This is a genomic window from Providencia sp. PROV268, from assembly GCF_028477805.1.
Lineage (GTDB): Bacteria > Pseudomonadota > Gammaproteobacteria > Enterobacterales > Enterobacteriaceae > Providencia > Providencia stuartii.
This window is the reverse complement of the sequence record NZ_JAMPLW010000010.1, coordinates 57,672-115,342: the sequence shown is the minus strand read 5'-3', so window position 1 is coordinate 115,342 and position 57,671 is coordinate 57,672. Positions and strand designations below refer to the sequence as shown.

The following is a 57,671-nucleotide window of genomic DNA, read 5'->3' as shown; positions in this document are numbered from 1 at the left end:
ATATGGCAAGTGGGTTGCCCACGCCGTAGGTCATCATCATCCATAGCAGGGAGATCATCATGAATTAATGAGTAGGCGTGAATACACTCAACCGCTGCCGCTGGCGCATCAAGATTAACAGAATCGACACCCAGCATGCTTCCTACAGTATAGGTCAAAAACGGGCGTAGGCGTTTCCCCCCAAGTAGTGCACCATGTTTCATGGCAGCGGCAAGGGGTAAATCAGAGAAAGGAAGCGCATCTAAGGCATTTAGTAAATACTGGTTAACTCGCTCATACGCTTGTTGTTGCTGTATTGTGAAGCTATTAGGGTGTTGTTCGGACATAATTTATTCGGTATCTGGTGAAAAATCATCAAGAGCTTTATTTTCATCATCGCTAAGCAGGATTTGCACGCGTTGCTCAGCCTGTTGCAGGACTTTTTGCCCTTGTTTAGCGATTTGGATGCCTCGTTCAAACTCATTGAGCGCATCTTCAAGTGGTAGTGAGCCAGACTCAAGGCGAGAAACAATTTCCTCAAGTTCTTTGAGTGAGTTTTCGAAGCTAACTACAGGTACTTGCTGAGATTTTTCTTTAGCCATCTTTCTTTAACCACAAATATTTAATCATTCAATCAAAGGATTGTATTAATTGAGCAGACTAACTTAGTCTCGCGCTGGATACAATTTATTATTGGTGTTTTTAGATTCAACACACAAGATAGTGCTATAATACGCCTCTTTATTGACAATTGGTAACCTGTACGTGTGTCACTTTTAAAATACGTTCACTTGCCCCTATAACATTAACATGCTGCTATTATGAAGTTTATCATTAAGTTATTCCCAGAAATTACGATTAAAAGCCAGACCGTTAGGCTACGTTTTATTAAGATCCTTACCAGCAATATCCGTAATGTCCTGAAGCCGTTGGGCGAAGAAATCGCGGTTGTCCGTCATTGGGATAACATTGAAGTGCGTGTTAAAGGGGAAACGAAACACGACGAAATTTGTGACATGCTGACGCGCATTCCCGGTATTCACCATGTGTTAGAAGTTGAAGAAAAGCCGTTCACCAGTTTGCACCATATTTATGAGATGGTGCATGACTCTTATGCGCCTTCGCTAGAAAATAAAACTTTCTGTGTGCGCGTCAAGCGAAGAGGGAAGCATGAGTTTACTTCTATTGAGGCGGAGCGCTATATCGGTGGTGGCTTAAATCAACATATTCCTTCTGCGAAAGTGAAGCTGACAGCCCCCGATGTTACGGTGCATTTAGAGATAGAAGACGAAAACTTGATCCTCGTAAAAGCACGCTATGAAGGTATTGGTGGTTTCCCTATTGGGACGCAAGAAGATGTATTATCACTGATCTCTGGGGGCTTTGACTCTGGGGTATCAAGTTATATGTTGATGCGCCGTGGTTGCCGTGTTCATTACTGCTTCTTTAATCTAGGTGGAGCGGCTCATGAAATTGGTGTTAAACAAATTGCCCACTATCTCTGGAACCGCTTTGGTAGTTCCCATAAAGTCCGTTTTATCGCGGTTAATTTTGAGCCTGTTGTGGCAGAAATCTTAGAAAAAGTAGATGACGGACAAATGGGCGTTGTCTTGAAACGCATGATGGTCCGTGCCGCTTCAAAGGTTGCTGAACGCTATGGCGTTCAAGCGATAGTGACAGGGGAAGCATTAGGGCAGGTATCAAGTCAAACATTGACCAATTTGCGTTTGATTGATAATGCGTCTGACACTTTGGTATTGCGTCCTCTTATCTCTCATGACAAAGAGCATATCATCAAAATTGCCCGTCAAATTGGCACAGAAGATTTTGCAAAAACCATGCCTGAATATTGTGGTGTGATTTCGAAAAGCCCTACTGTTAAAGCAGTGAAAGCGAAAATTGAAGCGGAAGAAGCCAATTTTGACTTTAGTATCTTAGATCAAGTCGTTGAGCAGTCACAAAATATTGATATTCGCCAGATAGCCCAAGAAAGCCGTGAACAAGTCATGGAAGTGGAAATGGTGAGTGAGCTTGCGCCTGAGCATGAAGTGATTTTAGATATTCGCTCTACGGACGAACACGAAGAGAAGCCATTATCCATTGAAGGGATTGAGGTTAAGCATATCCCGTTTTACCGCTTGGGTACTCAATTTGGCGATTTACCAAAAGATAAAACCTACTTGTTATATTGCGAGCGCGGGGTGATGAGCCGTTTACAAGCTCTTTATTTGCAAGAGCAGGGGTTTAATAATGTAAAAGTCTATCGCCCGTAACCAAGTCATGTCATAACTAAGATAAAGGCCGAACGGTATCATCGTATCGGCCTTTACTATTACTGCTCTAAATAATCATTAATCCCATTAGGTAAAATTAATTGAGATGCAACCTTGCCGGCGATATCGCGGCCAACCAGCAACTCAATCAATTTCAAGGCGAAATCAAAGGTTGTTGCTGGCCCTTGGCTCGTTAATAAGTTGACACGCTCATCAAAATAGACTCGCTTATCAACCCATTTATTTGCCGCAATTTGATTTTTCATCGTGGGATAACCTGTCATATTCCCGATTGGAAATAACTGGTGGTATTCCAATACCAAAGCAGGAGCGGCACAAATCGCGGCTACAATTTTACCATCAAGGTGCATTCTCCTCGCTTTTTCCACGACTAATGGGCTGTCGCGGAAGGTTTCGGCTCCTTTTACTCCACCGGGAAGAACAATCGCATCAAAAGGTTCATCAGCCACCTTGATAATTGGGGTATCAGCGATAATTCTGACGCCTCTAGAGGCGGTTATTTCAATAGAGCCATCGTCAGTCACACTTGCTAATGTAACCTTGATCCCTGCTCTTACTAATAAATCAGCAGTGGTTACGGTTTCGATTTCTTCACTACCATTGGCGATGCATATCAGTACGGAAGCCGTCATTTTTTTCTTCTCGCTGTTTAATAAAATGGTACAAACGATCATTCTCTGGTGTGCTTAGGCCATGCGCTCTTGCTTGTTTAATGAGATAGCCTGTAATGTAGTCGATTTCGGTTCGTCGCTTATTACGAATGTCTTGTAACATTGAGGAGTAGTTACTCGCCGTACTGTGAATAATGCCATAAATATAGTCAACAAGCTGGGCTTTATCAGTATGCAGTCCTTCAATAGCCATCACTTGGCATATTTCATCAATTAGCAAATTAATTTGCTGTGAATGATTGAGTAAATCACCATTTTTACAATTATGAAGAATAGTGAGAGGATTTATCACACAGTTGACGGCAAGTTTCTTCCAACACGTCGTCAGGATCTGGTTATGCCATGCGACATCTGGAAGGGCCTCATGCAAAATATCGGCAATGGGGTAGTAATTTTCAGCCAGTGAGTTAACGGCTCCGATATGGGTTATACCATTAGCGACATGAAAAACTTGGTTGTTTTCTTGCCAAGCTGCGTGGGTGGTGATGCCGGATAAAAAAGGATGGCGTAAAGTGCCTAATTCATCAAGGGTCCCCATGCCGTTATGAAGTAACAGGATCGGGCAGGCGTCTGGTATATTATGCAGTAAAGGCAGTAGCGCATCGGAGACTTGCCATGCCTTCAAACACACAATAACCAATTCACTGTTTTGTAAATGATTGAGGTTATTGCAAGGGATCCATTCACGAAAAATACGGCCATCGGGTTCGTTGACATCAACAAATAAGTCAGATTGGGCTATACGTAGCCAGCCTTGTATATCGTGCCCTTGCTGACTTAACGCGGCGAGCCATAATTTACCAATAGCACCACAACCGATAAGCGTTATTTTCATATTCCCCCTCTGGGTATTAGTCAGGTTCAAGCCAATAGTTATTTAATGGTCAGTTTTAACCCTTTCAAATTGCAGCTAGGTGTTAAAATCGTCATCTGATGGGTAAACACATAGCCAATGGTGCTGCGCTTGAAGCTCGACGAGTATAGATGCTTGTAAATTCATATATCAAGTATAGTGCTTTTGCTCTTAATAGAAAGAAGCTATCATGCATCACATTGATTATCAGGAGGTCATAACCATGCCATCATTTGATATTGTATCTGAAGTAGAAATGAATGAAGTGCGTAATGCGGTTGAAAATTCCGAGCGCGAATTAACCACCCGTTGGGACTTTAAAAATGTGGCGGCAAGCTTCGAACTCAATGAGAAGAGTGAATCTATCAAAGTAACGAGTGAGTCGGACTTTCAAGTTCATCAGTTGTTAGACATTTTACGTGAAAAAATGGCAAAGCGTGGCATTGATGGCGCTGTCTTGAATATTCCCGATGATGTTGTGCACAGTGGCAAAACTTACAGTGTTGAAGTGACGTTAAAGCAGGGGATTGATGCGGCAACGGCTAAAAAAATTGTTAAGTTAATTAAAGATAGCAAACTGAAAGTTCAAGCTCAGATCCAAGGTGAGCAAGTGCGAGTGACAGGCAAATCACGTGATGATTTACAATCAGTGATGGCACTTGTCCGTTCTGGCAACCTAGGCCAGCCATTCCAGTTTACTAACTTCCGTGACTAATAGGCACAACAGCCCGCTGCTGATATTGCCGCGGGCTATTTGTATTAATCTTCACCTTTAATTATTGCTTCTAGTTGTTCTCGCGTTGTCAGTTTCCTATCCACTTTCACATAAACGCCCATTTCATCGGGAATAATGACGGCTTCTAATACACCCGGCAGCGTGGAAAGTTGAGCTTGTAACTTGTCGATATTTTTAAATCGATGAGGTAAAACAAGACGAATACTGCTGACATAAGGAGGCTGCCGCATGGTCAGACTCACGATAAACCAAATGGCTGTTAAGGCTAGCCCGCCAATAAATACGGCTGCCGCTCCATCCATATCATAGAGCCACCCACCGAGTATGCCGCCTATCGCCACACCTAAAAACTGGCTGGTGGAATAAACCCCCATTGCGGTTCCTTTATAGCCAGCGGGAGCTTCTTTACTGATCAATGAAGGGAGAATGGCTTCCATAATATTAAAGGCGACAAAAAATAGCTGTAATCCTAAAAAGATCACCCACAGATGGTTTCCCGATAACCATAAAGTGACCTCAGCTAACGCCAAGATAAAAATACATAGTAAAAACACCTGTTTCATTTTTCGGTGTTTTTCAGCATAGATAATAAAGGGAAGCACTGATACAAAGGCGATCAGCATGGTAATCAGATAAGCCTTCCAGTGATCTTTTGCCAAGTATCCCGCATGAGTCATGATTAAGGGGAAGGCAACGAAGCTCGACATAAGCAAAGTATGTAGGCTTAAAATGCCAAAGTTGAGTTTTAGCAACTGGGGGTTCGTTATGACTGTACGCAAATTCTCTTTTACGAAAGCGGATTCGCGGTTAGTCATATGCTGATGGCTATTAGGCACCACAAACAGGGTGACCACAATAGCACCGCCCGCTAGTAGGGTGATCCCCCAAAATAACCCACTTAATCCAACCCAGTGAGTGACGATTGGTCCTAGGACTAATGCGATAGCAAAAGTGATGCCAAAGCTAATCCCTAAAAAAGCCATGGCCTTGGTACGATTCTGTTCGCGGGTAAGGTCAGAAAGTAATGCCATAACGGCAGCAGAAATCGCTCCAGCACCTTGTAAGGCACGACCAATAATGATCCCCCATATGGAGTCACTAAGTGCGGCGAGTACGCTACCAATGATAAATATCATCAACCCAACTACGATTAAAGGTTTACGACCAATTTTATCTGACATCAAGCCGAAAGGGATTTGGAAGATGGCTTGGCTTAGGCCATAAATACCAATCGCGACCCCGACCAAAAGCTCTGATGAATCTTTAAGGTGAATACCATAACTGGTTAATATGGGTAATACCATAAACATCCCTAGCATTCTTAGGGAAAAAACAGAGCCTAGCCCCCATGTCGCACGTAATTCGGAGCGGGTCATCTTGTTATCATTCATGGTAAAGCCTCGGGTATAGACGAAAAAGGTTATTCTATTGGGGAACCTAGAGGTAGGTAAATGAATATTTAATCATTATTAATAATCAATAATGATGTTATAAATGAAAACGGCAGGACTGGCCTGCCGTTGGGAGTTATTGTGTCAGAAATTATCTAACTAAAGCTATAACAGTATCGGTTGAAACTGTTGGGTCAACTGACATCATGACACTCAATGAAGTGATCGCCACAATGGAGAAGATAAACAGTTTACGAGCCCAAACACGGTCATCATTTTCGGTTTTAAACCCAGAAATTGCCATGCCAAGCCACCAAAGACTGACCGCAGCACCCACAACCAGATATTTATAACCAGCGTATCCGCTGATAGCTAACATGAGTGTGGCAACCATGAATGCCAAGATGTATAAGAAGATATGTGTCTTAGCGACAGAGATCCCTTTAATTACAGGCAAAACAGGAATATTAGCTGCTTTATAGTCTTTAAAACGGAAAATCGCGATGGCATACGAATGAGGCATTTGCCACAAGCTGAAAATCAATAACAGGATCAATGCACCTGTATCGAACTCATTTGTGACAGCGCAATAACCGATAACCGGTGGAGCTGCGCCAGATAAACTACCAATTAGCGTGCCATAGACTGATTTACGTTTCATATATAGGCTATAAATACCTACATAAACTACGAAACCAATTACCGCAAGGAGCATTGCCAGAGCATTTGCTGCTACAAGAAGTAGCAGCATGCCAGCAATACCTAATGCAGCGGCGTAAATCAGGCTAATTTTCGGGTCAATCAGCCCTTTAACTAAAGGGCGATTCTTCGTTCTTTCCATGATACGGTCGATATCACGGTCGATATAGTTGTTAAAAACACAACCAGAAGCGACGACCAGTGATACACCCAGCAAAGTCGCAATAAACAGCGGGTAATCAATCGAGCCTTTTGAGGCGAGAAGAAAACCGCCGATCACAGAAATTAGATTTCCGAAAATAATTCCTGGCTTGGTCACTTGCAGGTATTGCTTAAACATATCGGCAACTCTTTAGTCGAGCATCATATTGATGTTCAGGTTGTACATAATCCACAGAGAGCCAATGACAACGATACCGATGATTAGCATAGTGAACAGGAATGCAATCAGGTTCCAACGCTCATCTGATGATGTGTTCATGTGCAAGAAGCATACTAGATGAACGAGGATCTGTACAACAGCCATACCCACAACTGTCCAAAGGATAGTGGCTTGTGATGCTGTACCTTCCATCACCATCCAGAAAGGAATCACTGTCAATATGACTGACAGAACAAAACCAATCACGTAAGTCTTCATGCTACCGTGGCTTGCTCCAGTATGAGCATCTTTTGCGTGACTCATTTAAATTGCCCCCAGAAGATAAACAACGGTAAATACACAGATCCAAACAACATCTAAGAAGTGCCAGAATAGGCTCAGGCAGTTCAGACGCGTTTGGTTCACCTCAGTTAGGCCACGGCGTGAAACTTGGATAATCATGATGATGATCCAAACTAGACCACAAGTCACGTGGATACCGTGAGTTGCAACCAGCGTAAAGAAGCCAGACAAGAAGCCACTGCGGTCAGGACCATAGCCTTCTGCAATTAGCTCATGGAACTCATAAACTTCCATGATAACGAAGCCAAGGCCTAACAGGAAAGTGACAAACAGCCATAAGTTAACGGATGCAATTTTACCTTTATGCATGGCTAACATTGCAAAGCCGTAGGTGATACTACTGAATAACAGTAGGAAGGTTTCACCTAAAACGAATGACAGGCTGAAAATGTCTTTACCTTCAGGACCGCCGGCAGTGCCGTCAGCCAAGACAACATAAGTTGCGAATAAACAGGCGAACAGAATCAGGTCACTCATTATGTAGAGCCAGAAACCAAATACCTTAGTTCCGCCTGCATCATGGTGCCCATGCTCTGCATGGGCCAAGTTTTGATTAGTCATTGTATTAGTTGACATCGTTCACACCTGCCTTACGTAAGTCTTCAAAGTGCTTATTCTCGATTTGCTCGATTTCGGCCACAGGTACGTAATAATCAACATCTTCGTCGAAGCTTTTTGCAATCCAAGTAACAATCATGCCAGCGAAACCAACGATTGCGAGCCACCAGATGTGCCAGATCATCGCGAAACCTAAAACCAAGCTGAATGCAGCGATGATCACGCCAGCGCCTGTATTTTTCGGCATATGAATTTCTTCATATTTAGCAGGACGCTTATGAGCGGTACCTTTTTCTTTCATATCCCACCAAGCATCGCGAGTTTGGATGTTTGGCTCGATGGCAAAGTTATAGAATGGCGGTGGAGAAGATGTTGCCCACTCCAGTGTACGGCCACCCCATGGGTCACCAGTTAGGTCACGGTTTGCATGACGGTCACGGATACTCACGATGATTTGGATAACTTGACACAGGATACCCAGCGCAATCAGTCCAGCACCACATGCAGCAACAACGAGCATCGTGTGATAAGCCGGATCAATATTTTGGCTTAAACGACGAGTCATTCCCATAAAGCCAAGGATATATAGCGGCATAAATGCTAAGAAGAAACCAGTGATCCAGAACCAGAAGGCACGGACACCCCATTTTTCATTTAGCGTAAAGCCGTAAGCTTTCGGGAACCAGTAAGTCATACCCGCGAAACAACCGAATACCACACCACCAATGATAACGTTATGGAAGTGAGCAATCAGGAATAAACTGTTGTGCAGAACGAAGTTTGCACCAGGTACTGCAAGTAGAACACCTGTCATACCACCGACAGAGAAGGTGATAATGAAGCCGACAGTCCACAGCATCGGTGATTTAAACTCAATACGACCTTGATACATGGTGAACAGCCAGTTGAAGATCTTAACCCCTGTTGGGATTGCGATAATCATCGTGGCGATACCAAAGAAGGCGTTGACGTTTGCTCCCGAGCCCATCGTAAAGAAGTGGTGCAACCAAACGATGAAGGACATAACGGTAATAACGATAGTTGCCCACACTAACGAGGTGTAGCCAAACAGACGTTTTTTGGAGAACGTTGCCGCAATTTCTGAGAAAACACCGAATACAGGTAGTACAAGGATATACACCTCTGGGTGACCCCATGCCCAAATCAGGTTGATGTACATCATCATGTTACCGCCCATATCATTAGTAAAGAAATGGGTACCTAGGTAACGGTCTAATGTCAGAAGCGTCAGTGTAACAGTCAGGATTGGGAACGCTGCTACGATTAGTACGTTCGTACAGAGTGCTGCCCAGCTAAATACTGGCATTTTCATCATCGACATACCCGGTGCACGCATGCGGATAATTGTCGCGATAAAGTTAACCCCTGTTAATAGTGTACCAATACCGGATATCTGGAGACTCCAGAGCCAATAATCGACCCCGACACCCGGGTTGTACTCCAAGCCCGAAAGCGGCGGATAAGCTAACCAACCTGTTTGTGCGAATTCACCCACCCCTAACGAGATGTTAATCAGCACAACACCGACGACGAAGAACCAGAAGCTCAGTGAGTTCAGGAATGGGAAAGCAACGTCACGCGCACCAATTTGCAGAGGAACAACAAGGTTCATCAGACCGACAACAAATGGAGTCGCCATGAAGAAAATCATGATAACGCCGTGTGCGGTAAAAATTTGGTCATAGTGGTGAGGGTTTAAGAAACCTTCTTGACCAGCAGAAGCGAGTACTTGTTGACCACGCATCATGATAGCATCCGCGAAACCACGGAATAGCATGACCATTGCGACAATGATGTACATGACACCAATTTTTTTGTGGTCAACGGATGTCAACCACTCTTTCCACAACCACTTCCATTTACCGAAGTAGGTGATCGCACCAAGAAGCGCAATACCGCCGATAATGATACAAATCAGTGTCACGACGACAATTGGCTCATGGAGCGGAATAGCATCTAGTGTTAATTTTCCGAACATGCCCTTATTCCTCAGCGCCTGTATGAGCGTTATGGCTCATATGCATAGATTGACCTGCAGTTTCATCTTTCTTGTCTGCAGGAGCGTGACCTTTATGGTGCTCATGACCAAACTTGAGAATGATGTCTTCATACAGATTTGGTTTCACGCTAGAGAAGTAGGTTACAGGAACGTTCATGCTAGGTTTGGCGACTTCATCAAACGCTTGCATGGTATCCATAGTCTTAGGTGACGCTTTCACCTTTTGTACCCACTCATCAAAACCTTGGCGATCAGGTGTTGCGATAGCATTAAACTTCATATCAGAGAAGCCATGGCCACTGTAGCTTGCAGAGAAGCCTTTATAAGTACCAGGTTCATTAGCAATTAAGTGAAGCTTAGTTTGCATACCTGCCATCGCGTAGATTTGACCACCTAACGATGGAATGAAGAACGAGTTCATCACCGAATCAGACGTAATTTTGAAGTTGATTGGCACACCAGTAGGGAATGCGATTTCGTTAACTGTTGCAATGCCTTGCTCTGGATAGATGAAGATCCATTTCCAGTCAGCCGAAATAACTTCAATAGTGACAGGTTCCTGATCACTGACTAATGGCTTATAAGGGTCAAGCTCATGAGTCGTCTTCCAAGTAATAGTACCTAGAATGATGATAATGATGATAGGAACGGTCCAGCAGACTAACTCAATTTTATTTGAGTGAGCCCAGTTAGGACGGTAAGTTGCTGATTTATTGGATTCACGATATTTCATTGCAAAGATAAATGCCATGAAAATAACAGGAATCACAACAACGAGCATTAAGCCGATTGCAATAAGAATCAGCTCTTTTTGTTTGACGCCAACGGCGCCTTTAGGGTCCATCAACACCATGTCGCAACCACCTAATAATAAGGCGGCTACAACTAGCGAGATTGCCCCAATGCTTTTTTTGTAGTTCATAAGTCTCATCCACGACCCCAAATGACAAAGATTCTAATTGTCGTTTCATCAGTGGGGGCATTCTACGGTAAGGTTATGTGAGTGTAAACAATTGTAAGGTAAAGAAGCAGGATTGTTAGCTCTTTATGTTAATATGATCACATGTAAAGAGCTTATGATTAAAAAGTTAAAAGTCATGCAGATTATAGGTATATTTTGCTAAAACGAAGGTAATACTAAAATATCTTTGTCATTTTTCAAAGAAAAATATGTACAAAAGTGAGCAAAAAATGAAGAAACTGCTATGATTGTTAAATAAAATGATAGGTGAAATTACGATTTTTAATGCCGATAAGGCGGCTAGCACCACCTTACCGGCCAAAATAGCTAAGAAAAATTGTTACTTTCTTGAAAAGAAAAGAGAGTTTTTAAATTTTTCTATAAGTATTCATGTTGACTTAAGTGAGCTATTTAGAACGTATATTTTAATGTATAAATAATCGCATCTTGATAGAAATCTTCACCTAACTTGTTATCAGCGTAGCGATATTGAACACCTGCTGCTAAATTTGGTGTTGCATTCCACCAAAATGCTAATGCACCATTGACACCATCACGACCACCGTTACCGCTGCCATAACGTTTATGGCGTGCAAACTCCATTTCGTGCCAGTTAGTGATCATGAAATTCTCTTCAAACATTTTGAATCCATAACCAGCAACCCAGCCGACGACATAGCCGTTATTACCTGAATAAAACGATTGATCGACATAGTGCATTGCAATAAATGGTTTGAACCACAGGTCACCAAATGCAGTGTTGTATCCTAAACCATACAATGTATTGACTTCATGGAAATTACCACCATATTTAGCTCCTGGCAGTGACCAAGTACCATAGACGTGTCCATATACGTTAAAGCCACTGTCACCTAAATAGAAACGTCCCGTGGTTTTGATTGTATAACGTTGGTTACGACCTGGTTCAGTACGGCGTTTATGGAATGGGTTTTCCACATCAAAGAAGCCGTATAATTCCCCCCAATTGAAGTTAGCACCGCCTTCTAACTCAATGTAGGCAAAGTCTTTTTTACGAGAAGTGTATTCTGACTTAGTTTCGGTGCGGTGAGACCAGTCTAGATAGTTGACATTGATATCCGCGAAACCATTCTGATAGCCAAGAAAGCCGTCGTCTGCATTCGCTGTTCCAGCTAAAGATACGAGTGCCGCGGCGCAGAGAAGTTGTTTTTTCATAATATATTATTTTCGTTTGAGTATTAACGATATTTATTATTCAGCCGTGAGGCTGATTAGCCCTTAACGTGTGAGATATTAGGCTTTTCATTTGTAATTAAAAAATATATTTCATTGAATAAGTGATATACATCACGATATGACGCGAGGGATATCAATATTTGCTAGTCAGATCTAATTTAAAAGGTCAAGAAAAACCCGAAACAGATTTATCTTATTTCGGGATAATTACTCTAGTTATTAATTTTTTTGATTAATTAATAGCTTTTTTAACTACTTTCTTGACCGCAAAGAAATCAAGGCATCCACCAATAATCAAACTTAATGCCCCAATCCCAACGCCGGTATTGAAGATGCTATTTTGATATTCAGGCAAGGAAAGCCAAAGTGATAGATGAGTTGTAAACAGATAGATTTTGACAGATGAGAATGAGCTGATTAAGAGCGTTATTAGCCAAATAGCAAGGATGCTAATAGCTAGCAAGAATAAGTAAACCGCGATTTTGTAGGCTTTTGCATATTGTTCACGGCGCTGGAATAGCCCAGTTGTTTGGGTATAGATAAGCGATGTGCGGCAGGCAAGTAGCAGCAAGATCCCCGGTAGAGCAACGATAATCGAGAGTAAATAAAAGATTGGCCAATCATAAGCACTCACAAGAATACTGGCAACAGGGCCGATATATACGCGTCCTACTGCGGAAAGTGCAGATAGCAAAGCAAATTGTGTGGCAGAAAGAGACTTATTACATAAGGTCATCAATAAGGCAACAAAGGCGGCGGTACCCATTCCTGAGAAAAGGTTCTCAAGGAAAATAATTGTTCCCATAGTCATGATGTTAGGTGGCGTGACTGCAAGGAACCAATAGCCGATATTAGATACGCCTTGTAATATTCCGAAAATAAAGAGCGCGTTAAATAAGCTCATTTTTTTCATCAAATAACCGCCAAATAACGCCCCAATAATGGTCGCCAGCATACCTACTGTTTTATTGACAGTGCCGACTTCACTTAAGCTAAACCCTAGCCCATGCAGTAGAAAATTGGTGTTAAGTGCCATAACAAAAGCATCGCCCATTTTATAAAACACCAGTAACAGCAGGATCAACCAAGCATTGTTACGGCTGAAAAATTCAGCTAATGGTTCATAGATAGCTTTTTTTAGTGAAGTTGGTGGTGCGCCATTATCTTCAGGCTCTTTGGCAAGCAGCGTCGCTACAACACCGATTAGCATTAACCCCGCCATGAGTAGATAGAGCTGTTTCCATGTGAGAAAAGTATCTGCCATCCATAATGCTAATCCACCTGAAACTAACATACTGATGCGATACCCCATCACCGACACGGCGGCACCAAAACCTCTTTCCTCTGCACTGAGCAAATCGGTTTTATAGGCATCGAAGACAATATCTTGTGAGGCGGAGCAAAAGGCAACCATGACGGCAAGTGCTGCTAACCACCATAGGTGTTCGGATGGATTCATAAAACCCATCGCCCCTATGCTAATAATAAGTAGGATCTGTGTGGTGAGTAACCAACCTCGACGCCGACCAAAAAAAGGAGGCGTATATCTGTCCATCATGGGAGACCACAGAAACTTTAAAACATAAGCTTGACCAACAAGCGAAAAGAAACCGATTGTTTTGATATCGATGTTTTCAACTGTTAACCAAGCTTGTAATGTACCTGCGGTAAGGGCTAACGGAAGGCCGGAAACAAAACCTAATAGGATTAAAATGACTGAGTTAGGTAAAAAGGCACGGGACATAATCTTCCTATGATTGGTTATTTGTAAAATAGAGGACTTCCGTTATTGGTTGCTTATTGTAGTAATAGCACCACACTTTTAAGAGCCTATAGAAATAGGCTCTTACCGTATAATAATGTAAGGGCGATTACCGAGCGTTTTGTCTAATAAACTGCGTCAATTCTTGGTCATTTGCCATATCATTAATTAAATCTGTTAACGCGATATTGATCGCTTTTTCTATTTTATCGTTACTTGCACCAAGTAATTCTTGGTTGTTGTAATTACGCGTAAAAGTACGTGATTTCGTCGAGCCGTTAGGCGCTGTCGCATTAACGGTCACACTGGTGTTTACCGTGATATTGTGACGTAGACTGCCTTCAGTGACTTGGGCGTTTAATTGATTTAATTGTACGACTAAGTTAACACTCGCGGGTGACGACACCATAAAACCACGTGCTGCCATTTGTTTCTCAACCGCTTCTTGCATTAAATAGCGAGGATCACGCGAAGGTGACAAGACCACTAAACTCCCATTACGGTTGAGTTCCGTAAGTGATTTTGATGGTCGGTTATCAACGCTACTCACACTAATTGCGGTTGCATTGAGTGTCGGGTTGCGCGCAGGTAGCGTGATTTTGGGTTCGAGCGATAAAGTGTTATTGCTTGTTGCACAACCTGCTAGAAGAAATAGTGCAAAAAGTGGAAAACAAAGTTTTCTTAACATAATTTTTTCCAGTTAATCTTTCCTAATTGAGTCTGTTCCGTTATGGTGCAATCTAACGAACCCTGTTATGTTTTATAGGGTATAGTGCCATTGTGACGGATTTTCTAAAGGGTTAGACAACCATTTTAGAAAAAATTCGCCAAAGCGGGTATTTATCATATCATTGTAGAGTGATTGTCCTCTACCGTGACAAAAAAAGATAACAAAAAAAACGTAAATGTTGGTTGAAGAAAGGAGTTATTTTTATGGGGATAAATGCACCGCAGAATATGCAGTCACGTATTCAGCAAAAGTTGCATACAGCCTTTGAACCTGCTCATCTTGAAGTGATCAATGAAAGCTATCAACACAATGTGCCTGCTGGTTCAGAAAGCCACTTTAAGGTGGTTTTAGTCAGTGAAAAATTTGAAAATAAACGTATGGTTGGCCGTCATCGCGAAATTTATGCTATTTTGGCGGACGAATTAGCAGGAAGTATCCACGCATTAGCGCTCCATACGTATACCCCGACAGAATGGGGGGAATTGGCGGATACGGCATTAAATTCACCTGCATGTCGTGGTGGTGGTAAAACAAACGGCTGATTGACTCATTCTCTGTTTTACTGTCATTGTGATGAAATGATTCACATCATTTTACGATGTTGACATTAATTTCGATGAGCATTTTTTCTCCAATTTGCGTGGAGAAGACATTTTTTAGTCGGAAAAGTCACAAATAAAGCGGATTGATCGCTTCTTTTATCAGCTTTTCTCGACTCGGAGCATCTGCATCGGTATAATGTCGCGTCTAATTTTCAGTAAGGTTTCGGGACGCTTCTGATATCAGGGATGACCGTTGTGTAAGCAACGCCCCCGGTTCTGGAAGGGAGAAGGTCGTTATGATTTAATGACCAAACTCTGGAGTAGACCGATCACTAAGATTTTTTTTGAGGTAAGAAGATGCAAGTTTCTGTTGAAACGACTCAAGGCCTTGGGCGTCGTGTAACAATCACCGTTCCTGCTGCCGATATTGAAAAAGCAGTAAACAGCGAGCTGGTTAATGTCGCGAAGAAAGTACGTGTTGATGGTTTCCGTAAAGGGAAAGTACCAATGAACATCGTTAAACAGCGTTACGGCGCGTCTGTTATGCAAGACGTTCTGGGCGATGTGATGCAACGTAACTTCATCAACGCGATCATCGAACAAAAAATCAATCCAGCAGGTGCGCCTAGCTACAAACCTGAAATGCTGGAAGATGGTAAAGATTTTGTTTACTCAGTTGAATTCGAAGTTTATCCAGAAATCGAGCTGAAAGGTCTGGAAACTATCGAAGTTGAAAAACCAGTTGTTTCTGTAAAAGATGAAGATCTGGAAAACATGCTGGAAACGCTGCGTAAGCAACAAGCTCAGTGGAAAGCAGTTTCTGAAGCGGCAACTGCGGATTCACGTATCACTATTAACTTCACTGGCTCAATCGATGGTGAAGAGTTCGAAGGTGGCAAAGCAGAAGATTTCGCACTGGTTATGGGCGAAGGTCGTATGATCCCTGGCTTTGAAGATGGCATCGTTGGTCACAAAGCAGGCGAAGAGTTTGATATCGAAGTTAACTTCCCAGAAGATTACCACGCTGAAAACCTGAAAGGTAAAGCAGCTAAGTTTGCTATCGTTCTGAAGAAAGTTGAGCAACGTGAACTGCCAGAATTCACTGAAGAGTTCATCAAGCGTTTCGGTATCGTTGATGGTACTTTAGAAGGTCTGCGTGCTGAAGTTCGTAAAAATATGGAACGTGAACTGAAAAATGCAGTTCGTAACCGTATTAAAGCGCAAGTTTTAGATGGTCTAGTTAACGCAAACGAAATCGAAGTTCCTGCTGCTGTGGTTGATGGCGAAATTGACGTTCTGCGTCGTCAAGCTGCTCAACGCTTTGGTGGTAACGAGAAGCAAGCGATGGAACTGCCACGTGAACTGTTCGAAGAACAAGCAAAACGTCGCGTTGTTATCGGTCTGCTGTTAGGTGAAGTGATCAGCGCTAATGAGCTGAAAGCTGATGAAGATCGTGTTAAAGCATTGATCGAAGAAATGGCGTCAGCTTATGAAGATCCAGCAGAAGTTATCGAATACTACAGCAAAAATAATGAGCTGATGAATAGTGTTCGTAACTTAGCATTAGAAGAGCAAGCGGTTGAGAAAGTTCTTGAAGTTGCGAAAGTGACTGAAAAAGAAACTAACTTCACAGAACTGATGAACCAAGTTCAAGCGGGTTAATTTCGCTTTTTCAGTTGTGCAAATAATAAACCCGTGGCATTGCGCTGCGGGTTTTTTGCCAATTAGAGTTATCACATTTCAAGTTAGGGTGAGGGTGCCTAGATAGAGGCTGAGCTTGGGGTTTATTAGCCATTTGTGCTGCCTAAGATGGCTTACTTGTCGCTTTATTACCACTCGAATTATTTAAGGTAGGCGCACCAATCGTCTTGAAAATCACATTTTCGCCCTAATTTTATTATAAGCGCTGCGGTATATTCACATAAGATAGGCTGTTTGGTTCTCGGTTATCTGAAAGAACAAATCCGTGAATCCTTACAGACTTGTGTTAAACTATTTTATAGTGGGTCTTGTTTTCTACGGCGTCATTCGCTGTGTTCATGCTCATCTCTATTAACAGCTTTTTAGTTAACTTAAAAGAAATAACGAGATGAGATAATAGTGGAAATAGGCAAGATAGAGAATTTTTAAAGACAAACTGTTTGTTTGCTGCTTAGAATGCTTAAAAGTCGAACAAACAGCAAATTTAGGCGCAAGCACCAGATAGTTTTTAATAGGAGATTTCGATGTCATATTTTGGCGGTCAGGAAAATCTAGCATCCCAAATGGCTCTAGTGCCAATGGTCATTGAGCAGACCTCTCGGGGTGAACGTTCATACGATATTTATTCACGTCTGTTAAAAGAACGTATTATCTTCCTGACAGGTCAGGTGGAAGATCATATGGCGAACTTAATTGTCGCACAGATGCTATTTCTGGAAGCGGAAAACCCAGAAAAAGATATCCAACTTTACATCAACTCCCCTGGTGGTGTGATCACCGCAGGTATGTCTATCTATGACACAATGCAATTTATTAAGCCGGATGTCAGCACAATCTGTATGGGGCAAGCTTGCTCTATGGGCTCTTTCTTGCTGGCTGCGGGGACTAAAGGCAAACGCTTCTGCTTGCCGAACTCTCGTGTGATGATCCACCAACCATTGGGCGGTTATCAAGGGCAAGCGACAGACATTCAAATTCACGCTCAGGAAATTCTGAAAGTGAAAACTCGAATGAATGAATTAATGGCATTGCACACAGGTAAATCAGTTGAAGAGATTAATCGTGATACTGAACGCGATCGTTTCTTGTCTGCAGATGAAGCCAAAGAGTATGGTTTGGTCGACCATATTTATACTAGCCGTTAATTAGCTAGGATTTATCCATACTTAATTAATATTAAAGAAATTTATTATCCTGTTTTAGGTTGCTTATCCAGCAAATAAACAGGGTAGTTTGACGATAAGTGAGGTCAACTGATGACAGAAAAACGCAAAGAGGGGTCAGGTAAGCTGTTGTACTGCTCTTTCTGCGGAAAAAGTCAGCATGAAGTCCGCAAGCTGATTGCCGGTCCGTCAGTCTATATTTGTGATGAATGTGTCGATTTATGCCTCGATATCATCCGTGAAGAGATCAAAGAGTTAGCTCCTCATCGTGAGCGTAGTGCACTGCCTACTCCCCATGAAATTAGAGAGCATCTTGATGATTACGTCATAGGTCAAGAACAAGCGAAGAAAGTACTTTCTGTTGCTGTTTATAACCATTACAAGCGTTTACGTAATGGAGATACCACTGCTGAAGGGGTAGAGCTTGGTAAAAGTAATATTTTGCTGATCGGCCCAACAGGTAGCGGTAAAACACTGTTGGCTGAGACGTTGGCTCGTTACTTGGATGTGCCATTTACGATGGCTGATGCAACCACATTAACCGAAGCGGGTTACGTGGGGGAAGATGTCGAAAATATCATCCAAAAATTACTGCAAAAATGCGACTACGATGTAGAAAAAGCTCAACGCGGTATTGTTTACATTGATGAAATTGACAAAATTTCGCGTAAATCAGATAACCCATCCATTACCCGTGATGTTTCAGGGGAAGGGGTACAGCAAGCGCTACTGAAACTCATTGAAGGAACAGTGGCGGCGGTTCCTCCACAAGGTGGTCGCAAGCATCCTCAACAAGAGTTTTTACAGGTTGATACCTCTAAAATCTTATTTATCTGTGGTGGTGCGTTTGCAGGGCTTGATAAAGTCATCGGTCAGCGTTTAAACACACGTTCAGGTATTGGTTTCGCTGCGGAAGTCAAAGGCGAATCTGACAAAATCAGTGAAGGTGAGTTGTTAACGCAAACAGAACCAGAAGATTTAATCAAATTTGGTCTGATCCCTGAGTTTATTGGTCGTTTGCCTGTTGTTGCGACATTAACTGAATTGAGTGAAGAAGCATTGATTCAGATTTTGCAGGAACCGAAGAACGCATTAACCAAGCAATATCAAGCGCTATTTAGCCTTGAAGGGACAGAGTTAGAGTTCCGTGAAGAAGCCTTAAAAGCGATTGCTAAAAAGGCAATGGCTCGTAAAACCGGGGCTCGTGGCTTACGCTCAATTGTTGAAGCCGCATTACTAAATACAATGTACGATCTGCCTTCTATGGAAGGTGTTGAAAAAGTCGTTGTTGATGAGAATGTGATTAATGAACAATCAGAGCCATTACTGATCTACAGCAAGCCTGATGCCCAAGCCTCTGGTGATAATTAGCGCCTAGGATTTAGCACCAAAAAGTTATCAGTGAAATGAGGGATCCTCCCCTCATTTCACTTTTTATCTTCAAGTACCCATTGAATGCTAAAATCTTATCCCCATATAGTTTATATTCTGAGTGTGGTTTCTTTGTTTTTAAAATAATTACTTTCTAAACAATAGTTGGAAACCCTTAAACTAGCGTAAGCTAAACGAAGAGAGAGCTTTATGAATCCTGAGCGTTCCGAACGCATAGAAATACCAGTATTGCCTCTGCGTGATGTAGTGGTGTACCCACATATGGTGATCCCACTGTTTGTTGGACGTGAAAAATCCATTCACAGTCTGGAAGCAGCGATGGATCATGACAAGCAAGTAATGCTGGTAGCCCAAAAAGAGGCCTCAACTGATGAGCCTGGGGTTAACGATTTATTTTCTGTTGGCACCGTTGCTTCAGTTATTCAAATGCTGAAATTGCCCGATGGCACAGTTAAAGTATTAGTTGAAGGTTTAAGAAGAGCACGCATAAGCAGTTTAACTGACAATGGTGAATATTTCTTAGCACAAGCTGAACTGTTACAGCCTGAATCAGTGAAACACGTTGCGGGAACTGATAACTTTTACAATGAAGCGGGTGCTAAAACGCAAGTTGCAGAGCTTCTTGATGAAAAAGAACAAGAGGTTCTTTATCGCACGATAGTCAGTCAGTTCGAAAGCTACATCAAACTGAACAAAAAAATTCCACCTGAGGTGCTGACCTCGCTACACTCGATTGAACAAGATCAACTCGATAAACTAGCGGACACAATAGCTTCTCATATGCCATTGAAATTGGCAGATAAACAGCGCGTATTGGAGATGGCGAATGTCGCCGAGCGTGTTGAGTTCCTGATGGCCATGATGGAGTCAGAAACTGAGCTGCTGCAAGTTGAAAAACGCATCCGTAATCGTGTTAAAAAACAGATGGAAAAAAGCCAACGCGAATACTATTTGAATGAGCAAATGAAAGCGATTCAAAAAGAGCTTGGTGAAATGGATGACGCGCCAGATGAATACGAAGCGCTGAAACGTAAAATTGAAGAAGCGAAGATGCCAAAAGAGGCTCATGAAAAAGCGGAAGCTGAGTTGCAGAAGCTAAAAATGATGTCTCCGATGTCGGCTGAAGCCACCGTCGTACGTAGCTATATTGACTGGATGGTGCAGGTGCCATGGCATGCGCGCAGCAAAGTGAAAAAAGATCTTGTTAAGGCGCAAGAAGTCCTTGATAAAGACCATTATGGCTTAGAGCGCGTTAAAGAGCGTATTTTAGAGTATCTGGCAGTACAAAGCCGTGTTAGCAAAATTAAAGGGCCTATTTTATGTCTGGTAGGGCCTCCGGGGGTTGGTAAAACTTCTCTTGGGCAATCTATTGCGAAAGCGACAGGGCGCCAGTATACCCGTATGGCGTTAGGTGGTGTGCGTGACGAAGCGGAGATCCGTGGTCACCGTCGTACCTATATCGGTTCTATGCCGGGTAAATTGATCCAGAAAATGGCAAAAGTTGGGGTAAAAAACCCACTATTCCTGTTAGATGAGATCGATAAAATGTCTTCTGATATGCGTGGCGATCCAGCATCCGCATTGTTAGAGGTATTAGATCCTGAGCAAAACGTCGCCTTTAACGATCACTATTTGGAAGTGGATTATGATCTGTCAGATGTGATGTTTGTTGCTACGTCGAACTCAATGAACATCCCAGCGCCGTTACTTGACCGTATGGAAGTGATCCGTCTTTCCGGTTATACGGAAGATGAAAAGCTGAATATTGCTAAGCAACACTTATTGCCGAAACAAGTTCAGCGTAATGCCTTGAAAAAAGGTGAGCTAACCATCGATGACAGTGCATTAATCGGTATTATTCGTTATTACACGCGTGAAGCTGGTGTGCGTGGCCTCGAACGTGAAATTTCGAAATTGTGCCGTAAAGCGGTGAAAGCCTTATTGATGGATAAAAAGCTTAAACATATCGAAATTAACGCTGACAACCTAAAAGACTTTTTAGGTGTGCGCAAATTCGATTACGGGCAAGCAGATACTGAAAACCGAGTTGGTCAAGTGACAGGTCTTGCATGGACAGAAGTAGGTGGTGATTTATTAACCATCGAGACAGCTTGTGTTCCGGGCAAAGGTAAACTCACGTATACCGGTTCACTCGGTGAAGTTATGCAGGAATCCATCCAAGCGGCATTAACCGTAGTACGCGCTCGAGCAGAAAAACTGGGTATCAATAGCGATTTCTATGAAAAACGCGATATCCATGTACACGTTCCGGAAGGTGCGACGCCAAAAGATGGCCCAAGTGCGGGGATTGCAATGTCAACCGCGCTGGTGTCTTGTTTAACGGGGAATCCTGTTAAAGCTGATGTAGCAATGACGGGTGAAATTACTTTAAGAGGTCTTGTTTTACCGATTGGTGGTCTGAAAGAGAAATTACTTGCGGCACACCGCGGTGGCATCAAGACAGTATTAATTCCATTTGAGAATAAACGTGACTTGGAAGAAATTCCAGAAAACGTTATTGCAGATTTGGAAATTCATCCGGTTAAAACAATTGAAGAGGTACTCTCTTTAGCACTAGCGAACCCACCATTTGGTGCGGAAATCGTAAAAAATAAGTCAAAAAGAGTGAGCTGAATCAAGAAGTTTACATAAAAATGAGACTGACAGCTAATTTAGGGGTTGTCAGTCTTTTTTTTCGTCGCTAATTTAACGATGATTCTGATAATTATTTGGATGTAATCTGTTCTCTTGCCATTGGCATTCAGGATTGATATAACGGCTGCATCATTAATTAGCTTAAATAGCCTAATTAAGATCATAGTCAAAACTAATATGGGGATGATAAGAGTGAATAAGTCTCAACTGATTGATCAAATCGCTTCTGAAGCGAACATTTCTAAAGCTGCAGCTGGTCGCGTTGTTGATGCGTTTGTTGCATCTGTAACGACTTCACTAAGCAAAGGTGACGATGTTGCTTTAGTTGGCTTTGGTACATTCACTGTTCGTGAGCGTGCCGCTCGTACAGGACGTAACCCACAAACAGGTAAAGAGATTAAGATCGCTGCGGCGAAAGTACCTGCTTTCCGTCCGGGCAAAGGTTTAAAAGACGCGGTTAATAGCTAATTCAGTTTTCTTTTGGTTTTGTTTTATTTTTTCTAAAACACACACTGACTGAATAATATTAATCAGCTAATATAGAGGCGCATCATGGAAATGGTGCGCTTTTTTTTCAATCTGGGTTAAGATTAGCGTATTATTAGGAAATTGAATTTAACAAGCGGAGTTAAGCCTTTTTATGATGGACAATCTACGCACGAAAGCGAACAGTCCTTTTATCAAAGTGCTACTGGCTATTATTATCCTGTCATTCGTGCTGACAGGGGTTGCTGGTTACATGATTGGCGGTTCAAGTAATGATGCTGCTAAAGTTAATGGACAGTCAATTAGCAGGGAGCAATTCCAAACGGCTTTCTCGCAAGAGCGTCAGTCTTTACAAGATTCCTTGGGTGATAAGTTCTCTGAAATTGCTGGCAATGAAGAGAGCATGAAATTTTTGCGTAATCAGGTTTTAAATAACTTGATTAACAGTACGTTAATGGCTGAGTATGCTAATGAATTAAACTTATCTGCCAGTGATCAGCAGGTAAAGGATGCAATTTTTGAAATGCCAGTGTTCCAAACTAATGGAAAATTTGATGGCGATAAGTATCGTCAGATATTGGCAGCAAATAACTACAGTGCTGATAACTTAGCGGAACAAGTCCGTGCTAATTTAATTCTCTCTCAGCTTTCTGATTCATTTATTAAAACCGATTTTGCGCTACCTTCAGAAGTGAAAACATATGCAGAGCTCGTTTTACAAGAGCGCGAAATTCGTGTAGCGACCCTTTCGTTAGCCGATGAACAAGCAAAGCAGACGGCGACTGAAGATGAAATTAAAGCTTACTATAATGCGAATCAGGATAGCTTTATTGCTCCTGAGAAAGTGCAAGTTAGCTATGTAGAAATAGACGCGGCAGCTTTACCTCCACAATCAGTCACTGATGAAGAGGTAAAAACGTATTATGAGCAAAACCTAAAAAACTACACTCAAGCTGAGCAAAAGCACTACAGCATGATCCAAGTGGCGTCAGAGAAAGAAGCTAACGCTATCATTGATGAGCTAAAAGCCGGTGCTGATTTTGTGGCGTTAGCGACTGAGAAATCAACCGATAAGCTTAGTGCGGGTAATAAAGGTATCATTGGTTGGATGGAAGAAGCCTCGACGCCCTCTGAAATCGTTAACGCTAACTTAACGGAAAAAGGGCAAATCTCTACACCTATTAAGTCAGATTCAAATTTTGTGATTTTCCGTTTGGATGATATCAAACCTGAAAGTATTAAGCCTCTCGACTCGGTGAAGGATGAGATTAAAAATAAACTGATTCAGGACAAAAATAGTAAGCAGTTTTATGACTTACAGCAGAAAGTCAGTGAAGCGGCCACAAATGATAATGAGTCACTTGCTTCAGTTGAAGAAGTATCAGGTTTAAAAGTGGTGGCAACGGATTGGTTTGATAAAAATAATCCGCCAGCAGCGCTTAATTACCCTAAAGTGATCAACGAAATATTCAGTGAACGTTTAGTGGATCAAAATGGTTCTACGGGGATTAACTCAGATGTTATCGACGTTCAAGGTGACCGTGCATTTGTTGTCCGTGTATCACAATATGCACCGGAGCAAACTCAACCATTAGAAGCTGTTAAATCTCAAGTTGAAACACTCGTTAAACGCCAGAAAGCGAATGCAGCATTAAAAGCTGAAGGCGAGAAATTAGTCGCAGCCTTGAAAGAAGGTAAAGGTGATACTGCAAATATTCAGTTTTCTGCACCTGAAAAGGTTTCACGCTTGATGCCTCAAACGCCAGTTATTGGCGCGGCAATGGCAATGGCGAAACCTGCTGACGGCAAAGCAACTTATACAACAGTGCGTGACGAAAAAGATAATTTAGTCATTATTCAACTTGATAAAGTGATCCCAGGCAAAGCTTCAGATAAAGAGCTTGAGCAGTTAACCGCAAACTACCGTGGTATGATGGGAATGGCGGTAAATGAAGCTTTGATTCAGAACTTACGTAATAACGCCAAAATTGAAGTGATTAATTTAGACTAAATTGCGAAGCCGCTCGTAATTCTAAGTGCAACAAAAATAAGTTGAGGCCACCTTTGGGTGGCCTTTCTCATTTCTATCATCACAAAAAAGCTTTTGCATAATAAATTTGGCATTGTGGCATCTCAATTTAAACAGGAGAACATCAATGACATGGATGAAATTTATAAAGCAATCATTAGGCAGCGCTGCCGTTATTCTGACGATATTAATGTGCTCACAATCGGCGCTAGCAAAAAAAGCAGAAGCTGATAAGCCAGTGGCGGCGGTGGTTAGTAAAAAGCCTAAGGAGGAAAAACCATCGGAGAATTTGAAAGAGACAAATCAAGTGAACATCAATCAAGCGAGTGCCGAAGAGTTAGCGAAAAAGCTTCATGGAATTGGCATACAAAAAGCGAAAGCTATTGTTGAGTATAGGGAGAAATATGGCGCATTTAATACTCTTGAAAATATTTTGGAAGTACGTGGAATAGGGCCTGCATTTTTAGAGAAAAACAGAGGCAAGCTAGCGCTATAGTGAGCTGTGTGCCCACCTTGTTGTGGGCACTTAATCTTATTTGTGGTGAATGCCAATATTATAGTGTGATCTAAGACGATCCTATTATTGTAATACTTGCCTTGATACATAAAAAATGCGATCAGTATCGAAGAAAATAGAACATTTCAGCAAATAGCATGATTGTTTGTTATATTTTTGTAACGAATAGCAACTGGTCGGAGTAGTTATGGCAACGCAAATTAAAGTACGTGGTTATCATATTGATGTTTTCCAACATGTGAACAACGCACGTTATCTGGAGTTTTATGAATCAGATAGATGGGCTTGTATGGATGAGCACAATTTTCTGGGCTGGGCGCTAAAAAGCCAGCTTGCCATGGTGGCGGTTAATATCAATGTGAACTATTTTCATGGTGCCATACTTGGCGATGAGCTAACAGTGACAACGCGTATTGAAAAAATTGGTACTAAAAGTGCGTTGTGCTATCAGCAAATAACACGTGAAAGGCAAGGTAAGAGAGAAGTGGTGTCAGATGCAAAGGTGACTTTTGTCTTTATTGATTTAGCACTGAATAAATCTATTAAGATTGAAGGGGAACTGCGCGAAAAACTTGAGTTATTATCCAAAAGCAGTACTGAAGATTTTATTGCCGCTTAATCATTAACACCGGAAAGTTGCTAACTCTCCGGTGTGGTTAGCAAGCAAAGTACTAAGCGAGATTAGCGAGTTTTTTTAGAGAAGCTAACACCGACTCTTTATGGCTTAAATAATAGTCCAAGCCTTTACTGCGAAGGTGGCATGCAGCACACTCCCCACAACCGTCACCTTGTATACCATTATAACAAGTCAACGTTTGCTCACGTATGGTTTCTAAATGCCCATAATAGTCTGCAAGTGCCCATGTTTGTGCTTTATCGAGCCACATTAAAGGCGTTTCAAAGCGGATATCTTTTGCTAGCCCAAGGTTTACGGCATGGTTAAGTGCTTTAACAAATTCGTCTCGGCAATCAGGGTAGCCTGAAAAATCGGTTTCACATACGCCTGTGATAACCGCCTCTGCTTGGACTTGGTAAGCGTAGATGGCTGCAAGCGTTAAAAAGAGAATGTTTCTACCCGGAACAAAAGTGCTAGGTAGCCCATTAGCTGTACTTTCGTTATAGTCGGGTACAGGGATATTGTCGCGGGTCAAACTGCTTACGGCTAACTCATTGAGTAGGTTTACATCAAGGATTTTATGCGCGGCTGCACCCAGTGAATGGCTTAGCTTTTGAGCCACTTCAATTTCAAGCCGATGACGTTGTCCATAATCAAAGGTGACACAATGGACTTCATCATACATTTTTAAAGCTTGAATGAGACAAGTCGTCGAGTCTTGACCACCACTGAAGACAACAACAGCACGTTTCATAAACACTTCTCCTACTCAAAAATATAAATACTTAACTGATGGGTCATGGTAATGATGCTAGCGTGTGATGAACAGGGAAATTTTTGTCTTTTTGTGGTTATTGATGAATTATTTATGCTGTCGTAAATCTATTTAGGTAAAATCATTCTATTATATAAAGTCGACAGTGATATTTTTTTATAAATAAAAAGAGAATACCTATGTTAGATAAGATAGATAAAAAGTTGCTTCGCTTGTTGCAAAATGACAGTAGTCTATCTTTAAATGCACTTGCAGAGGCCGTTAACTTGACGTCGACTCCTTGTTGGAAAAGGTTGAAACGCTTGGAGGATGAAGGGTACATTCGCCACCGAGTGACCTTGCTTGATGGGGAAAAATTAGGTCTCGGTCTAACGGTTATTGTTATGATCAAAACGCAACACCATAACAGCGAGTGGTATGAACAATTTGTCTCTTTTGTTAGCCAACTCCCTGAAGTCCTTATGTTTTACCGTATGGCAGGAGAGTATGATTATCTGATGCAAGTCGAAGTCAAAGATATGAAATCCTACGATCTATTTTATAAGAAACTGGTTAATGGCGTTCATGGCCTGATTGATGTAACCTCTAGTTTTGCAATGGAAAAAATCAAGTATACGACAGCGCTACCTATTCCTGATTAGTGTTGTTAGTTCTGCTTTTCTCAATTGTTTTGCATCGTTAGGATGCCACATAATGGCAAATATTAAATCTTATTCAAGGCAGTAACTCAGTGCGATTATTTTCACAATTAAGCTGGTATTTTCTTAGTGAATGGCGGCGCTATGTTGGCGCGGTTTGCTTTCTCATTATTATTGCTATTTTACAGCTTGTTCCTCCACGGCTTGTGGGCGTTGTTGTTGATGGTATTAGCAACCAGACGATGGCTACGAGCCAGCTAGTATCTTATGTCGCCTTGATGTTATTTATCGCTGTCGTTGTGTATGGGCTGCGCTATGTGTGGCGGATTTGGTTATTCGGAGCATCCTATAAGTTAGCCGTACAATTGCGACAAAAATTCTATCGCCAATTAAGCCTACAAAATCAGTCTTTCTATCTACGCTATCGAACGGGGGATTTAATAGCGCGTACAACCAATGATGTTGACCGCGTTGTTTTTGCAGCGGGGGAAGGGGTACTGACGTTTGTTGATTCCTTAGTCATGGGATGTGCGGTATTGATCATGATGAGCGTGGAGATCAGTTGGCAGTTAACGTTATTAGCATTAATTCCTATGCCAATTATGGCACTAGTTATTAAACGCTATGGCGACCAATTACATCATCGTTTCAAACATGCCCAAGGCGCATTTTCATCCCTAAATAATCATGCTCAAGAGAGTTTAACCAGTATTCGCATGATTAAAGCTTTTGGTCTTGAAGATCACCAATCAAACCAATTTGAGCAGGTTGCGACAGAAGCAGGGCGGCGTAATATGCATGTTGCCAGAGTTGATGCACGCTTTGACCCAACCATTTTTATTGCTATCGGTATGGCTAACTTGCTTGCTATTGGCGGTGGCAGTTGGATGGTATTACAAGGAACATTGACGCTCGGTGAACTGACTAGCTTTGTGATGTACTTGGGGCTAATGATTTGGCCTATGCTGGCATTGGCATGGATGTTTAATATCGTAGAGCGTGGTAGTGCTGCTTATAGTCGTATCCGAAGTTTACTTGATGAGCCGCTCGATATTGAAGATGGGCATCAATCACTGGATGCTGAAAAAGGGGCATTGAGCGCGAGAATTAAAACGTTTAGCTACCCTGAAACAGATAGAGTCGCACTCCACGACATTCAATTTGACCTCAAACCGGGGCAATTTTTAGGACTATGTGGCCCGACAGGTTCAGGGAAATCAACACTTATTACGCTGATCCAACGCCAATTCGATGTTACTGAAGGCGCGATTTCTTATCAGGGGAAACCGTTACCTGAGATTCGGTTAGATGAGTGGCGAGGTCGTTTAGCCGTTGTTAACCAATCACCTTTTTTATTCTCTGATACGATTGCAGGGAATATCGCATTAGGCAACCCACAAGCCACAGTAGAGCAGATTGAGGAAGCTGCGCGTATTGCTTGCGTACATGATGATATTTTGAGGTTACCTGAAGGCTACCAAACCCAAGTGGGTGAGCGTGGCGTAATGTTGTCTGGTGGGCAAAAACAGCGAATTTCTATTGCGCGCGCTATTTTGCAAAATGCCGAAATTTTAATTTTAGATGATGCGTTATCGGCGGTGGATGGGCAGACTGAATTTACTATTTTACAAAATTTAAGTCGCTGGCGAGAGGGTAAAACATTAATCATTAGTGCACACCGCCTATCTGCGTTAGTCGACGCTGATAATATTCTCGTGTTATCCCAAGGAAGCATTGCGGCGGAAGGTATTCACTCAACGTTATCAGTCCAACCTGGATGGTATAAAGATATGTACCATTATCAACAAATTGAAGCCACTTTGGATGGTGATTTATGAGTCAGAAAAAACCATTGTGGCCAGCGTTAAAACGCTTACTTAGCTATGGCAAAGTTCACCGCGGTACAATGTCGGTTGCCATTGTTATGCTATGGGTCGCTGCTGCGGCTGAAGTCAGTGGGCCTTTGCTGATTAGTTATTTTATTGACAACATGGTGGCTAAGAAACAGATCATCCTGCCGTTAACCTTATATTTAGCGGTTGGTTTTGTGTTATTACAGATTGCTGCTGCACTCTTACATTATTATCAAACGATCTTATTTAACAAAGCGGCTGTTGGCGTGGTTCAGGCTTTACGTACCGACGTAATGAACTCAGCATTAAGACAACCATTAAGTGCGTTTGATAAACAACCTGTAGGTCAAATCATTTCCCGTGTTACTAATGATACCGAAGTTATTAAAGACCTATTTGTGATGGTTGTGCCGACAGTCTTCCGTAGTTTAGCGCTAATTTGTGCGATGCTTATCGCGATGTTTACCCTTGAATGGCGCATGGCTTTAGTGGCAGTCATGATTTTTCCAGCCGTGATGGTGGTGATGCTCGTGTATCAACGGCTAAGTACTCCGATTGTGCGCCGCGTTCGTTCTTATCTTGCTGAAATAAATAATGGCTTTAATGAAGTGATCAATGGCATGACAGTGATCCAGCAATTTCGCCAACAAGCTCGGTTTGGCGAGAAAATGTTAGAGGCTAGTCAAGATCACTACCTTGCACGCATGAAGGCATTAAAACTGGATGGGTTATTACTTCGACCTCTGCTTAGCTTGATCTCGGCATCGGTGCTTTGTGGGTTACTGTTATTGTTTGGATTTGATGGTACGAGCACAATTGGTGTTGGGGTTTTATATGCTTTTATCAACTATCTTGGACGTTTAAATGAGCCTCTCATCGAATTGACCTCTCAACAATCTATGTTGCAACAAGCGGTCGTTTCAGGTGAGCGAGTGTTTGAATTAATGGATAGTCCGAAACAAGCTTATGGCAATAATATACAGCCATTACAAAGTGGTGCTATTGATATTCAGGGGTTATCTTTTGCGTATCGTGATGACAAAAAAGTGTTAACGGATATCAATCTTCATATTCCTGAAAATAGCTTTGTTGCTTTAGTTGGTCACACGGGAAGTGGGAAAAGTACCATCGCAAACCTGATTATGGGCTATTACCCTTGGCAGCAAGGGGAGATCCTACTTGATGGACGTTCCTTACACACACTTTCACATCAAGTTTTACGTAATGGGATCGCGATGGTGCAACAGGATCCTGTCGTTCTAGCGGCATCTTTCTTTGATAATGTCGCGTTAGGGCGTGAGATAACCCAAGAAATAGTTTGGCAGGTTCTCGATGTTGTACAGTTAGCTGAGCATGTCCGATCACTGCCAGAAGGATTAGATTCGCTACTAGGAGAACAGGGGAATACGCTTTCTGTCGGGCAAAGGCAACTACTCGCGATGGCTCGGGTCTTAGTTGCAACACCCAAAATATTAATTCTGGATGAGGCGACAGCCAATATCGATTCAGGTACAGAACAGGCTATTCAAAAAGCACTGCGTATAATCCGCCAAACGACTACACTTGTGGTTATTGCACACCGATTATCCACAATTGTCGATGCCGATCAGGTTGTTGTGCTTCATCGTGGTGCAATTGTTGAAAAAGGTAGTCATACACAGCTACTGCAACAAAAAGGGCGTTATTATCAAATGTATCAGCTTCAACAGGTCGGTGAATCGTTGAATTTGCATGATGATATGGAGCCTGAAGCGTTATTGAATTAGCCTGTTTGCACATTTTTAACGCATCGTCAAAAGGCCACTCGGATGAGTGGCCTTTTCTTTTGCGATGACTATTTGAATTATAAGCATAATTAATTTTGGCATGCTATTTGCTGTTAGTGTAGTTGCAGCCAATGATGATGTTGTCGTACGTCTTTAGCTGGATAGGTAGGGGATCATATTATCCGGAGGGAAAATGAAATATATCATCGCAATTATTAAGCCTTTTAAGTTAGACGAGGTCAGAGAGGCTCTTTCAGATATAGGGATACAAGGCCTTACGATGACTGAAGTGCGTGGTTTTGGGCGGCAAAAAGGACATTCTGAATTATATCGTGGTGCAGAATATACCGTCGACTTCTTACCAAAAGTGCGTCTAGAAATTGCTGTTTCCGATGAATTTGCCGATCTCGTTATTGAGTCAATAGAAAAAGCAGCAAATACAGGGCAAGTAGGTGATGGGAAAATATTTGTATTAGAGCTTGAGCAAGCCATACGTATCCGTACTGGCGAGAAACAAGATGAAGCACTATAGGAGAGTAGCGATGAGTAAACTGTTTCAACGTTTGTGTTGGCTATTTATAGCAAGTTTTCCTGCAAGAGTGTTTGCATCTGATGACGGTGTCGATAAAGCGGATAACGCATTTATGATGGTTTGCACTGCATTAGTCCTATTCATGATCGTTCCGGGTATTGCTTTATTTTATGGCGGTTTACTGAGAAGCAAAAATGTCCTCGCACTGATGGCGCAAACTATGGTTATTTTTGCACTTGTTTCAGTGATTTGGGTCATCTATGGTTACAGTATTTCATTTAGTGAGGGTAATAGCTTTTTTGGGGGATTAAGCCAATTTATGCTCAAGGGTATCAATATTGACAGCTTATCTGCCACCATCCCTCAATTTATTCATGTCGCATTCCAAGGTGCTTTCGCTTGTTTGACGGTTGCGCTGGTGGTTGGTGCGTTAGGCGAACGAGTTAAATTTTCTGCAATACTGATATTTACTGTCATTTGGACAACCTTTGCTTATTTGCCTATTGCTCATATGGTGTGGGGAGGAGGACTCCTTGCCCAAGATGGTGCTTTGGACTTTGCTGGAGGCACTGTCGTTCATATTAATGCCGCTGTTGCTGGGCTTGTTGGTGCTTACTTACTTGGAAAGCGCACAGGGTTGGGTAAAGAAGTCATAAAGCCTCACAATTTGCCGATGGTGTTTATGGGTACCGCAATCTTATTTATCGGTTGGTTTGGTTTTAATGCGGGGTCTGCGGGAAGTGCGAATTCCGTCGCGGCCTTGGCATTTATTAATACGGTGGTAGCGGCATCCGGAGCAATACTTTCATGGGTACTTGCTGAATGGATATTTAGGGATAAGCCCTCATTGTTAGGTGCCTGCTCAGGGTGCTTAGCGGGGTTGGTTGGTGTTACACCCGCAGCAGGAACGGTTGGAGTTGCAGGAGCATTAATTATCGGCCTACTTTCAGGTATTGCTGGGTTATGGGGGGTTGTGGTTTTAAAACGTTGGTTAAAAGTTGATGATGTTTGTGATGTCTTTGGTGTTCATGGTGTTTGCGGGGTGGTTGGGTGCTTACTCACGGGTGTGTTTACTTCGGCGGCTCTCGGGGGGATGGGGTATGCAGAAGGTATAACAATGATAAAACAAGTTGGCATTCAGGCATTTAGCATACTTATTTGTGTTGTTTGGACCTCAATTGTTGCCTACCTTGCATTTTTAATCGCAGATAAGACAACAGGCTTACGTGTTGATGTTGAACAGGAGCGAGAAGGGCTTGATATCACTTATCATGGAGAGAGTGCCTATAATTGATCGAAGCCAAAAAGTGAGTTGGTACTAACATACAAGGAAGTTTATCAAACTAAAGCTGTTCAACACCTATATCTCAATATCTTGATAAACATAATGATAGATGAGTGCGGTCACGATATCCCAAACTAAAGCGAAAATAGTGAATGACCCCCAATAGTTGGATAACCCATTACTGGGGGCGTTTTTTAACTCACAAAATAGTTAGTGAGTACTCGCACTAATTAGCTATAGTTGACTTAGCGAGGCCTTCTTTTACGGATCACCCCTTCTTGAACCGCTGTTGCCACTAAGACCCCTTGTCGGTCATAAATTTGCCCTTTAACAAAGCCTCGTCCTCCAGAAGCGGAAGGGCTTTCAATGGCATAGAGTAACCAATCATCAATTTTAAATGGTCGGTGATACCACATTGAGTGATCGATTGTTGCGACTTGCAAATCTCTCTCCATAAACCCACGGCCATGTGGCTGTAGGGTTGCAGGTAAAAAATTATAGTCAGACGCATAGCCTAATAAGTAGTTGTGTAATGAGGGAATATCAGGCAATTGGCCTTTGGCTTTAAACCAAATATAACGAAAAGGCTCTTGCGGTGGGTTATTAAATGGGCTGTAAAATTGAATAGGCCGAAACTCAAAAGGATTTGGGCGCAAAGCATACTTTTTGACCGACTCGGGCAATTGGGTTGCCAAACGTTGAATGATTTCATCCTGTGATGCCAGTGTCTCTGGTAAAGGAACATCTGGCATGAGGTTCTGGTGATTAAACCCCTCTTCTTGTGCTTGGAAAGAGGCCGTCATAAAAAAGATGGGCTTGCCATGTTGTATTGCGCTGATGCGTCGTGTACTAAAGCTGCCACCATCTCTTAATATTTCGACATCATAGACAATAGGGCGTTGGCTATCACCAGGGCGCAAGAAATAGCTATGGAATGAATTTATTACGCGACCTTCGGGGATAGTCTGTTCCGCTGCGTACATGGCTTGACCAACAACTTGCCCCCCAAATACTTGAGGTAATCCAAGATCTTCACTTTGACCTCGATAAATACCCTCTTCGATTTTTTCCAGCTCCAATAGGCTGATTAAATTTTGCAATTCTGGGCTCATAGCAACCTTGAAAGTTGATTAATATTTATCAGATGCGGGTATTTTCCCATTAATACATAAAAATAGGTAGAGCGTTTTTTGTCTTATCGCTTTTATATATCAATAGCAGAAAGCATGGCTGGCTATGATTTTAAATAGGCGATGACTACCGTTTAGGCCGCTATGTTCAACAGTTGATTACATTTTGATGTTGTTTGTTACATTTTGAAAGAATATTTTGTTGGTGAGTATTTTTTAGCTATAATCAATTCGCCTTCAGTAAAAATCACACTCTGATTAGTATAAAAATACTTAACAACAAATTGTTTTTTTGGACATTTATTATGAAACTACACCTATGCATAATTGGCTTTGTTCTGCCTGCTTTTTTGGTCGGTTGTGAAGGTAATAATAATAATGTAAAAGAGACGAAGGTTAACAATCACAGCCATAATGCAAAGCAGCATTTAGACACTGACGTCATTAGAGGGCAAGTTGTCATTCCGCAGCAGGTCAAATTGCCTCAGAATGCCGTGATTACAGTAACCTTAGCGGATATTTCAATCGCGGAACTACCTGCGTTGATCTTATCACAAAAATATTATGAGACTTTAGGCAAACAGTCTCCTTTTCCTTTTGAATTAAGCTATCAAAAGAATGAAGTACGCCCAGATGCCCATCTTGCGATGAGAGCGACAGTATCTGTTGATGGTAATATCTTGCTGATTTCCAAAGTAGAAAATCTCTCTACTAGTGATGATACGAGCAAAGAAATTAGGTTAGTTATTGAACCCACCAGTTGATTATTTTTTAATAAATATCATTAATTACGTATTTTGTGCAAGAAATCAGCACTTGGCAGTAGTTTTCTTGCTATTTTAGTTGTCATCAAGCATAATGCCTCCTGCTTTTTAGGAAGCAATCTATGGGGGCTCTGTTGGTTCTCCCGCAACACTAACTTGTTAATTTGGTCAGGTCTGGAAAGAAGCAGCCACAGCAGGAGATGTGTGTGCCGGGATGTCGCTGGCAGGGCCCCCACCCAATTATGAGTTAAATAACCTATCTGTTTATTTCCCCCTCTTTCATCTTATAACTTAAGCTAATATTCATTGGCAGATAAAATAGCAAAATCGTAAATTTGAAATGAGTATTATTAATTTTAATGCTATTTTTATAAGATAAAGCGACGATTATTTGTAAGGTTTTATAAATTCTTTATGAATAAGCGTAGCGCTATTGAGAAGCTGTCTAATTATGAATACCCAAAGCTTAATTGGATAAAATACGAGCGCGATGGATACATTGTTTACAATGTATAATAATAGAATGAAAGACAATATACACATTAAGCCGATAAAATGAATTATCGGCTATAACCAGTTATTATCTGTGCATATTAATAAGTAGTTACCTAACAAATTTCCAAACCGATGCAGGGATTTTGTCATAAAGTTTATTCATAGTGAGTTCTGCAAGGCGATGGTCAGCAGCTGAATAGAACAATTCTAACTCATCTTCAGAAAGCTCATACTTATTTTTCTCAATAACACGCTCAAGTGTATCGATGGTTGTGCATTTTCTTAAACGCATCAGATAATCAGTTTTGGTCATAATACCCTTTCTTTTATTGATAATTAAAAAAGCTTTATAACATGCTATGTTATAGTTTATATAGCGACGAATAATATCTTTATGTTTTGCTTGCAGGGCACTTTAAATCATCATCAAGTACGGAAACTAGATTTTGATTCATGCTCTGCCAGTCAATAATTTCACTTAGAGTTATTACAGGGCTTCCGAATAAATCATAAGTCTCATCAAGATACTCTTCAACTAATGATATAACGAGATTCTCTTTGGGATATTTTATCTTAAATTGCCACACGAAGGCTGCAATATGTTCAATGAGTTCATTAAGTCTAGCACTTTGTGGTGAACTTAAATCATTGACCCAGTGTGTATTAGTTTTCTGTAAGCTTAACATTGCTTCTCGATTCAAACTGTTACACAAGTATTTTAACTCAGATATATCATAATTTTTGGGTGAATATTCATCCATAATCACCTCCGCAGGCGAGACTAACCTTTGCTATGTGTATTTCTATATCTAAATAATCTAGTACAAACTAAATAAAACACCTTGGTTATTAACATAAGCATTTACTAATCAACGCATTAGGTTATATATACTTTGTAACAAAGTAGGTGTAATTTTTAGAATTATCAATAATTATATCAGTAATATTCAAATACGGGCTAGCAGCGCTAACAGTTTTCGCTGTGCTAATAATATAGCACTTTTATTACATAAGTCACCACCTGACCGCGGTTTTTTTTCAAAAATAAAGCAGGATAAAGGACTTATAGTGCTATTTATATCAATTAAGCGCAGTTTTAAAGGAGTTTTATATCCAATTAGAGATACTTTTCGTTTGTTTACAAAAAATAACGATGATTTTAACTTAAAAACGATATGCAAAATAATTTGAAGAGGTTTTTTTAACAAAATAGAGAAAAGATTAACGGTAATTGAATATGATACCAATATTGATAAGCATAATTAATTTTTAATACCAAATAAGTAATACCTACCGATTAATCGGTAGGTACATGACAGAGACTTATTTTATAAGTAGAGGTTCAATGTGACACCAGGTTTTAGATCTGCCATTTTGACACCTGAATTCCAACTCATTAAATCATTGAGTTTGATCCCATGCCTTTTGGCTATGCTGTAATAAGAGTCACCTTTCTTCACTCTATAAGTTTTGGTTTTACGACTATTGGCAGTAGGGGCTGAACCTTTTATCTTAAGGGTTTGGCCCGGATAGATAGTGGCCGTTTTCATTCCATTAAGCCGCTTTATCTCTTTACTTGTCGTATTGAATTTTTTGGCAATACTTGCAACCGATTCCCCTTTAGCCACTTTATAAGTGAAATTATTGGCGGGTTGGGTTGATCTCTGATGCTGATTTTTAGCCACAGCGAGACGGATATTATCTAAAACAGCTTGGTCAGAAAGTGATACTTTTAATTGCTCCGCTTTTGCTGTCGGTAACATAATATAATGTGGGCCATTAGGTGATGTTACACCACGCTTATAGCCAGAATTATAAATTTTCAGCGACTCTTCCGAAATACCTGTTAGCTCGGCAGCTTGGGTTAATGTAATTTGCTGCCCAACATCGACTTGAGTTAACGCTCTATTTCGGTTACTACGCGGTAATTTAATTTGATATTTTTCAGGTGCTCTTAATATTTGGCTAAGTGCTAATATTTTAGGCACATATTGTTTTGTTTCTTTAGGTAAAGATAACGACCAGAAATCAGTTGGCAACCCAGCTTCTTCATTCTTCTTAATCGCATTCAGTACACAGCCTTCACCGCAGTTATAAGCGGCTAAGGTTAATTCCCAATCATGTCCAAACATGATATTTAAATTTTCGAGCAAATCAAAAGCAGCCTTAGTCGATGTGACTAAGTCACGGCGCTCATCGACCCATTGATCTTGTTTTAAGCCATAAGAGCGTGCGGTGATAGGAACAATTTGCCACAATCCTGCCGCCTGTGCAGGTGAGGTTGCTTTTGGATTGAATGAACTTTCTATGATTGGAATCAGGGCCAATTCCATGGGTAAGTTACGATTATCGATTTCGTCCACGATCCAGTACATATAAGGTTCGGCCCTTAATGTGACGTCGTAGAGAAAACTTTGTTTTGTATAGTAATTACTTGCCTGTTCCCTGATGATAGCATTATCAGGTATATCCATCTTCAGCTCATCACTGATATAACCCCAAAGGTCGTTATCTACCGTTGAGATTTGTCTGCTTGCTGCCTGATTATGTGGAGCAACGGTTTCTATAGTGTGGTTTGCTGAAGACCTGTTCTGCTTGGTTTGTTGAGGCGAAGATTGGCATCCGGCCAGCAGAACAATGGCGATAATAGTCGCTATTGTCTTCATTGTGTCTTGGTTCTTTGTTGTATGTGTAAAAGTCGAACAATAATACTTATCCGACACAAAGAAGACAATAATTAAACGTTAATAATGATCTTTTAATTGACGTAGAACGGTAAAAACAGCTCTAAGTGGTGGGTTAGCTTGATTTATATTTAATTTTCTTTGCAATTGTGCATTATCACACTGTAAAAAAATATTCACTTTTCGTTCTGTTTTTAGCGTGGTAGGTACAGTTGGTTGATTTTTGTTTCGCTTAGCGGCAACCTCTTCTTGATATTGGCTAATTTGCGTGTTTTCAGGCCAAATATGGTGAGCGAATTTCAAATTAGATTGAGTATATTCATGGGCACAACAAATTAATGTGTCATCAGGGAGAGCAGCAATTTTCTGAATGGATTGATACATTTGCTCCGGTGTACCCTCAAATATCCTTCCACACCCAGCAGAAAACAGGGTATCGCCACAAAATAGATAAGGGGCTTGATAAAAAGCAATATGACCAAGGGTATGTCCAGGTAAGCCAATAACATCAAAATTAAAATCGTTAATTTTGACACTATCACCTTGCTCAACGATTTGTGTTGCTCCTTTAACTTGAGTCTCTTGAGGCCCAAAAACAGGTAGGTTACTGAAGTTTTTCAGAATACCTTTTACACCACCAGTATGGTCATTGTGATGATGGGTCAGTAAGATAGCCGTTGGGGTAAGCTTTTTTTGCGCCAATATTTCGAGGACTGGCTCTGACTCCGCGGGGTCAACAATGATACACTGTTGGTTATTATCAGACAGAATCCAAATATAGTTATCATTTAAAGCAGGGACTCGTATTAACTCCATAATGACCTCTCTATTTTGATTAAGGGGAATTTGATGAAGCCAGCGCGTATTGAAAAAAAGTTCCAGATGCCTGTGAGTTGGTCTGATATTCCTTTTGGGGAACACTATCGCCAAGCGTTGCAATATCAGCTTCGCCCTTGGTGGCCAAAAATATTTGGCTTTCATTTGCTTAAGCTTGGGCACCTCAGTACTGAGGTCGATACCGAAGAGTGTATGGTATCGCATCAGTTTTGTTTGGGGAATGATGACCCTCGTTTTCAAGTTATCGCTGAACCACAAGCGCTTCCCTTTACGGCCAAATCAATCGACGCATGCCTAATCTCACACATGTTGGCATATAGCCATGACCCCCATTGGGTATTGCGTGAAGTTGACCGTGTGCTCGTTGATGATGGCTGGCTAATTATTTCTGGCTTTAACCCATTTAGCTTATTAGGGATCGGTAAAATGGTGCCGTTCCTTCGTAAACAGCAACCTTATTGTAGCCGTCTTTTTCCTACGTTAAGGGTATTTGATTGGCTTAGTGTATTGAATTATGAAGTACTTTACCATCGCAATTGTCAGGTGTTTCCATGGCATGGCCCTGAAAATTGGTTAAATCAGCGCATAAAAGGGGTAGGTACTTTAAATGTGATTGTTGCGAGAAAGCGAACTTACCCTCTAACTCCGACATTGCTCAAATTTAAACAACCTAAAGTTAAAATAGGCACTGCACTGGGGGCAACAAAGCGTATTTCTGATAGCACCAAAAAATTATAAATTTCAGCGATAAACACGCGATATGAATTAAGGCCTACACTGTGTGGGCAAATGTAGGCAAGTTGGGATTGAACCCGTTTAATCTTGTGTAGGTTGGTAACCTGTATCTTCTTTTGTTGGTGATTCAGCCGCTTGGCGTGCGAGTTCATCACATTTTTCATTTTCCGGATGGCCTGCATGGCCTTTTACCCAACGCCAATCAATTTTATGGCGAGCGATAGCCGCATCTAAGCGTTTCCAGAGGTCAACATTCACTACCGGAGACTTATCTGCTTTACGCCACTGACGACGCTTCCAATTGTGGATCCATTGTGTGATCCCTTGGCGAACATATTGGCTATCGGTGGTTAAAATAATATCACATGGTCGTTTTAACGATTCAAGGGCAACAATAGCAGCAAGTAGCTCCATACGGTTATTGGTTGTCATAAAAAAACCTTCATTGAGTGTCTTTTCATGCTGTTGGTAACGAAGAAGAATGCCATAACCACCTGGACCTGGATTACCCAGACAGGAACCATCAGTGAAAATTTCTACCTGCTTTGTCATTTCTGTTAAACTCTACCTTATTCATCAATCTCTAGTTTGACACAAAAATCCATTATGAGCACGGCGATAACCAGACAAATTGTCCTCGATACTGAAACTACAGGTATGAACAAACTGGGCGTTCATTATGAAGGCCATAACATTATTGAAATTGGAGCCGTCGAGGTTATCAATCGTAGGCTGACGGGGCGCAATTTTCACGTCTATATAAAACCTGATCGTCTCGTGGACCCTGAAGCTTTTGAGGTTCATGGTATCAGTGATGAGTTTTTACAAGATAAACCCGTGTTCGCTGATATTGCCGATGAGTTTATTGAGTTTATTCGTGGAGCAGAGCTGATTATCCATAACGCCCCCTTTGATATTGGCTTCATGGATTACGAATTTAGCAAATTGAATAAAGATATACCGCCAACGGCCGATTTTTGCCAAATAACGGATAGTTTAGTGATGGCTCGGCAAATATTTCCCGGTAAACGGAATAACTTGGATGCGTTGTGTGATCGCTATTTGATTGATAATACGAAACGAACTCTCCATGGGGCTTTGCTCGATGCCGAGATACTGGCTGATGTCTATTTAGCGATGACTGGTGGACAGACGTCTTTGGCTTTTTCAATGGAAGCAGATACTTCAAACGAAAGTTATGTTGAAGAAGTACAACGGATAGACCGTCCTGTCAGTGGGTTAAGGGTACTTTATGCGACGGATGAAGAGCTGATTGAACATGAAAAGCGGCTAGATATCGTCGATAAAAAAGGTGGTAAGCCTTGTCTCTGGCGTCAATCGCCTGAGGAAGGGGAGACGGTTCATTAGCAGTTATTCGCTTTTAAGGCTAAAAACTGTTCAAATGCACGTTTTTTCAAGAAAAAGTATTGACTGTTATTGAAAGTATTCGTAATATGCATCGCGTTCCCAAGGGGAATGTTCGGAGCGGTAGTTCAGTTGGTTAGAATACCTGCCTGTCACGCAGGGGGTCGCGGGTTCGAGTCCCGTCCGTTCCGCCAGATATCGAAGCCCTGATTCTTAGAATCAGGGCTTTTTGCATTTATGCCTTTGTTCCCTCAAATACACAAAAGAAAAATCCCTCATAAATGTAATGATAGGGGATGCTCTTGATATCCCAATCTGTGTTCATGGCTATTGCAGCGAGTCAGTAATAAAGTTTATGAAATAGAGAACGAAGTCTTGAGTTAAGACTACTATTATACGTAAGCAATTTATAAATCTAAATAAACAGATGAAAGATAACATGACATTAATGATCGTTATTGAGGTATGACGATGAGAAAATTAGTTAGATAACTTTAACTCCATCCTTTTGTGTGAATCATTTCGCTTCACTACCTTTTAGTATTTCCCATCCTGAATAAATGATATTGATTTAATCCTCTTTTAGTTGGCGATCAAAACACTATCGTTCAATTCATAATCTATAAATCACTTATTCATCTCTTGATAGCTTTTAATGTTACCTTTAAGTGTTTTTGAGAATAATAATGGTTTTCAATTTAAATTGGTTTTAAAAGTTAAATTTTGTTTTTATCCCTTTATGATACTCATTATAAGTATATTTAATTTCAAATAAAATAAGCATAATAAGAGTATATTCATTTTTCTTGCATATTTATATTATGTAAATTAGTAGTCATTTTTCAATATTATGAAATTAACTAAAAATTAACACGTCTTATTTTTAGTTATGCTGATTATTATTTTAAAAGTGATTATGAAATCGTGGTTAGTATTATTACCTAAATCAAAAGATAACGTTAACTTTTGAAGGAGTCTTATCTGATATTTAAAGATTGGTTATTATTTAAAATAATGTGGACTGCTTTGTATCTATATGAAAAATATATATTTATTTTTTGTTTACTATTTTATAAGAGGTGTTTAATAAATTAATTAATTTATATTTTCATTAATGATTATGACTATTTATAAAATTTAAAATTTTCATCTTTATTTGCGTCATAATTAGTGTTTTTATGGTTGAAAAGTCCATTTTATATAGACCGTCTTAAAATGATTCACCATAGAAGCCAGCAAAATAGCTAGGTTTTACGATATTCAAGTTACTCTTTAATGGTGTAAACAGGAGATCTCTGTGCTGCCAGATGGTAGGGGGGAAGTTTGATTTTACTCCAATGCTCAAGTAAATTAATAGGCATTGATTCAGTGACAATACATAATACAACATTATTTATACCTATAGACTTAAAGTTGCATAAAACATGTTGAAGATAGATTTTTTATTCAATTTTAAAATGGAATTTTAAATGGAATGGGTTTCTATGCATATCGATTTTTATTAGTTATCTTCGTTCGATATATTTATGTAAGTGACATTTAAATAGGTAAGTGTAATTAATTTAATGCATGGAGAAAAATAGTGAGAGTAGATGCGGTACAAATGCCGAAAAATAAACTCGATGATTCAAGAACTGTTTTTACCAAAGCTATCGGGAAAGAAATACATAAATTACGCAAAGAACGTTCGATGACAGGAAAAGATCTAGCTAAGCTAGTTAATGTTTCCCAACAACAAATATCACGTTATGAATGTGGAGTTTGTAATATAACAATAGATACATTGATTGTTATTTTAAATGCATTAGATGTTTCATTAACAGATTTCTTTAATCAGGTCTTTTTACAGGTATTCGAAAAGGAAAAGAAAATCTGTGTGCAATATCATAATGTATTTAGCTCTACTGACCAATCGGAAGAATTGAAGAAACAGCTCGAAATATTTTCTCGATATGACCAAACTAACTTATGGGGTTAGTTATTTTATCATTTCTTTTTATTTAAAGGTTTTTAAATTATTTATCTCTAAATAATTAGGAATACGCACGTCTGAAGGATTGTCAATACATTCCTTTTTTCAAATACAATATATTTATATTGCAGAGGCAATCATGAAAAAAATTATTTTAGCAACCTTAATTTCTGGTGCAATGAGCGCATCCGCTTTTGCTGTGGATGCAGGAAAAGGCACAGTAACTTTCACGGGGTCTATTATTGAAGCACCATGCTCAATCGCTCCAGGAGATGAAAGTCAAACTATTGATTTAGGACAGGTTTCTAATGTTACCCTACAGAAAGGTGGTATGTCCGCAGCTCAGCCTTTTGAGATCCATCTCGAAGGTTGCACGTTGAACGCAGAATATAAAGATAAAGATGGCGTTACCCAAAAATATAACAATATGGTTGAAGTGAAATTTGAAGGTACAGAGTGGGTAAACAATGGTAGCAATACTGGATTAATTCAAATTACAGGTGATGCGTCTGGTGCAGGTATTGTATTGATGAATAAATCAGGTGCAAAAATCAATATCAATGATTCAACCGTTGAGCGTGCTTATACCTCAGGTAATAACATTTTGAGTTTTCAAGCTGCGCTACAAGGTATGTCAGATGCGACTGTTGTTCCGGGTAGTTTCCAAGCTGTGACCAACTTTACATTGGCCTATAACTAATCGTTATTGTCAATGAAGTATTCCCCTAAGTCACTTCGTGATTAGGGGAAATATAAAAGAGGGGGAACTCGGTTATGAAAGCTATTTTAGTCATGTTACTTGTTAGTCAATTTGCCACTTTACCGAGTGTACAAGCACAAGCTTCCACACTATGGGGAAGTGTCAACATGAATGGCAGTATTGTCGATTCTGCATGTGCTATTGATACCGGTTCTTATGAACAGGTTGTCGACATGGGAATATTACCCGTTGGAACAATACGCCAACAAGGACAAGGTCCTGTTCACCCTTTCTCTATTACGCTAATTGGTTGCACTTTAGTGCCATATACCGGTTCTCCTTGGCAAGCTTTTACGGTGACTTTTGACGGTCCTGCTTCTGGTAATTGGTTTACGGTGTCGGGAGATGCGCGTGGCGTTGCTCTGTTATTACAAGATGCAGATGGGAAGCCTATTTATCCAGGGAAGTCCACAGAGAAACAAACTATCGCACCGGGAAATACTGTACTGAATTATGGGTTAAGGCTAGTTGCCGATAAAGAGCCTTTACGTCCGGGGCAATATCAAAGCGCACTGCGTTTTAAGCTGGATTATTACTAATAATAAAAAGTCATTTTTTCTTTTTAGCTTACGTTTTTCCTGAACCTGATTTTTAGGGATGTTATTTATGTCTTCTTCACGACCTGTATTTTTTCGCCTTAGTTGCTTAGGCCTAGCCATTGTTTTTTCATTCTATGGTCTATCAACGCCATTGTGGGCAACTGAGACAATTGAATTCAATACGGATGTGCTAGATCTAGAAGATAAAAATAACATCGATCTAGAGCAGTTCTCTCGTGCGGGTTACATCATGCCGGGGACCTATTCTTTAACATTAAAGGTAAATGGCGAGCAGTTTTCAGAAGTGTCAGTGCCTTTTTATCCCCCTGAAGATGATCCACAAGGTAGCACAGCTTGTATATCGCCAGAGGTAGCGGATCAATTTGGATTGACTTCATCGGCAAAAAAAGAGTTGGCATGGTGGCATGACGGACAGTGTCTGACAGCAAGTAGTTTACCAGGGATGCAAATCCATGGTGATTTAGCTACCTCGTCATTATACGTGAGTATCCCACAAGCTTATCTCGAATTCACTGCGCCTAACTGGGATCCACCATCGCGTTGGGATGAGGGAATTGCTGCGTTGATGCTGGACTATAACATTAATGGTAATGCCAATAATTCATATAACGGTGGTCACGATAGTTATGCGTTAAATGGAAATGGTATTGTAGGGGTGAACTTAGGGGCTTGGCGCTTTCGCGCTGATTGGCAAGGTCGTTTAAATCATGCTACTGGTTCTGGTGATTCGGTTAATAAAGACTTTGACTGGAATCGGTTTTATGCCTATCGCGCATTGCCGTCACTCGCTGCTAAATTGGTATTAGGGGAGGATTACCTCGTTTCTAATATCTTTGATTCATTTCGTTTTATTGGCGCCAGTGTGCGTTCTGAATTGAATATGCTCCCGCCAAATTTGCGTGGTTATGCACCAGAAGTGACAGGTATCGCAAAAACAAATGCGACGGTAATAGTTAGCCAGCAAGGGCGAGTGTTGTACGAAACACAAGTCGCTCCAGGGCCGTTTCGTATTCAGGATTTGAGTGATGCTGTTAGTGGCAAACTCGATATCACAGTTAAAGAACAAGATGGTACAACTCAAGACTTTCAAATAGATACAGCTAGCTTGCCTTATTTAACGCGTCCGGGGCAAATGCAATACAAATTAGCATTAGGCCAGCCAACTAATTATCAGCGTCACAGTGAAGGGGATTCTTTTGTCACGGGTGAATTTTCGTGGGGAGTCAACAACGGCTGGTCACTATTTGGCGGTAGCCTGAATAGTAAAAATTACAATGCCGTATCGCTGGGTATTGGGCGTGATTTATTGGCATTTGGAGCTTTATCTTTCGATGTTACTCAATCTTTTGCTCGATTACCAAATATGGGGAATTTAAGCGGAGGTTCTTACCGTATTAATTACTCTAAACGTTTTGAGGCGATTGATAGCACTATTCAATTTGCAGGTTATCGCTTTTCCGAGCGTGACTTTATGTCGATGTCTGATTTCTTAAATGCACTGAAAACCGGTGAGCGTTATGGAGGGAGTAAAGAGTTATATACGATATCGCTGAATAAAAATTTCGGCGAGTTAGGAATGTCGTTATACCTCAACTATAACCACCAAACTTATTGGGATCAGCCGGATAATGATTATTACAGCATTATGCTGTCGAAATATATGGATATTGGTTCACTCAAAAATATCAGTGTTAACTTATCGGCAAACCGCAGTGTTTATAATGGTGTCAAGGATGACAGTATATATCTATCGACCTCATTCCCCTTAAGTAACGGCGCCAACGTAGGGTATTCGCTGAATAGTAGTCGCTACGATACGACAAATCGGGCGACCTATTACGACCGAATCAATGATCGAACGACATACCAGTTGAGTGCCGGGAGTAGCAAAAAAGGAGGAACGGGAAGTGCATTTATCACCCATCAAGCTGATATCGCACGTTTAACGGCTAATGTGAGTTATATGCATAACCAATATAGTGCATTTGGTCTATCAATGAGCGGTGGAATGACTTTTACCCCAGAGGGAGGCGGACTTCATCGTGTTAATACATTAGGAGGAACGCGAATGTTAGTCGATACCGATGGTGTTTCGGATGTACCGATCAAAGGGATAGGTGCACCGATCACCTCGAATATGTTTGGTAAAGCCATTGTTGGTGATGTGAGTAGTTACTACCGTAGTAAGGCTCAAATTGACTTAAATGCATTACCAGACAATGTAGAAGCACAGCAGTCGGTAGTACAAGCCACGCTCACAGAAGGCGCTGTAGGTTATCGTCATTTTGCTGTGGTATCAGGACAAAAAGCGATGACAGTACTGCGATTGCCTGATGGTAGCCACCCGCCATTCGGCGCTCAAATACAAAACAGTAAAGCGCAAAATACAGGAATTGTGGGTGATTCTGGAAGTGCTTATATCAGTGGTATTAACCCTCAGAGTGTGATGACTGTGACTTGGGGAGAAGATAAGGCTTGTCAGATCACCTTTCCTATTCAGTTAGGTTCTTTACAGGAAGCATTACTATTGCCGTGTATTCCGACAACGTTACCTGCATCAACGGTGATAGTGAAAAGATAGTTTTATGCAGCACAAGAATAGCCTAATTCACGAAAAGCATGGCTCAAGAGAGAACACAGAAATAAAAGGTAAATAACTATGCAATTAACGATTTCTTATCGTGCAACCATGGGGTTAATTGGTTTGGCATTATTTAGCAGCACAGCTTATTCCGCGGTATCAATGGATAGGACTCGGGTTATTTTTGATGGTGGACAAAAGTCAATCTCACTCAATATTTCAAATAACAACAAACAGTTACCATATTTAGCTCAAGGGTGGATTGAAAATGCGGAAGGGCAGAAGATCCAATCGCCATTGGTTGTATTACCGCCCGTACAGCGTATAGAGCCAGGTAAATCAAGCCAAGTAAAAATTGAAGCATTACCTGCTATTAATTCGTTACCTCAAGATCGTGAGTCTTTATTTTATTTTAATTTACGAGAAATACCGCCAAAAAGCGATAAACCAAACACATTACAAATTGCTCTGCAAACACGAGTGAAGCTGTTTTATCGACCTAAAGCGATAATACCTGAAAAAAACGGTGCGCCATGGCAAGACAAATTAACCTTAGATAAACAAGGTGAACGTTATATCGTGAAAAATCCCACACCGTATTACGTCACGATTATTAATGCGACGACTAATGGCAAAGCATCGGATGGTAAAGATTTTACACCAGTCATGGTGCCACCGTTTGGACAGGATGATTTAGGCATCAGCGCTAATCAATTAGGAAATAATCCCGTACTGACTTACATCAATGATTATGGTGGACGTCCTAATTTGACCTTCCGCTGTCAGGCGTCGAGCTGTCAGGTTGTTCCAAATGGTAAAAGCGAATAATTCGAGTAAGCACCCGACTGACGGTGCCCATATTGAAGGAGTACGCATGACAGACTTACAAAGAAAAAACGTTTTCCGATACGGCTTACTTCTAGCGATGTTGAGCAGTACCGTCAGTTTATCAGGCATGGCGGCTGATAATAATGGCAATCTCTATCGGCCAGTAGATAACTGGAATGTCGATGGACAGCATGGTGTGTTGTACGTGTCAGGTTCATTAACGGAAAGCCCATGTCGGCTAGCGATGACATCTAGTTACCAATCAGTCGAGATGGGGAATTTGGATACCAGTACCTTGCAGCATAATGGTAGAGGAGCACCCGTACCGTTTCAGATTGAGTTAGAGGACTGTTTAGAGACTGAGACTCGTTTAGATAATGTACAAACGGGAATGACAGCATGGAGCTCCAGTCAACCAGCAGTCAAAATTCGTTTTTTAGCAGATAGTGTGCCATCAATGCCGGATATCGCTCGTGTCAATGGGGTAAAAGGATTGGGGCTGGCTATCACAACACCAAATGGTTCACTGCTACCTTTGGGGTTAGAAAGTGAGCCACAGTTATTGCCTTCAGGGCAAAGTCAGTTGACCTATTACGTGACGCCGGTGAGAACGGGGCAGCTTGTGCCGGGGGCGTATTCGGCGCTGATTGCATTTGAAATGTTGTACGAGTAGGAGTGGTCATCATTATGACAATGAGACGATGTCGACTGCCGAAAGTGCTGGCAACCAGTCTGTTGATGAGCAGTTTGATGCTGTGTTCAGCGGCGACCCTTGCAGAAACCTATACCTTAACCGTGAAGGTCACGGTAGTTGAGAAGACCTGTGATATCTACGGGCCTGACGGGATTGGACAGCCCATCAATGTGGCGATGGGCGACCTGATCATAAAAAATATCGATGGGGTTAGCTACGGAAAAACTGACATTCCGTATACTCTAAGTTGCGACGATGCAGCAAGTAATCCAGTCTTAAAACTGAAATTTGATGGCCCCCGCATGAGTGGCCAAGCGGCGAATGTGTTGTCCACCTCGGACCAGAACTTAGGATTACGCCTTATGGCGGGTAACAGTAATCTGAATTTAGGCGTCTGGCGTCATTTTAATTATAGCACTCAGCCAACCCTTAGTGTGATACCGATTGGCAGTGGGACTGGGGGGATTAATGACGGTCAGATGACTGCATCCGCGACGTTGAGTGTGGAGTATCAATAATGATGAACCGACAAGCTAAGATATCTGCAATGGCATTATGGCTAAGCGGCTTGATGCCGCTGACGACGTATGCGGTAGATGTGAACTTTACCGCCAACTTAATCCAAAACCCGCCGTGTGATGTGGCGGGGCCGGACGGGGTTGACCAGCCGATCCGCGTGCCGTTTGGCGAGGTGGGGATCACCAAGATTAATGGCGAAAACTATCGCCAAGACTTTACCTTGACGCTGAGTTGCGGAACAGGGCTTGGGAATGCCGTGGCGTTATATCTTGAGTATCGCGGGATGGTCGCGGAGAGTTTTGATAATAAAGCCTTGCAAGCTAGTCAGACCGGGTTGGGGGTTCGATTATACCATCAAGGGGTCGTCATACCACCTAACACAGGGACACCGATAACGATGTCGGATAATGGCGTTGCAACTTTACCCTTGTATGCGGTGCCAGTGAAGGATACTGACCCGTCTGCAATGTTATATGAAGGGAATTTTACCGCGACGGCCAGTGTGGAGATGAATTACCCATGAGGATATTCAATCACAAGAGAACTTTCTGGATGTCGATGAGTGCAATACTGTGGTGTTGCAGTTTTCTACCGTCAGTGGCTCAGGCGGCGAACAGTAATGATATTCAGTACAGTGGAACGTTGATTGCGTTGCCGTGCACGGTTGACCCGAATTATGAGAACTTCGGAGTTGACTTTGGGGGCAATATTAATTCAAAGGATTTGCTGAATGGACAACGTCGTTATAGCAAGGAAGACATCCAATTTCATTTGACGGATTGTGATACTTCTTTGGGAAATAGTATTGCAGTGAAATTTAGCGGTGTTTCGACGACCGACAATGGATTACTGAATGTGGATGCTGGAAGTCAGGCTAGTGGGATTGCGATAGGTCTTGAAACCCCGAGTGGTGTAGCGTTACCCATTAATAACACTCAGGTAGAGCCTTTAATGCCGATAAAAAAAGGGGATATGACGATACGGTTACGGTCATATATACAGGCAGTGGAAGACGCAACGGTAGAGAGCATTCAGCCGGGTTTTTTTACGGCGACGCTGACGTATATGTTGATATATCAGTGAAGCGATGCTCCATTTTACGGGGTAGAGACGGGGTGTTTTCTATCAGGCTAGTGCAAGACTATATACGTCAATGCTCGCTAAGGTTTAGTAGTGATTTATTTGCCATCTATTGCTTAGTATTTATCTCACAATAACAGTTTAAGCGGTGGCAAATTTCTTGGTATTCAATTTCAAAATAGATTTCGTTGATGAGTATTCATTATCAAGCGACACAAGGAATCCATAAATGCGCATTCAGTTAGCTCTTTTGCTATTCACTTTTCCATTAACTTCTATTGGGGCATCTTACTTCAATCAGAACAATACTCCGCAAAGAGCAATAGGATATGGTGAAGGGTCTTTTTCAATATTTGGAACAGTATATAAAATCCAAGATAATATTGATCGGCGTCCTATAACCAATTCTGCTGGGTATGATACTGGAGTTATGTCCGCTGAAAGTTATGGCTACTCCGGTGGAGCAGTGACTATTGATGCTAAATACAATACACTTTCTAACGTATCAGGAGGATCATCATGTTATTTGTATGGAACTCTATACTTTTCTGAGTCTGACGGCGAGTATGATTACAGTTACGGGCATCTGCGTTGGGATGTGTTTGGTGATGTATTTTATGATCCCAATCTGTATATAAAGGTTGATAAACCATGTAATCAAGCTATTTTATCCGATTTACCGACAGTTAATATTCCATTACCAAGCATCAACAAATTTTATATTTGGCGGGGTATATCTGGTATATGTGCCAATCGGTCTTGCTCAAATGGAAGTTATAATCATACTCGGGTTTTACCTCGTAATGGGTCTATGACTGCTTTGGCAGATGTAATCGCTTGCACATCAAATACAGTCAACAGTTCTACTTGCCGGTCTTTATTTTATAATACTGTACGTGGCACTGATATTCCTTCTGGGTTAATTCCTGACATCCCAGCTGTATGTAATGTGAATTTACCTGATCTGAACTTTGGAACTGTAGGCATGAATGACTGGGCTGGAAACATGGCTCAATCTATAGGCTCAGTATCTTGTACAAAGGATGCATCTATTACCTTTACTGTGGTTGGTGGAGATTCAGTTAAACTGGGCCCTTTTAATGCTTCTATTGGTATAAATGGGAAATTAGGCGGGTCATCGATCGTTAATACGGGGATAGGGGAAGTGACATTCACAATTGATGGACAGCTAAAATCGTCTACAGGGAGTGTTACAGCAGGGGAATATCAAACAAGTGTTGTAGTAATAGGTACAATTAATTGAAATGCATCTTACAATAAATAATAAAGCGACATCAATTTCATTGCTATTTACAAATTGAGTGATGCCATTTGCTCTAATTTTGGATATGCAGGTGCTATCAACGGTATTTTTATTTAGAGAAATGAGTGCATATTAGACTAATCTTATAAGTAATAGCTACAGAAATTGAATATGTTCCCATTTCTCAGAAATTTACTGGATTTATGAAAATTTGGAGTAGTAAAGTTAATTTGGTTACCAAGTCAGAGGTGATATATTACCTCATAAAAAACAGGTGACATTTATTGCAAAACGTATAAAACGATTTTTAAGTGCTGAACTTAAACTTGAAGCGACTCAATTTGTCATTGATTAAAATTGTTCCGCGGCCGAAGCTGCCAATGCCATGGGCGTGGGTAAATCAACCATTGGATAATGGGTTCGGCAACTCAAAAATGAGCGTAAAGGTATTTCGCCAAAAGCATCGACAATGACACCAGAACAAGTTGAAACTCGTGCACTAAAAAAGAAAATTGCTCACCTCGAAAAGCATAACGAGCTCTTAAAGAAGGCTACTTTTCTGGTGATGTCAGACTCCCTGAACAACTTGCGATAATTAAAAAACTGAGCCAAAGCTATCGTATTCAAATATTATGTGGTGTGTTTAGGATTAAACTCTTTCCATATCACAATCCAATGAATCGGTAAAAATCCCCCCTATCATCATTATTCTTAGCGTCCATAAAAGCGACAAAATATCATCATGTACTTTTAATTAAAACAAAGCGATGAAAATATAATTTATATATTGGTAATTAGAATGGTTATTTTACTTTGTTAATAATTAGAATTATTTAAATTTGTATATTTCATGATGTTATTTTTATTGGTAAATTAATAGGGTAATAAATTATTAATGATTAATATAATTAAATATGAGTCAATGTAACTGAAATATGCCATGGTTATTTTAAAGGAAATGATTAATTTACTTTTATCTTGTTTGATAAAAAACGTATTCTTCCCTGAAAATAAACTTGGAGGTTGATGTATGTCATTGAATATAGAATTAAAAAATCAATTGGAATCATCTATACTTGATTTAAATCTACCTGAAAATCCCTACTTTAAATCTCTGACTTCTGGTGAAATGACCCATGAACAATTTTTAAATAGCCAATTAGAATTTGCATCGATGGTTTATTTTTTCAGTAGGCCAATGGCACAAATTATTGCCAATATATCCGACCCCATTTCACGAATTGCCTTGGTGGGTAATCTTTGGGAAGAACATGGTCAAGGTATCAAAGAAAATGTACATGGAAATACAATCTTAACTTTGATCGAACGTTTAGGCGGTGATATATCCAGTATTGACTTACAGACCCCCCCTCCGAATGCTCGGATCTTTAATGAAGCATTACGTGGAGTTTCTGCTTTTTGTGATTTTCGTTTTGCTGCTTCTATGTATGCAGGTATTGAGAGAACGTTTGTTGATGTATCGTGCATGATATTTGAAGCTATAACTAAAGAGGGTTGGCTGCCAGAAGATAAGATCACCCATTATGGTTTACATCGAGAACTGGATATTGAGCACTCAGAAGATTTTTTGAAAGTAGTCAATCAATATTGGGATGAACCAAAATATCAATTTATGATTAAAGAAGGTATCAAATTTGGCTGCCAATTATTTGCTAATGCATATGTTGGTTTTTATCGGAGCATGGGCAAGTAGCTCCAAGGATATTTATTGTTTTTAGTGATATAAATAAAATGTAGAATTTGGCTATTTATGACTATTGATATTTATTATCATAAATAGCCGATTTTGGTTTGTATATGGCTAACCACTAATATAGTGGGGGCTGTGCATATGATATTTCTCAATGAGAACGATATAGGTGGTATTTTGTTTTAAATTTGCCATATAACAATCCAGTGAGTCGGTAAAAAGATGGAATAAATACCCCACCGCAATTGCTTTTAATTTCCATGATGGTAGTAAAAATATCATCACATATGCGATAGCCGCCCAACCAGTGTGTAACGAATGGAAACCAATACTCTATTGATTAGGCTCAAAAATCGGATAGGCCAGTAAATGATCTAAATCGACTGTCATGGTTGTTATCATCAATAATGCTGCTAATTTTCAGCTAGTTTCGCCAAAATAGATAGCCAAATAAGATTGTCACTAAAAAATGAAAGCCGTAGTGCACAATATTATTGCGAAAAATTTCAAATGCCACAATTAAACCTCTAATGCATTATTTTTATTTATTAGCAGATATCTCTTCTTCATTCCTATCTGCATTGGTTATTCAGCACTTTTGAGCTAAATATACTCATTTTTTGGCGGCTAGTGTGCTCCTGTTGTATCGAGATTATAACCAAGTCGTATAACGAATAGGGATTTTTTGTTTCGATGTGTAGAGCCACGCTTATCTCTTATCTAATCCACCAATTTTTCATAGCAAAATTTGCTAATAATCACTATTGTTATCCCTAAATGCATAAGAATGACAAATCACCTTGATCCCTGATGGTAAACTCAGGTTTAATAAGGGTAATGATTTGCGCAAAAAAATCATCTTTAAGTGATATTTTGCGCAATGGAAAGGATTCAGCTCTGAAATAGTTTAATTTATTGACGATTCGCGGGCACAAATGTAGCGAATAATTGCTGTATGGAGCAAATTGCGTTAGTTTCATAGCTTGTCTGTGAAAAAGTGCAACAATTCCATATTGCGTTGTGAAAATTGGTTTAAGTACGTTTTTATCCGACCTGGAGTATATTAATGACGACTCGTAAAACCCTTGCTAATGCTATCCGCTTTCTAAGTATGGATGCGGTTCAAAAAGCAAAATCAGGGCACCCTGGTGCGCCTATGGGCATGGCTGATATTGCTGAAGTGCTGTGGCGTGACTATATGAATCATAACCCAGCAGATCCACACTGGGCTAACCGTGACCGCTTTGTGCTGTCAAATGGCCATGGTTCAATGTTGATCTATAGCTTGCTGCATCTGACGGGTTATGACTTATCTATGGATGAGTTAAAAAACTTCCGCCAGCTCCACTCTAAGACCCCTGGCCACCCTGAATATGGTTATACTCCAGGTGTTGAAACCACAACCGGTCCATTAGGGCAAGGTATCGCAAACGCAGTTGGTTTTGCTATTGCAGAGCGTACATTAGCTGCTCAATTTAACCGTCCAGGCCATGACATCGTCGACCACCACACCTATGTGTTTATGGGCGATGGTTGTATGATGGAAGGGATCTCCCACGAAGCCTGTTCTTTGGCTGGTACGCTGAAGTTAAACAAACTGATCGCGTTTTACGATGATAACGGTATCTCTATCGATGGTCATGTACAAGGTTGGTTTACAGACGATACGGCAGGGCGTTTTGAATCTTACGGCTGGCATGTTATTCGTGATATCGACGGTCATGATGCTGACCAAATTCATGCTGCTATTACTGAAGCACAGCGCGAAACAGACAAGCCAACATTGATTATGTGCAAAACCGTGATCGGCTTTGGTTCACCCAATAAAGCAGGCACTGAATCAGTCCATGGTGCACCATTAGGTGATGCTGAAATTGCGGCGACTCGTAAAGCTCTGGATTGGCAATATGGCCCATTCGAGATCCCACAAGAAATCTATAAAGCTTGGGATGCGCGTGATGCAGGTAAAGAAAAACAACATGCTTGGAATGAAAAATTTGCCGCTTATGCAAAAGCATTCCCTGAATTAGCTGAAGAATTTAAACGTCGTATGGCGGGTGAGCTACCGGCGAATTTCGATGCAGAAGCGAAAAAATTTATTGAACATCTGCAAGCGAACCCTGCGAATATCGCAAGCCGTAAAGCATCACAAAATGCATTAGAAGCCTTCGGTAAAGTCTTACCTGAGTTCTTAGGCGGCTCTGCTGACCTAGCACCAAGTAACTTGACAATGTGGTCAGGCTCTAAACCACTGAACGAAGACAAAGCGGGTAACTATATCCACTACGGTGTCCGTGAATTTGGTATGTCAGCAATCATGAACGGTATCGCTCTGCATGGCGGTTTTGTTCCTTATGGTGCAACATTCCTAATGTTCGTTGAATATGCGCGTAACGCGGTGCGTATGGCTGCACTGATGAAAGTGCGTAGTATCTTTGTTTACACTCACGACTCTATCGGTCTGGGTGAAGATGGTCCAACTCACCAACCTGTTGAGCAATTAGCTAGCCTGCGCGTGACGCCAAACATGAATACATGGCGTCCATGTGACCAAGTTGAATCAGCGGTGGCATGGAAATACGCTATTGAACGTAAAGACGGCCCAAGTGCGCTTATTTTCTCCCGTCAAAATCTGGAGCAACAACCTCGTACAGCGACACAATTAGCTGAAATCGAGAAAGGGGCTTATATCCTGAAAGATAGCGAAGGTCAGCCTGAGCTTATCTTTATTGCGACAGGTTCAGAAGTTGAGTTGGCGGTGAAAGCTGCGGATCAACTATCTGGCGAAGGTCATAAAGTGCGTGTTGTTTCAATGCCTTCAACTGAAGTATTTGATAAGCAAGATGCGGCATACCGTGAAGCTGTTCTACCTTCAAGCGTCACTAAGCGTGTTGCGATTGAAGCGGGCATTGCAGATTACTGGTTTAAGTATACAGGTCTGAATGGTGCTATCGTTGGTATGCACTCATTTGGTGAGTCTGCACCTGCCGAAGAGCTATTTAAAGAGTTCGGTATTACTGTTGAAAATGCGGTAAAAGCAGCGAAATCATTGCTGAAATAATTGCGGTTACGACCTAGAGATAGGCAGTAATCACGAGTGAAAATACGCCTCTGTATCAATTTTGGTGCAGGGGCGTTGTTTTTTTGTGCATTTCATTGGGTTTGACTATTGCGTTCTGTGAATATATCCCTTAATCTAATTCTTAATTAGCTGAACCGTTTCAGTTTTTGCTGTGATTGAGATAAAAAATTTCAAAAATGTCGAGTGAAGCACACTTTTGATGTTTGACAGTTAAAATCAGCAGTAGAGTTTGTGTGAGTCAGTTATCCTTATCAGCCGTGTGATTTTGTTGAAATTCAAGGTGTAGGATGCCAATAAAAGTGGCGATTAACGGCTTTGGCCGGATCGGGCGGAGTGTACTAAGGGCGTTATACGAGTCAGGGCGGCGTGCTGAAATAGTCGTTGTCGCGGTCAATGAGCTAGCAACTCCTGAAGGGATTGCTCATTTGCTCAAGTACGACTCTAGCCATGGGCGCTTTGCTTGGGATGTCCGTCTTAATGGTGCGTTGTTACAGGTTGGCGACGATAACATTCGTCTTTTCCATCAGCCTGATATCGGCGCCTTACCTTGGAAAGAGCTAGGGGTTGATGTCGTACTTGATTGCTCTGGGGTGTTTGGTTCCCGTGCAGATGGCTTAGCACACCTTGAAGCAGGCGCGAAGAAAGTACTGTTCTCTCACCCTGGTACGGATGATTTGGATGCGACAGTTGTCTATGGTGTTAATCATGATAACTTAACGATTGAAGATAAAATTGTTTCAAACGCATCTTGTACCACAAATTGCATTATCCCGATTATTAAATTACTCGATGATGCTTTTGGGATTGAATCGGGTACGGTGACAACGATCCACGCATCAATGAATGATCAGCCGGTGATCGATGCGTATCATCATGATTTAAGAAGAACGCGAGCGGCTAGCCAATCTATTATTCCTGTTGATACAAAGTTGGCAGCAGGAATTACGCGGATTTTTCCTAAATTCCAAGACCATTTTGAGGCGATATCAGTACGTGTGCCGACAACCAATGTGACAGCTATCGATTTGAGTGTTACCGTGCACAGTGATGTTAGTGTGGCTACAGTAAACGAACTGTTGCGAAGCGCCGCACATGGTCATTTTCGTGGTATAGTAGACTATACTGAATTACCGTTAGTCTCGATGGATTTCAATCATGATCCACACAGTGCGATTGTTGATGGGACGCAAACGCGAGTTAGCGGCAAGCATTTAATTAAAACCCTTGTTTGGTGTGATAACGAGTGGGGGTTTGCTAACCGGATGCTAGATACAACATTAGCGATGGCAGCAACAGGTTTCAACTAATTAACGGCTGACAGACGGTAGGGTAAACTGATACCCAAACAGCCATTAATGAAAACTTTATAGAGAATCAACAAGAGGATTCACCATGTCTGTAATTAAGATGACCGATTTGGACCTAGCGGGTAAACGCGTTTTCATCCGCTCTGACCTAAACGTTCCTGTAAAAGATGGCAAAGTTACTTCTGACGCACGTATCCGTGCTTCATTACCAACAATCGAAACTGCTCTCAAGCAAGGTGCTAAAGTCATGGTCACATCTCACCTCGGTCGTCCGACTGAAGGCGAGTACAATGAAGAATTTTCACTGCAGCCTGTTGTTGACTATCTAGCCGACAAAATCGATTATCCTGTTCGTCTTGTAAAAGACTACCTTGGTGGTGTGGATATCGCAGAGGGTGAACTTGTCGTTTTGGAAAACGTACGCTTTAACAAAGGCGAGAAAAAAGACGACGAAACGCTATCAAAACAGTACGCTGCATTATGTGATGTTTACGTTATGGATGCTTTCGGCACTGCTCACCGCGCTCAAGCATCAACGCATGGCGTGGCGAAGTTCTCTCCGATTGCATGTGCAGGCCCTCTGTTAAGTGCTGAACTTGAAGCATTAGGTAAAGCATTAGATAACCCTGCTCGCCCAATGGTCGCTATCGTAGGTGGCTCAAAAGTATCAACAAAACTAACGGTATTAGATTCTCTATCTAAAATTGCCGATCAATTAATCGTTGGTGGTGGTATTGCAAATACCTTTATCGCGGCAGAA

General features: G+C 41.1%; 53 protein-coding genes, 1 tRNA gene, 1 other RNA gene and 2 pseudogenes (2 of these 57 cut by a window edge). 36 read left to right on the top strand and 21 right to left on the bottom strand.

The features are described 5' to 3' along the window. Together ispA and xseB are read right to left on the bottom strand one after the other, a co-directional pair. Nucleotides 1-326: the start of a (2E,6E)-farnesyl diphosphate synthase gene (gene ispA, locus PR699_RS09015; protein ID WP_004926990.1), read on the bottom strand. 592 nt of this gene lie to the left of the window's left edge; only the first 326 of its 918 coding nucleotides appear in the window; its start codon is at nt 324-326; its stop codon lies off the left edge, out of view. Between the two features lie 3 nt (nt 327-329). Continuing rightward, a complete protein-coding gene (gene xseB / locus PR699_RS09010; protein ID WP_004926992.1) occupies nt 330-581 on the bottom strand; it encodes an exodeoxyribonuclease VII small subunit in 252 nt (83 codons plus the stop codon). Between the two features lie 219 nt (nt 582-800). On the opposite strand from xseB, the gene thiI reads away from it, so the two are divergent. Next, nucleotides 801-2,252: a tRNA uracil 4-sulfurtransferase ThiI gene (thiI, locus tag PR699_RS09005; protein ID WP_004926994.1), complete on the top strand. Its 1,452-nt coding sequence runs from the start codon at nt 801-803 to the stop codon at nt 2,250-2,252. A 59-nt stretch (nt 2,253-2,311) separates the two neighbouring features. Here thiI and yajL read toward each other — a convergent pair whose 3' ends face one another. Further along, nucleotides 2,312-2,905, bottom strand: coding sequence for a protein deglycase YajL (gene yajL / locus PR699_RS09000; protein ID WP_014656774.1), 594 nt, complete (start codon nt 2,903-2,905; stop codon nt 2,312-2,314). Next, nucleotides 2,868-3,779 (bottom strand): 2-dehydropantoate 2-reductase, encoded by a 912-nt coding sequence (gene panE, locus PR699_RS08995; RefSeq protein ID WP_004926998.1) that lies wholly within the window; start codon nt 3,777-3,779, stop codon nt 2,868-2,870. The genes yajL and panE overlap by 38 nt, the downstream gene beginning before the upstream one ends. Before the next feature lie 241 nt (nt 3,780-4,020). Here panE and PR699_RS08990 point away from each other — a divergent pair, with 241 nt between their 5' ends. Continuing rightward, nucleotides 4,021-4,512: a YajQ family cyclic di-GMP-binding protein gene (locus tag PR699_RS08990; RefSeq protein WP_014656773.1), complete on the top strand. Its 492-nt coding sequence runs from the start codon at nt 4,021-4,023 to the stop codon at nt 4,510-4,512. A 44-nt stretch (nt 4,513-4,556) separates the two neighbouring features. Here the strand turns inward: PR699_RS08990 and PR699_RS08985 are convergent, their stop codons facing one another. The 9 genes from PR699_RS08985 to PR699_RS08945 form a co-directional block, all read right to left on the bottom strand. Continuing rightward, nucleotides 4,557-5,924: an MFS transporter gene (locus tag PR699_RS08985; RefSeq protein ID WP_004927003.1), complete on the bottom strand. Its 1,368-nt coding sequence runs from the start codon at nt 5,922-5,924 to the stop codon at nt 4,557-4,559. A gap of 151 nt (nt 5,925-6,075) precedes the next feature. Further along, on the bottom strand, nt 6,076-6,963 hold the full coding sequence (gene cyoE / locus PR699_RS08980; RefSeq protein ID WP_004927005.1) for a heme o synthase: 888 nt from the start codon (nt 6,961-6,963) through the stop codon (nt 6,076-6,078). A 12-nt stretch (nt 6,964-6,975) separates the two neighbouring features. Next, entirely contained in the window at nt 6,976-7,308 is a 333-nt protein-coding gene (locus PR699_RS08975; protein WP_004927007.1) for a cytochrome o ubiquinol oxidase subunit IV, read from the bottom strand. Next, nucleotides 7,309-7,923, bottom strand: a complete 615-nt coding sequence (locus PR699_RS08970; RefSeq protein WP_004927009.1) for a cytochrome o ubiquinol oxidase subunit III — start codon at nt 7,921-7,923, stop codon at nt 7,309-7,311. After that, a complete protein-coding gene (cyoB, locus tag PR699_RS08965; RefSeq protein ID WP_004927011.1) occupies nt 7,913-9,904 on the bottom strand; it encodes a cytochrome o ubiquinol oxidase subunit I in 1,992 nt (663 codons plus the stop codon). Before cyoB ends, PR699_RS08970 begins: the two co-directional genes overlap by 11 nt. 4 nt (nt 9,905-9,908) lie before the next feature. Beyond that, complete coding sequence (gene cyoA, locus PR699_RS08960) at nt 9,909-10,856, bottom strand: cytochrome o ubiquinol oxidase subunit II (RefSeq protein ID WP_004927013.1); 948 nt, start codon at nt 10,854-10,856, stop codon at nt 9,909-9,911. 441 nt (nt 10,857-11,297) lie between these two features. Beyond that, the gene (locus PR699_RS08955) at nt 11,298-12,080 is read right to left on the bottom strand and encodes an outer membrane protein OmpK (RefSeq protein ID WP_004927017.1); all 783 of its coding nucleotides are present in this window, start codon (nt 12,078-12,080) and stop codon (nt 11,298-11,300) included. Between the two features lie 253 nt (nt 12,081-12,333). Continuing rightward, nucleotides 12,334-13,845: a muropeptide MFS transporter AmpG gene (gene ampG, locus PR699_RS08950; protein WP_004927019.1), complete on the bottom strand. Its 1,512-nt coding sequence runs from the start codon at nt 13,843-13,845 to the stop codon at nt 12,334-12,336. Nucleotides 13,846-13,972: 127 nt separating this feature from the next. Further along, on the bottom strand, nt 13,973-14,551 hold the full coding sequence (locus tag PR699_RS08945; RefSeq protein WP_014656771.1) for a YajG family lipoprotein: 579 nt from the start codon (nt 14,549-14,551) through the stop codon (nt 13,973-13,975). A 245-nt stretch (nt 14,552-14,796) separates the two neighbouring features. Here PR699_RS08945 and bolA point away from each other — a divergent pair, with 245 nt between their 5' ends. The 9 genes from bolA to PR699_RS08900 all read left to right on the top strand — a co-directional run bounded on the left by bolA (nt 14,797) and on the right by PR699_RS08900 (nt 25,697). Next, on the top strand, nt 14,797-15,135 hold the full coding sequence (gene bolA / locus PR699_RS08940; protein WP_004927022.1) for a transcriptional regulator BolA: 339 nt from the start codon (nt 14,797-14,799) through the stop codon (nt 15,133-15,135). 357 nt (nt 15,136-15,492) lie between these two features. After that, nucleotides 15,493-16,797 (top strand): trigger factor, encoded by a 1,305-nt coding sequence (gene tig, locus PR699_RS08935; RefSeq protein ID WP_014656770.1) that lies wholly within the window; start codon nt 15,493-15,495, stop codon nt 16,795-16,797. Nucleotides 16,798-17,360: 563 nt separating this feature from the next. Beyond that, on the top strand, nt 17,361-17,981 hold the full coding sequence (gene clpP, locus PR699_RS08930; protein WP_004927029.1) for an ATP-dependent Clp endopeptidase proteolytic subunit ClpP: 621 nt from the start codon (nt 17,361-17,363) through the stop codon (nt 17,979-17,981). Nucleotides 17,982-18,092: 111 nt separating this feature from the next. Further along, the gene (clpX, locus tag PR699_RS08925) at nt 18,093-19,370 is read left to right on the top strand and encodes an ATP-dependent protease ATP-binding subunit ClpX (protein WP_004927031.1); all 1,278 of its coding nucleotides are present in this window, start codon (nt 18,093-18,095) and stop codon (nt 19,368-19,370) included. A 210-nt stretch (nt 19,371-19,580) separates the two neighbouring features. Further along, entirely contained in the window at nt 19,581-22,025 is a 2,445-nt protein-coding gene (gene lon, locus PR699_RS08920) for an endopeptidase La (protein ID WP_004927032.1), read from the top strand. A gap of 213 nt (nt 22,026-22,238) precedes the next feature. Then, nucleotides 22,239-22,514 carry a nucleoid-associated protein HU-beta gene (gene hupB, locus PR699_RS08915; RefSeq protein WP_014656769.1) on the top strand — a complete coding sequence of 92 codons (276 nt, stop codon included), beginning with the start codon at nt 22,239-22,241 and terminating at the stop codon, nt 22,512-22,514. 172 nt (nt 22,515-22,686) lie between these two features. After that, nucleotides 22,687-24,543 carry a peptidylprolyl isomerase gene (gene ppiD, locus PR699_RS08910; RefSeq protein WP_014656768.1) on the top strand — a complete coding sequence of 619 codons (1,857 nt, stop codon included), beginning with the start codon at nt 22,687-22,689 and terminating at the stop codon, nt 24,541-24,543. Between the two features lie 145 nt (nt 24,544-24,688). Continuing rightward, nucleotides 24,689-25,057 (top strand): helix-hairpin-helix domain-containing protein, encoded by a 369-nt coding sequence (locus PR699_RS08905; protein ID WP_004927040.1) that lies wholly within the window; start codon nt 24,689-24,691, stop codon nt 25,055-25,057. Nucleotides 25,058-25,265: 208 nt separating this feature from the next. Next, nucleotides 25,266-25,697: a thioesterase family protein gene (locus PR699_RS08900; RefSeq protein ID WP_004927043.1), complete on the top strand. Its 432-nt coding sequence runs from the start codon at nt 25,266-25,268 to the stop codon at nt 25,695-25,697. A gap of 52 nt (nt 25,698-25,749) precedes the next feature. On the opposite strand, the gene queC is transcribed toward PR699_RS08900, so the two are convergent. Further along, a complete protein-coding gene (gene queC / locus PR699_RS08895; RefSeq protein WP_014656767.1) occupies nt 25,750-26,448 on the bottom strand; it encodes a 7-cyano-7-deazaguanine synthase QueC in 699 nt (232 codons plus the stop codon). A 200-nt stretch (nt 26,449-26,648) separates the two neighbouring features. Here queC and PR699_RS08890 point away from each other — a divergent pair, with 200 nt between their 5' ends. The 5 genes from PR699_RS08890 (at nt 26,649) to amtB (ending at nt 32,552) form a co-directional block, all read left to right on the top strand. After that, nucleotides 26,649-27,110: an Lrp/AsnC family transcriptional regulator gene (locus PR699_RS08890; protein ID WP_004927047.1), complete on the top strand. Its 462-nt coding sequence runs from the start codon at nt 26,649-26,651 to the stop codon at nt 27,108-27,110. An 89-nt stretch (nt 27,111-27,199) separates the two neighbouring features. After that, complete coding sequence (locus PR699_RS08885) at nt 27,200-28,945, top strand: SmdA family multidrug ABC transporter permease/ATP-binding protein (protein WP_014656766.1); 1,746 nt, start codon at nt 27,200-27,202, stop codon at nt 28,943-28,945. Beyond that, a complete protein-coding gene (locus tag PR699_RS08880) occupies nt 28,942-30,726 on the top strand; it encodes a SmdB family multidrug efflux ABC transporter permease/ATP-binding protein (RefSeq protein WP_014656765.1) in 1,785 nt (594 codons plus the stop codon). Before PR699_RS08885 ends, PR699_RS08880 begins: the two co-directional genes overlap by 4 nt. 193 nt (nt 30,727-30,919) lie before the next feature. Then, entirely contained in the window at nt 30,920-31,258 is a 339-nt protein-coding gene (locus PR699_RS08875) for a P-II family nitrogen regulator (protein ID WP_004927053.1), read from the top strand. A 10-nt stretch (nt 31,259-31,268) separates the two neighbouring features. Beyond that, nucleotides 31,269-32,552, top strand: coding sequence for an ammonium transporter AmtB (gene amtB / locus PR699_RS08870; RefSeq protein ID WP_014656764.1), 1,284 nt, complete (start codon nt 31,269-31,271; stop codon nt 32,550-32,552). Between the two features lie 236 nt (nt 32,553-32,788). Here the strand turns inward: amtB and tesB are convergent, their stop codons facing one another. Further along, nucleotides 32,789-33,655, bottom strand: a complete 867-nt coding sequence (gene tesB, locus PR699_RS08865; RefSeq protein ID WP_004927058.1) for an acyl-CoA thioesterase II — start codon at nt 33,653-33,655, stop codon at nt 32,789-32,791. A 323-nt stretch (nt 33,656-33,978) separates the two neighbouring features. Here tesB and PR699_RS08860 point away from each other — a divergent pair, with 323 nt between their 5' ends. Together PR699_RS08860 and ffs are read left to right on the top strand one after the other, a co-directional pair. Beyond that, on the top strand, nt 33,979-34,437 hold the full coding sequence (locus PR699_RS08860) for a YbaY family lipoprotein (RefSeq protein ID WP_004927062.1): 459 nt from the start codon (nt 33,979-33,981) through the stop codon (nt 34,435-34,437). Nucleotides 34,438-34,569: 132 nt separating this feature from the next. Beyond that, nucleotides 34,570-34,666, top strand: an RNA gene (gene ffs, locus PR699_RS08855) — signal recognition particle sRNA small type. 375 nt (nt 34,667-35,041) lie between these two features. Here ffs and PR699_RS08850 read toward each other — a convergent pair. The 4 genes from PR699_RS08850 to gloB form a co-directional block, all read right to left on the bottom strand. Further along, nucleotides 35,042-35,245, bottom strand: coding sequence for an HHA domain-containing protein (locus PR699_RS08850; protein WP_004927064.1), 204 nt, complete (start codon nt 35,243-35,245; stop codon nt 35,042-35,044). A gap of 79 nt (nt 35,246-35,324) precedes the next feature. Next, on the bottom strand, nt 35,325-35,693 hold the full coding sequence (tomB, locus tag PR699_RS08845; protein WP_004927067.1) for an Hha toxicity modulator TomB: 369 nt from the start codon (nt 35,691-35,693) through the stop codon (nt 35,325-35,327). A gap of 567 nt (nt 35,694-36,260) precedes the next feature. Continuing rightward, a complete protein-coding gene (gene mltD / locus PR699_RS08840; protein WP_004927077.1) occupies nt 36,261-37,598 on the bottom strand; it encodes a murein transglycosylase D in 1,338 nt (445 codons plus the stop codon). A 78-nt stretch (nt 37,599-37,676) separates the two neighbouring features. Next, nucleotides 37,677-38,432, bottom strand: coding sequence for a hydroxyacylglutathione hydrolase (gloB, locus tag PR699_RS08835; protein ID WP_014656763.1), 756 nt, complete (start codon nt 38,430-38,432; stop codon nt 37,677-37,679). Between the two features lie 33 nt (nt 38,433-38,465). Between gloB and PR699_RS08830 the strand changes: the two genes are divergently transcribed. Next, nucleotides 38,466-39,191: a class I SAM-dependent methyltransferase gene (locus PR699_RS08830; protein WP_004927087.1), complete on the top strand. Its 726-nt coding sequence runs from the start codon at nt 38,466-38,468 to the stop codon at nt 39,189-39,191. Nucleotides 39,192-39,269: 78 nt separating this feature from the next. On the opposite strand, the gene rnhA is transcribed toward PR699_RS08830, so the two are convergent. Further along, complete coding sequence (gene rnhA, locus PR699_RS08825) at nt 39,270-39,740, bottom strand: ribonuclease HI (RefSeq protein WP_014656762.1); 471 nt, start codon at nt 39,738-39,740, stop codon at nt 39,270-39,272. Between the two features lie 54 nt (nt 39,741-39,794). On the opposite strand from rnhA, the gene dnaQ reads away from it, so the two are divergent. From dnaQ to PR699_RS08755, 14 genes and pseudogenes are all read left to right on the top strand, one after another. Continuing rightward, nucleotides 39,795-40,556, top strand: a complete 762-nt coding sequence (dnaQ, locus tag PR699_RS08820; protein WP_004927092.1) for a DNA polymerase III subunit epsilon — start codon at nt 39,795-39,797, stop codon at nt 40,554-40,556. A gap of 114 nt (nt 40,557-40,670) precedes the next feature. Next, nucleotides 40,671-40,747, top strand: a tRNA-Asp gene (locus PR699_RS08815). Between the two features lie 1,388 nt (nt 40,748-42,135). Further along, complete coding sequence (locus PR699_RS08810; protein WP_004927213.1) at nt 42,136-42,531, top strand: helix-turn-helix domain-containing protein; 396 nt, start codon at nt 42,136-42,138, stop codon at nt 42,529-42,531. 133 nt (nt 42,532-42,664) lie between these two features. Next, nucleotides 42,665-43,225, top strand: a complete 561-nt coding sequence (locus PR699_RS08805; protein ID WP_004927218.1) for a fimbrial protein — start codon at nt 42,665-42,667, stop codon at nt 43,223-43,225. 74 nt (nt 43,226-43,299) lie between these two features. Further along, nucleotides 43,300-43,824 carry a fimbrial protein gene (locus PR699_RS08800; RefSeq protein ID WP_004927221.1) on the top strand — a complete coding sequence of 175 codons (525 nt, stop codon included), beginning with the start codon at nt 43,300-43,302 and terminating at the stop codon, nt 43,822-43,824. 67 nt (nt 43,825-43,891) lie between these two features. Beyond that, the gene (locus PR699_RS08795) at nt 43,892-46,426 is read left to right on the top strand and encodes an outer membrane usher protein (protein ID WP_014656761.1); all 2,535 of its coding nucleotides are present in this window, start codon (nt 43,892-43,894) and stop codon (nt 46,424-46,426) included. A gap of 78 nt (nt 46,427-46,504) precedes the next feature. After that, complete coding sequence (locus PR699_RS08790; protein WP_014656760.1) at nt 46,505-47,254, top strand: fimbria/pilus periplasmic chaperone; 750 nt, start codon at nt 46,505-46,507, stop codon at nt 47,252-47,254. Next, nucleotides 47,238-47,927, top strand: a complete 690-nt coding sequence (locus tag PR699_RS08785; protein WP_014656759.1) for a fimbrial protein — start codon at nt 47,238-47,240, stop codon at nt 47,925-47,927. The genes PR699_RS08790 and PR699_RS08785 overlap by 17 nt, the downstream gene beginning before the upstream one ends. Nucleotides 47,928-47,941: 14 nt before the next feature. Beyond that, complete coding sequence (locus PR699_RS08780; RefSeq protein ID WP_237713178.1) at nt 47,942-48,466, top strand: fimbrial protein; 525 nt, start codon at nt 47,942-47,944, stop codon at nt 48,464-48,466. Next, a complete protein-coding gene (locus PR699_RS08775; RefSeq protein WP_014656757.1) occupies nt 48,466-48,990 on the top strand; it encodes a fimbrial protein in 525 nt (174 codons plus the stop codon). The genes PR699_RS08780 and PR699_RS08775 overlap by 1 nt, the downstream gene beginning before the upstream one ends. Before the next feature lie 35 nt (nt 48,991-49,025). Then, complete coding sequence (locus tag PR699_RS08770; RefSeq protein WP_225829620.1) at nt 49,026-49,550, top strand: fimbrial protein; 525 nt, start codon at nt 49,026-49,028, stop codon at nt 49,548-49,550. Between the two features lie 226 nt (nt 49,551-49,776). Further along, nucleotides 49,777-50,811 (top strand): hypothetical protein, encoded by a 1,035-nt coding sequence (locus PR699_RS08765; protein WP_014656756.1) that lies wholly within the window; start codon nt 49,777-49,779, stop codon nt 50,809-50,811. Nucleotides 50,812-51,094: 283 nt separating this feature from the next. Next, nucleotides 51,095-51,462: pseudogene (locus PR699_RS08760) on the top strand (transposase); the annotation flags it as partial. A 379-nt stretch (nt 51,463-51,841) separates the two neighbouring features. Further along, nucleotides 51,842-52,525 (top strand): TenA family transcriptional regulator, encoded by a 684-nt coding sequence (locus PR699_RS08755; RefSeq protein WP_014656755.1) that lies wholly within the window; start codon nt 51,842-51,844, stop codon nt 52,523-52,525. 108 nt (nt 52,526-52,633) lie between these two features. Here the strand turns inward: PR699_RS08755 and PR699_RS08750 are convergent. Next, a pseudogene (locus tag PR699_RS08750) lies at nt 52,634-53,039 on the bottom strand (DUF6122 family protein). Between the two features lie 549 nt (nt 53,040-53,588). Here PR699_RS08750 and tkt point away from each other — a divergent pair. The 3 genes from tkt to pgk all read left to right on the top strand — a co-directional run. After that, nucleotides 53,589-55,583 carry a transketolase gene (gene tkt, locus PR699_RS08745; protein ID WP_014656754.1) on the top strand — a complete coding sequence of 665 codons (1,995 nt, stop codon included), beginning with the start codon at nt 53,589-53,591 and terminating at the stop codon, nt 55,581-55,583. A 308-nt stretch (nt 55,584-55,891) separates the two neighbouring features. Further along, nucleotides 55,892-56,911: an erythrose-4-phosphate dehydrogenase gene (epd, locus tag PR699_RS08740; RefSeq protein ID WP_004927255.1), complete on the top strand. Its 1,020-nt coding sequence runs from the start codon at nt 55,892-55,894 to the stop codon at nt 56,909-56,911. 85 nt (nt 56,912-56,996) lie between these two features. Next, nucleotides 56,997-57,671, top strand: partial view of a phosphoglycerate kinase gene (gene pgk, locus PR699_RS08735; RefSeq protein WP_004927258.1) — the 5' portion only. Its footprint extends 489 nt past the window's final position; only the first 675 of its 1,164 coding nucleotides appear in the window; it begins with the start codon at nt 56,997-56,999; its stop codon lies off the right edge, out of view.

What these genes read in the sequence shown, in the direction of transcription:
- mltD (WP_004927077.1), bottom strand. Translation starts at nt 37,598, where the DNA reads ATGAAGACAATAGCGACTATTATCGCCATTGTTCTGCTGGCCGGATGC.
- thiI (WP_004926994.1), top strand. Translation starts at nt 801, where the DNA reads ATGAAGTTTATCATTAAGTTATTCCCAGAAATTACGATTAAAAGCCAG.
- amtB (WP_014656764.1), top strand. Translation starts at nt 31,269, where the DNA reads ATGAGTAAACTGTTTCAACGTTTGTGTTGGCTATTTATAGCAAGTTTT.
- clpP (WP_004927029.1), top strand. Translation starts at nt 17,361, where the DNA reads ATGTCATATTTTGGCGGTCAGGAAAATCTAGCATCCCAAATGGCTCTA.
- PR699_RS08900 (WP_004927043.1), top strand. Translation starts at nt 25,266, where the DNA reads ATGGCAACGCAAATTAAAGTACGTGGTTATCATATTGATGTTTTCCAA.
- tkt (WP_014656754.1), top strand. Translation starts at nt 53,589, where the DNA reads ATGACGACTCGTAAAACCCTTGCTAATGCTATCCGCTTTCTAAGTATG.
- PR699_RS08875 (WP_004927053.1), top strand. Translation starts at nt 30,920, where the DNA reads ATGAAATATATCATCGCAATTATTAAGCCTTTTAAGTTAGACGAGGTC.
- ampG (WP_004927019.1), bottom strand. Translation starts at nt 13,845, where the DNA reads ATGTCCCGTGCCTTTTTACCTAACTCAGTCATTTTAATCCTATTAGGT.
- queC (WP_014656767.1), bottom strand. Translation starts at nt 26,448, where the DNA reads ATGAAACGTGCTGTTGTTGTCTTCAGTGGTGGTCAAGACTCGACGACT.
- PR699_RS08770 (WP_225829620.1), top strand. Translation starts at nt 49,026, where the DNA reads ATGAGTGCAATACTGTGGTGTTGCAGTTTTCTACCGTCAGTGGCTCAG.
- cyoE (WP_004927005.1), bottom strand. Translation starts at nt 6,963, where the DNA reads ATGTTTAAGCAATACCTGCAAGTGACCAAGCCAGGAATTATTTTCGGA.
- PR699_RS08880 (WP_014656765.1), top strand. Translation starts at nt 28,942, where the DNA reads ATGAGTCAGAAAAAACCATTGTGGCCAGCGTTAAAACGCTTACTTAGC.
- tig (WP_014656770.1), top strand. Translation starts at nt 15,493, where the DNA reads ATGCAAGTTTCTGTTGAAACGACTCAAGGCCTTGGGCGTCGTGTAACA.
- tomB (WP_004927067.1), bottom strand. Translation starts at nt 35,693, where the DNA reads ATGGATGAATATTCACCCAAAAATTATGATATATCTGAGTTAAAATAC.
- bolA (WP_004927022.1), top strand. Translation starts at nt 14,797, where the DNA reads ATGGGGATAAATGCACCGCAGAATATGCAGTCACGTATTCAGCAAAAG.
- cyoB (WP_004927011.1), bottom strand. Translation starts at nt 9,904, where the DNA reads ATGTTCGGAAAATTAACACTAGATGCTATTCCGCTCCATGAGCCAATT.
- yajL (WP_014656774.1), bottom strand. Translation starts at nt 2,905, where the DNA reads ATGACGGCTTCCGTACTGATATGCATCGCCAATGGTAGTGAAGAAATC.
- lon (WP_004927032.1), top strand. Translation starts at nt 19,581, where the DNA reads ATGAATCCTGAGCGTTCCGAACGCATAGAAATACCAGTATTGCCTCTG.
- PR699_RS08795 (WP_014656761.1), top strand. Translation starts at nt 43,892, where the DNA reads ATGTCTTCTTCACGACCTGTATTTTTTCGCCTTAGTTGCTTAGGCCTA.
- PR699_RS08780 (WP_237713178.1), top strand. Translation starts at nt 47,942, where the DNA reads ATGACAATGAGACGATGTCGACTGCCGAAAGTGCTGGCAACCAGTCTG.
- clpX (WP_004927031.1), top strand. Translation starts at nt 18,093, where the DNA reads ATGACAGAAAAACGCAAAGAGGGGTCAGGTAAGCTGTTGTACTGCTCT.
- PR699_RS08990 (WP_014656773.1), top strand. Translation starts at nt 4,021, where the DNA reads ATGCCATCATTTGATATTGTATCTGAAGTAGAAATGAATGAAGTGCGT.
- PR699_RS08830 (WP_004927087.1), top strand. Translation starts at nt 38,466, where the DNA reads ATGAAGCCAGCGCGTATTGAAAAAAAGTTCCAGATGCCTGTGAGTTGG.
- PR699_RS08890 (WP_004927047.1), top strand. Translation starts at nt 26,649, where the DNA reads ATGTTAGATAAGATAGATAAAAAGTTGCTTCGCTTGTTGCAAAATGAC.
- PR699_RS08905 (WP_004927040.1), top strand. Translation starts at nt 24,689, where the DNA reads ATGACATGGATGAAATTTATAAAGCAATCATTAGGCAGCGCTGCCGTT.
- gloB (WP_014656763.1), bottom strand. Translation starts at nt 38,432, where the DNA reads ATGGAGTTAATACGAGTCCCTGCTTTAAATGATAACTATATTTGGATT.
- PR699_RS08755 (WP_014656755.1), top strand. Translation starts at nt 51,842, where the DNA reads ATGTCATTGAATATAGAATTAAAAAATCAATTGGAATCATCTATACTT.
- cyoA (WP_004927013.1), bottom strand. Translation starts at nt 10,856, where the DNA reads ATGAGACTTATGAACTACAAAAAAAGCATTGGGGCAATCTCGCTAGTT.
- PR699_RS08970 (WP_004927009.1), bottom strand. Translation starts at nt 7,923, where the DNA reads ATGTCAACTAATACAATGACTAATCAAAACTTGGCCCATGCAGAGCAT.
- PR699_RS08805 (WP_004927218.1), top strand. Translation starts at nt 42,665, where the DNA reads ATGAAAAAAATTATTTTAGCAACCTTAATTTCTGGTGCAATGAGCGCA.
- PR699_RS08790 (WP_014656760.1), top strand. Translation starts at nt 46,505, where the DNA reads ATGCAATTAACGATTTCTTATCGTGCAACCATGGGGTTAATTGGTTTG.
- PR699_RS08945 (WP_014656771.1), bottom strand. Translation starts at nt 14,551, where the DNA reads ATGTTAAGAAAACTTTGTTTTCCACTTTTTGCACTATTTCTTCTAGCA.
- PR699_RS08785 (WP_014656759.1), top strand. Translation starts at nt 47,238, where the DNA reads ATGGTAAAAGCGAATAATTCGAGTAAGCACCCGACTGACGGTGCCCAT.
- xseB (WP_004926992.1), bottom strand. Translation starts at nt 581, where the DNA reads ATGGCTAAAGAAAAATCTCAGCAAGTACCTGTAGTTAGCTTCGAAAAC.
- PR699_RS08975 (WP_004927007.1), bottom strand. Translation starts at nt 7,308, where the DNA reads ATGAGTCACGCAAAAGATGCTCATACTGGAGCAAGCCACGGTAGCATG.
- dnaQ (WP_004927092.1), top strand. Translation starts at nt 39,795, where the DNA reads ATGAGCACGGCGATAACCAGACAAATTGTCCTCGATACTGAAACTACA.
- PR699_RS08850 (WP_004927064.1), bottom strand. Translation starts at nt 35,245, where the DNA reads ATGACCAAAACTGATTATCTGATGCGTTTAAGAAAATGCACAACCATC.
- PR699_RS08775 (WP_014656757.1), top strand. Translation starts at nt 48,466, where the DNA reads ATGATGAACCGACAAGCTAAGATATCTGCAATGGCATTATGGCTAAGC.
- epd (WP_004927255.1), top strand. Translation starts at nt 55,892, where the DNA reads ATGCCAATAAAAGTGGCGATTAACGGCTTTGGCCGGATCGGGCGGAGT.
- panE (WP_004926998.1), bottom strand. Translation starts at nt 3,779, where the DNA reads ATGAAAATAACGCTTATCGGTTGTGGTGCTATTGGTAAATTATGGCTC.
- PR699_RS08800 (WP_004927221.1), top strand. Translation starts at nt 43,300, where the DNA reads ATGAAAGCTATTTTAGTCATGTTACTTGTTAGTCAATTTGCCACTTTA.
- PR699_RS08985 (WP_004927003.1), bottom strand. Translation starts at nt 5,924, where the DNA reads ATGAATGATAACAAGATGACCCGCTCCGAATTACGTGCGACATGGGGG.
- rnhA (WP_014656762.1), bottom strand. Translation starts at nt 39,740, where the DNA reads ATGACAAAGCAGGTAGAAATTTTCACTGATGGTTCCTGTCTGGGTAAT.
- PR699_RS08955 (WP_004927017.1), bottom strand. Translation starts at nt 12,080, where the DNA reads ATGAAAAAACAACTTCTCTGCGCCGCGGCACTCGTATCTTTAGCTGGA.
- PR699_RS08860 (WP_004927062.1), top strand. Translation starts at nt 33,979, where the DNA reads ATGAAACTACACCTATGCATAATTGGCTTTGTTCTGCCTGCTTTTTTG.
- PR699_RS08765 (WP_014656756.1), top strand. Translation starts at nt 49,777, where the DNA reads ATGCGCATTCAGTTAGCTCTTTTGCTATTCACTTTTCCATTAACTTCT.
- tesB (WP_004927058.1), bottom strand. Translation starts at nt 33,655, where the DNA reads ATGAGCCCAGAATTGCAAAATTTAATCAGCCTATTGGAGCTGGAAAAA.
- ppiD (WP_014656768.1), top strand. Translation starts at nt 22,687, where the DNA reads ATGATGGACAATCTACGCACGAAAGCGAACAGTCCTTTTATCAAAGTG.